This window comes from Streptomyces sp. NPDC006430, from assembly GCF_040612395.1.
Classification (GTDB): Bacteria; Actinomycetota; Actinomycetes; order Streptomycetales; family Streptomycetaceae; genus Streptomyces.
The window spans coordinates 1-56,612 of record NZ_JBEXQA010000007.1 but is presented as its reverse complement, the minus strand read 5'-3'; the positions used below and the strand labels follow the sequence as shown (position 1 = coordinate 56,612).

At 72.8% G+C, this 56,612-nt stretch carries 50 protein-coding genes and 1 pseudogene (1 of these 51 running past the window's edge); 31 read left to right on the top strand and 20 right to left on the bottom strand.

Annotation, left to right across the window (positions count from 1 at the left end):
- From ABZZ20_RS13095 to ABZZ20_RS13065, 7 genes are all read left to right on the top strand, one after another.
- On the top strand, positions 1–29 hold the 3' portion of the coding sequence (locus ABZZ20_RS13095; RefSeq protein WP_356869494.1) for a bifunctional 3,4-dihydroxy-2-butanone-4-phosphate synthase/GTP cyclohydrolase II. 1,270 nt of this gene lie to the left of the window's left edge; the window shows 29 of its 1,299 coding nt (coding positions 1,271–1,299); its start codon lies off the left edge, out of view; its stop codon occupies positions 27–29.
- A 56-nt stretch (positions 30–85) separates the two neighbouring features.
- Complete coding sequence (ribH, locus tag ABZZ20_RS13090; protein WP_030298869.1) at positions 86–571, top strand: 6,7-dimethyl-8-ribityllumazine synthase; 486 nt, start codon at positions 86–88, stop codon at positions 569–571.
- A 34-nt stretch (positions 572–605) separates the two neighbouring features.
- Positions 606–887: a phosphoribosyl-ATP diphosphatase gene (locus tag ABZZ20_RS13085; protein WP_356869493.1), complete on the top strand. Its 282-nt coding sequence runs from the start codon at positions 606–608 to the stop codon at positions 885–887.
- Positions 888–963: 76 nt separating this feature from the next.
- Positions 964–1,812: an ATP phosphoribosyltransferase gene (gene hisG / locus ABZZ20_RS13080; protein WP_356869492.1), complete on the top strand. Its 849-nt coding sequence runs from the start codon at positions 964–966 to the stop codon at positions 1,810–1,812.
- A 51-nt stretch (positions 1,813–1,863) separates the two neighbouring features.
- Complete coding sequence (locus ABZZ20_RS13075; protein WP_356869491.1) at positions 1,864–2,328, top strand: PH domain-containing protein; 465 nt, start codon at positions 1,864–1,866, stop codon at positions 2,326–2,328.
- A gap of 252 nt (positions 2,329–2,580) precedes the next feature.
- A complete protein-coding gene (locus ABZZ20_RS13070; protein WP_356869490.1) occupies positions 2,581–4,071 on the top strand; it encodes a hemolysin family protein in 1,491 nt (496 codons plus the stop codon).
- Entirely contained in the window at positions 4,068–5,144 is a 1,077-nt protein-coding gene (locus ABZZ20_RS13065) for a hemolysin family protein (protein ID WP_356869489.1), read from the top strand. The genes ABZZ20_RS13070 and ABZZ20_RS13065 overlap by 4 nt, the downstream gene beginning before the upstream one ends.
- 28 nt (positions 5,145–5,172) lie before the next feature.
- Here ABZZ20_RS13065 and ABZZ20_RS13060 read toward each other — a convergent pair whose 3' ends face one another.
- Together ABZZ20_RS13060 and ABZZ20_RS13055 are read right to left on the bottom strand one after the other, a co-directional pair.
- Positions 5,173–7,104, bottom strand: a complete 1,932-nt coding sequence (locus tag ABZZ20_RS13060) for an AAA family ATPase (RefSeq protein WP_356869488.1) — start codon at positions 7,102–7,104, stop codon at positions 5,173–5,175.
- 378 nt (positions 7,105–7,482) lie between these two features.
- Positions 7,483–8,079, bottom strand: coding sequence for a hypothetical protein (locus ABZZ20_RS13055; RefSeq protein WP_356869713.1), 597 nt, complete (start codon positions 8,077–8,079; stop codon positions 7,483–7,485).
- Between the two features lie 197 nt (positions 8,080–8,276).
- Here ABZZ20_RS13055 and ABZZ20_RS13050 point away from each other — a divergent pair, with 197 nt between their 5' ends.
- The 6 genes and pseudogenes from ABZZ20_RS13050 (at position 8,277) to ABZZ20_RS13025 (ending at position 13,086) form a co-directional block, all read left to right on the top strand.
- Complete coding sequence (locus tag ABZZ20_RS13050) at positions 8,277–9,632, top strand: peptidase C39 family protein (RefSeq protein ID WP_356869487.1); 1,356 nt, start codon at positions 8,277–8,279, stop codon at positions 9,630–9,632.
- 95 nt (positions 9,633–9,727) lie between these two features.
- The gene (locus ABZZ20_RS13045) at positions 9,728–10,156 is read left to right on the top strand and encodes an SPW repeat protein (RefSeq protein ID WP_356869486.1); all 429 of its coding nucleotides are present in this window, start codon (positions 9,728–9,730) and stop codon (positions 10,154–10,156) included.
- Positions 10,157–10,303: 147 nt separating this feature from the next.
- The gene (locus tag ABZZ20_RS13040) at positions 10,304–10,456 is read left to right on the top strand and encodes an SCO1431 family membrane protein (RefSeq protein WP_356869485.1); all 153 of its coding nucleotides are present in this window, start codon (positions 10,304–10,306) and stop codon (positions 10,454–10,456) included.
- Between the two features lie 118 nt (positions 10,457–10,574).
- Positions 10,575–11,084 (top strand): annotated as a pseudogene (locus ABZZ20_RS13035) (TetR/AcrR family transcriptional regulator); the annotation flags it as partial.
- 429 nt (positions 11,085–11,513) lie between these two features.
- Positions 11,514–12,686: an acyl-CoA dehydrogenase family protein gene (locus tag ABZZ20_RS13030; protein WP_356869484.1), complete on the top strand. Its 1,173-nt coding sequence runs from the start codon at positions 11,514–11,516 to the stop codon at positions 12,684–12,686.
- A gap of 16 nt (positions 12,687–12,702) precedes the next feature.
- A complete protein-coding gene (locus tag ABZZ20_RS13025; protein ID WP_356869483.1) occupies positions 12,703–13,086 on the top strand; it encodes a GNAT family N-acetyltransferase in 384 nt (127 codons plus the stop codon).
- A gap of 622 nt (positions 13,087–13,708) precedes the next feature.
- On the opposite strand, the gene ABZZ20_RS13020 is transcribed toward ABZZ20_RS13025, so the two are convergent.
- Complete coding sequence (locus ABZZ20_RS13020) at positions 13,709–14,149, bottom strand: hypothetical protein (RefSeq protein ID WP_356869482.1); 441 nt, start codon at positions 14,147–14,149, stop codon at positions 13,709–13,711.
- Positions 14,150–14,366: 217 nt separating this feature from the next.
- Between ABZZ20_RS13020 and ABZZ20_RS13015 the strand changes: the two genes are divergently transcribed.
- The 4 genes from ABZZ20_RS13015 to fxsA all read left to right on the top strand — a co-directional run bounded on the left by ABZZ20_RS13015 (position 14,367) and on the right by fxsA (position 18,312).
- Positions 14,367–14,807 carry an Lrp/AsnC family transcriptional regulator gene (locus ABZZ20_RS13015; protein WP_030240692.1) on the top strand — a complete coding sequence of 147 codons (441 nt, stop codon included), beginning with the start codon at positions 14,367–14,369 and terminating at the stop codon, positions 14,805–14,807.
- Between the two features lie 68 nt (positions 14,808–14,875).
- The gene (locus tag ABZZ20_RS13010; RefSeq protein ID WP_356869481.1) at positions 14,876–16,510 is read left to right on the top strand and encodes an amidohydrolase; all 1,635 of its coding nucleotides are present in this window, start codon (positions 14,876–14,878) and stop codon (positions 16,508–16,510) included.
- 315 nt (positions 16,511–16,825) lie between these two features.
- Entirely contained in the window at positions 16,826–17,659 is an 834-nt protein-coding gene (locus ABZZ20_RS13005) for a polyprenol monophosphomannose synthase (RefSeq protein WP_356869480.1), read from the top strand.
- A gap of 77 nt (positions 17,660–17,736) precedes the next feature.
- The gene (gene fxsA, locus ABZZ20_RS13000) at positions 17,737–18,312 is read left to right on the top strand and encodes an FxsA family membrane protein (RefSeq protein WP_356869479.1); all 576 of its coding nucleotides are present in this window, start codon (positions 17,737–17,739) and stop codon (positions 18,310–18,312) included.
- Between the two features lie 97 nt (positions 18,313–18,409).
- On the opposite strand, the gene ABZZ20_RS12995 is transcribed toward fxsA, so the two are convergent.
- From ABZZ20_RS12995 to ABZZ20_RS12985, 3 genes are all read right to left on the bottom strand, one after another.
- Positions 18,410–18,784, bottom strand: coding sequence for an RNA polymerase-binding protein RbpA (locus ABZZ20_RS12995; protein ID WP_007262928.1), 375 nt, complete (start codon positions 18,782–18,784; stop codon positions 18,410–18,412).
- Positions 18,785–19,096: 312 nt separating this feature from the next.
- Entirely contained in the window at positions 19,097–20,470 is a 1,374-nt protein-coding gene (locus ABZZ20_RS12990) for an MFS transporter (RefSeq protein WP_356869478.1), read from the bottom strand.
- Between the two features lie 67 nt (positions 20,471–20,537).
- Entirely contained in the window at positions 20,538–21,308 is a 771-nt protein-coding gene (locus tag ABZZ20_RS12985) for a glycerophosphodiester phosphodiesterase (RefSeq protein WP_356869477.1), read from the bottom strand.
- 291 nt (positions 21,309–21,599) lie between these two features.
- On the opposite strand from ABZZ20_RS12985, the gene ABZZ20_RS12980 reads away from it, so the two are divergent.
- Positions 21,600–23,102 carry a PLP-dependent aminotransferase family protein gene (locus tag ABZZ20_RS12980; protein WP_356869476.1) on the top strand — a complete coding sequence of 501 codons (1,503 nt, stop codon included), beginning with the start codon at positions 21,600–21,602 and terminating at the stop codon, positions 23,100–23,102.
- A 228-nt stretch (positions 23,103–23,330) separates the two neighbouring features.
- Here the strand turns inward: ABZZ20_RS12980 and ABZZ20_RS12975 are convergent, their stop codons facing one another.
- A complete protein-coding gene (locus tag ABZZ20_RS12975) occupies positions 23,331–24,998 on the bottom strand; it encodes a hypothetical protein (RefSeq protein ID WP_356869475.1) in 1,668 nt (555 codons plus the stop codon).
- Between the two features lie 209 nt (positions 24,999–25,207).
- The gene (locus tag ABZZ20_RS12970; RefSeq protein WP_030162614.1) at positions 25,208–25,402 is read right to left on the bottom strand and encodes a hypothetical protein; all 195 of its coding nucleotides are present in this window, start codon (positions 25,400–25,402) and stop codon (positions 25,208–25,210) included.
- 328 nt (positions 25,403–25,730) lie between these two features.
- On the opposite strand from ABZZ20_RS12970, the gene ABZZ20_RS12965 reads away from it, so the two are divergent.
- The 3 genes from ABZZ20_RS12965 (at position 25,731) to ABZZ20_RS12955 (ending at position 28,578) form a co-directional block, all read left to right on the top strand.
- On the top strand, positions 25,731–26,153 hold the full coding sequence (locus tag ABZZ20_RS12965; RefSeq protein WP_356869474.1) for an ankyrin repeat domain-containing protein: 423 nt from the start codon (positions 25,731–25,733) through the stop codon (positions 26,151–26,153).
- Between the two features lie 343 nt (positions 26,154–26,496).
- Complete coding sequence (locus ABZZ20_RS12960) at positions 26,497–27,894, top strand: HEAT repeat domain-containing protein (RefSeq protein ID WP_356869473.1); 1,398 nt, start codon at positions 26,497–26,499, stop codon at positions 27,892–27,894.
- A gap of 171 nt (positions 27,895–28,065) precedes the next feature.
- The gene (locus tag ABZZ20_RS12955) at positions 28,066–28,578 is read left to right on the top strand and encodes a DUF2867 domain-containing protein (RefSeq protein ID WP_356869472.1); all 513 of its coding nucleotides are present in this window, start codon (positions 28,066–28,068) and stop codon (positions 28,576–28,578) included.
- Between the two features lie 41 nt (positions 28,579–28,619).
- Here ABZZ20_RS12955 and ABZZ20_RS12950 read toward each other — a convergent pair whose 3' ends face one another.
- From ABZZ20_RS12950 to ABZZ20_RS12940, 3 genes are read right to left on the bottom strand one after another with little or no spacing between them, the layout of a single operon-like run.
- Positions 28,620–29,531 (bottom strand): biotin-dependent carboxyltransferase family protein, encoded by a 912-nt coding sequence (locus ABZZ20_RS12950; protein ID WP_356869471.1) that lies wholly within the window; start codon positions 29,529–29,531, stop codon positions 28,620–28,622.
- Positions 29,528–30,145, bottom strand: a complete 618-nt coding sequence (locus tag ABZZ20_RS12945) for an allophanate hydrolase subunit 1 (protein WP_356869470.1) — start codon at positions 30,143–30,145, stop codon at positions 29,528–29,530. The genes ABZZ20_RS12950 and ABZZ20_RS12945 overlap by 4 nt, the downstream gene beginning before the upstream one ends.
- Positions 30,142–30,900, bottom strand: coding sequence for a 5-oxoprolinase subunit PxpA (locus ABZZ20_RS12940; protein ID WP_356869712.1), 759 nt, complete (start codon positions 30,898–30,900; stop codon positions 30,142–30,144). Before ABZZ20_RS12940 ends, ABZZ20_RS12945 begins: the two co-directional genes overlap by 4 nt.
- A gap of 214 nt (positions 30,901–31,114) precedes the next feature.
- Here ABZZ20_RS12940 and ABZZ20_RS12935 point away from each other — a divergent pair, with 214 nt between their 5' ends.
- The 3 genes from ABZZ20_RS12935 to ABZZ20_RS12925 all read left to right on the top strand — a co-directional run bounded on the left by ABZZ20_RS12935 (position 31,115) and on the right by ABZZ20_RS12925 (position 38,477).
- The gene (locus ABZZ20_RS12935) at positions 31,115–32,620 is read left to right on the top strand and encodes a hypothetical protein (protein ID WP_356869469.1); all 1,506 of its coding nucleotides are present in this window, start codon (positions 31,115–31,117) and stop codon (positions 32,618–32,620) included.
- 223 nt (positions 32,621–32,843) lie between these two features.
- Entirely contained in the window at positions 32,844–33,746 is a 903-nt protein-coding gene (locus ABZZ20_RS12930) for a hypothetical protein (protein WP_356869468.1), read from the top strand.
- 48 nt (positions 33,747–33,794) lie between these two features.
- Entirely contained in the window at positions 33,795–38,477 is a 4,683-nt protein-coding gene (locus tag ABZZ20_RS12925) for a hypothetical protein (RefSeq protein ID WP_356869467.1), read from the top strand.
- 61 nt (positions 38,478–38,538) lie between these two features.
- Here ABZZ20_RS12925 and ABZZ20_RS12920 read toward each other — a convergent pair whose 3' ends face one another.
- Positions 38,539–39,027, bottom strand: coding sequence for a hypothetical protein (locus tag ABZZ20_RS12920; protein WP_356869466.1), 489 nt, complete (start codon positions 39,025–39,027; stop codon positions 38,539–38,541).
- A gap of 346 nt (positions 39,028–39,373) precedes the next feature.
- Between ABZZ20_RS12920 and ABZZ20_RS12915 the strand changes: the two genes are divergently transcribed.
- The 4 genes from ABZZ20_RS12915 to ABZZ20_RS12900 are packed head-to-tail and all read left to right on the top strand — an operon-like array spanning position 39,374 to position 43,658.
- On the top strand, positions 39,374–42,163 hold the full coding sequence (locus tag ABZZ20_RS12915) for a nitrate- and nitrite sensing domain-containing protein (RefSeq protein WP_356869465.1): 2,790 nt from the start codon (positions 39,374–39,376) through the stop codon (positions 42,161–42,163).
- Complete coding sequence (locus ABZZ20_RS12910; protein WP_356869464.1) at positions 42,160–42,597, top strand: roadblock/LC7 domain-containing protein; 438 nt, start codon at positions 42,160–42,162, stop codon at positions 42,595–42,597. The genes ABZZ20_RS12915 and ABZZ20_RS12910 overlap by 4 nt, the downstream gene beginning before the upstream one ends.
- Positions 42,598–42,607: 10 nt before the next feature.
- Positions 42,608–43,051, top strand: a complete 444-nt coding sequence (locus tag ABZZ20_RS12905; protein ID WP_356869463.1) for a DUF742 domain-containing protein — start codon at positions 42,608–42,610, stop codon at positions 43,049–43,051.
- Positions 43,052–43,064: 13 nt separating this feature from the next.
- Positions 43,065–43,658, top strand: a complete 594-nt coding sequence (locus tag ABZZ20_RS12900) for an ATP/GTP-binding protein (RefSeq protein ID WP_356869462.1) — start codon at positions 43,065–43,067, stop codon at positions 43,656–43,658.
- 243 nt (positions 43,659–43,901) lie between these two features.
- Here the strand turns inward: ABZZ20_RS12900 and ABZZ20_RS12895 are convergent, their stop codons facing one another.
- The 4 genes from ABZZ20_RS12895 to ABZZ20_RS12880 form a co-directional block, all read right to left on the bottom strand.
- On the bottom strand, positions 43,902–45,095 hold the full coding sequence (locus ABZZ20_RS12895; protein ID WP_356869461.1) for a lipid-transfer protein: 1,194 nt from the start codon (positions 45,093–45,095) through the stop codon (positions 43,902–43,904).
- On the bottom strand, positions 45,092–45,547 hold the full coding sequence (locus ABZZ20_RS12890; protein ID WP_356869460.1) for a zinc ribbon domain-containing protein: 456 nt from the start codon (positions 45,545–45,547) through the stop codon (positions 45,092–45,094). The genes ABZZ20_RS12895 and ABZZ20_RS12890 overlap by 4 nt, the downstream gene beginning before the upstream one ends.
- 123 nt (positions 45,548–45,670) lie before the next feature.
- Positions 45,671–46,009, bottom strand: coding sequence for a DUF962 domain-containing protein (locus tag ABZZ20_RS12885; protein ID WP_356869459.1), 339 nt, complete (start codon positions 46,007–46,009; stop codon positions 45,671–45,673).
- 13 nt (positions 46,010–46,022) lie between these two features.
- A complete protein-coding gene (locus tag ABZZ20_RS12880) occupies positions 46,023–46,754 on the bottom strand; it encodes a M15 family metallopeptidase (protein WP_356869458.1) in 732 nt (243 codons plus the stop codon).
- A gap of 23 nt (positions 46,755–46,777) precedes the next feature.
- On the opposite strand from ABZZ20_RS12880, the gene ABZZ20_RS12875 reads away from it, so the two are divergent.
- The gene (locus ABZZ20_RS12875; protein WP_356869457.1) at positions 46,778–47,287 is read left to right on the top strand and encodes an NUDIX domain-containing protein; all 510 of its coding nucleotides are present in this window, start codon (positions 46,778–46,780) and stop codon (positions 47,285–47,287) included.
- 108 nt (positions 47,288–47,395) lie between these two features.
- Here ABZZ20_RS12875 and ABZZ20_RS12870 read toward each other — a convergent pair whose 3' ends face one another.
- A complete protein-coding gene (locus ABZZ20_RS12870) occupies positions 47,396–47,974 on the bottom strand; it encodes a hypothetical protein (protein WP_356869456.1) in 579 nt (192 codons plus the stop codon).
- Positions 47,975–48,050: 76 nt separating this feature from the next.
- Positions 48,051–50,447 carry a glycoside hydrolase family 31 protein gene (locus ABZZ20_RS12865; protein WP_356869455.1) on the bottom strand — a complete coding sequence of 799 codons (2,397 nt, stop codon included), beginning with the start codon at positions 50,445–50,447 and terminating at the stop codon, positions 48,051–48,053.
- Between the two features lie 190 nt (positions 50,448–50,637).
- On the opposite strand from ABZZ20_RS12865, the gene ABZZ20_RS12860 reads away from it, so the two are divergent.
- Together ABZZ20_RS12860 and ABZZ20_RS12855 are read left to right on the top strand one after the other, a co-directional pair.
- The gene (locus tag ABZZ20_RS12860) at positions 50,638–52,620 is read left to right on the top strand and encodes an acetoacetate--CoA ligase (protein ID WP_356869454.1); all 1,983 of its coding nucleotides are present in this window, start codon (positions 50,638–50,640) and stop codon (positions 52,618–52,620) included.
- Positions 52,621–52,683: 63 nt separating this feature from the next.
- The gene (locus ABZZ20_RS12855; protein ID WP_356869453.1) at positions 52,684–53,613 is read left to right on the top strand and encodes a hypothetical protein; all 930 of its coding nucleotides are present in this window, start codon (positions 52,684–52,686) and stop codon (positions 53,611–53,613) included.
- A 110-nt stretch (positions 53,614–53,723) separates the two neighbouring features.
- Here ABZZ20_RS12855 and ptsP read toward each other — a convergent pair whose 3' ends face one another.
- Together ptsP and ABZZ20_RS12845 are read right to left on the bottom strand one after the other, a co-directional pair.
- Positions 53,724–55,394: a phosphoenolpyruvate--protein phosphotransferase gene (gene ptsP, locus ABZZ20_RS12850; protein ID WP_356869452.1), complete on the bottom strand. Its 1,671-nt coding sequence runs from the start codon at positions 55,392–55,394 to the stop codon at positions 53,724–53,726.
- Between the two features lie 74 nt (positions 55,395–55,468).
- Complete coding sequence (locus ABZZ20_RS12845; protein ID WP_356869451.1) at positions 55,469–55,918, bottom strand: PTS glucose transporter subunit IIA; 450 nt, start codon at positions 55,916–55,918, stop codon at positions 55,469–55,471.
- Positions 55,919–56,612 lie beyond the last annotated feature (694 nt).

Sequence of the window (56,612 nt, the reverse complement as noted above, 5' to 3'; positions counted from 1 at the left end):
CGACCACGTCCGCCTGCGGCAACCAGTAAGCACGTACACCCGGCACGAACCACACGAACCACACGAACGATCGAGGAGCACAGCTGTGAGCGGCAAGGGCGCACCCGAACTGAGCGTAAGGAACTGCGGAGACCTCCGGGTCGCGGTCATCGCGGCCCAGTGGCACGAGAAGGTCATGGACGGGCTCGTCGACGGCGCCCTGCGTGCCCTGCACGAGCTGGGCATCGACGAGCCCACCCTGCTCCGCGTTCCCGGCAGCTTCGAGCTCCCGGTCGTGGCGAAGGTACTGGCCGGTCGCGGTTACGATGCCATCGTCGCCCTCGGAGTCGTCATCCGCGGCGGCACCCCGCACTTCGACTACGTCTGCCAGGGCGTCACCCAGGGCCTGGTGCAGGTGTCGATCGACACCGGAGTCCCCGTCGGCTTCGGCGTACTGACCTGCGACAACGACGAGCAGGCGCTGGACCGCGCCGGGCTTGAGGGGTCGAACGAGGACAAGGGGCACGAAGCGGTCATCGCCGCCGTCTCCACTGCTGCGACCCTGCGGTCCGTCAGCGAACCCTGGCGCTGAGTGGCGGCGGGAGACCCGTATTCTGAGGACCATCATGGCGAACAAACCCACCAAGAGCTTCGAAGAGCTCTTCACCGAGCTCCAGCTCAAGGCCGCCACCGGCGACCCCAGTACCTCCCGTACCGCCGAGCTCGTCGGCAAGGGCGTCCATGCCATCGGCAAGAAGGTCGTCGAGGAGGCCGCCGAGGTCTGGATGGCCGCCGAGTACGAGGGCAAGGAAGCCGCCGCCGAGGAGATCTCCCAGCTGCTGTACCACGTTCAGGTGATGATGGTGGCGCGCGGGATCTCCCTCGATGACGTCTACGCGCACCTCTAGGCCGGAGCTGAACGCGGGTCCCCGTAGGTCCTCCCGCACCACCCAAACCCATCGCACACGCACTGAAGGAAGCCCCATGCTGCGCATCGCCGTCCCCAACAAGGGTTCACTCTCCGGACCGGCGTCGGCGATGCTCCATGAGGCCGGCTACCGCCAGCGCAAGGAGTCCAAGGAGCTCGTGGTCGTCGACCCCGAGAACGAGGTGGAGTTCTTCTACCTCCGCCCCAAGGACATCGCGATCTACGTCTCCTCGGGCAAGCTCGACATCGGCATCACCGGCCGCGACCTGCTGCTCGACTCCGGCGCCAGTGCGCAGGAGATCCTCCCGCTGAACTTCGGCCGGTCCACCTTCCGCTACGCCACCAAGCCCGGCACCGCGAAAGGCCCCGAAGACTTCAACGGCATGACGATCGCGACCTCGTACGAGGGAATCGTCGCCAAGCACCTCGCCGACCAGGGCATCGACGCCTCCGTCGTGCACCTGGACGGCGCGGTCGAGACCGCCATCCAGCTCGGCGTCGCCCAGATCATCGCGGACGTCGTCGAGACCGGCACCAGCCTGCGCAATGCCGGCCTGGAGGTCATCGGCGAGCCGATCCTCACTTCGGAGGCCGTGGTCATCCGGGGCAACGGCACCGACGCCGACAACCCGCAGGCCCAGCAGTTCCTGCGCCGCCTCCAGGGCGTCCTGGTCGCCCGCAGCTACGTGATGATGGACTACGACTGCCGCGCCGAGCACCTCGAACGCGCCGTCTCCCTCACCCCGGGCCTGGAGTCGCCGACCGTCTCACCCCTGCACAACGAGGGTTGGGTCGCCGTCCGTGCGATGGTCCCCGCCAAGGAGGCGCAGCGGATCATGGACGACCTGTACGAGCTCGGTGCGCGCGCGATCCTCACGACCTCGATCCACGCCTGCCGTCTCTGACCCGTACGTCACCCGATCCGTACGTCCCCTCCAGAAGGCATCACCAGCATCATGGCCGAGTCCGCCGCCCCATCCGCACCGCCCGCCCTGCCGGTCACCTTCCGGCCGACCCGCACCCGGGTCGTCCTGCTGAGCGTCGGGCTCGCCATGTTCGCCACCATCACGGCGATCGCCTTCCTCCTGGAGAACCTCAGCCCGGGGGAGCGGATCAGCTTCGTCTTCACCGCCGTCCTGCTGACCTCCGTCCTCGTTCTGCTCAGCCGCCCCAAGGTCGTCGCGGACGAGGCGGGCGTGACCGTGGTCAACCTGACCAACACCCGCCGCCTGGAGTGGGCGCAGATCCTGCGCGTCAACCTCCGACCCGGCGACCCGTGGGTGTTCCTGGACCTCAGCGACGGCACCAGCCTGCCCGTCCTGGGCATCCAGCCCGGGGTGGCCAGGCAGCAGGCCATCGGCGACGCCCGCGCCCTGCGCGCCCTCGCCGAGACCTTGGGAACCGGGCCGCGCGACCACTGAGCCGCCCCCGGGCTGACCTCGAACCGCCCTCCCGCCGGTCTCGGGCGGGGCACCGGAGCGACAACCGACCGCTGCGTCCCATTGCGGCGGCGATCTCAATGACTACCCTGGTGCGGGGCGCAGCTGTGCGCCCTCCCACCGGCCCTGGGACCCCGTGGCCCGTGGGCACCTACGACTCGAGGAGTGACTCCCTCCAGCAATGGACGGATCGTCCGGTAGTACCCGCGCCGCCCTCCCCACGGAGGCGGCGGCATGACCATCCCGCTACTCCTGCTCGTGGCGGCATTCGCCCTGATCCTCGCCAACGGTTTCTTCGTGGCGGCCGAGTTCGGCCTCGTCACGGTGGAGAGACCGGAGGCCGAGAGCGCCGCAGCGGACGGTGACCGCCGTGCGCGCACGGTGGTCGAGGCCCTGCGAGAGCTGTCCTTCCAGCTCTCCGGCACCCAGCTCGGCATCACCATCACCTCCCTCGTGGTCGGCATGCTCGCCGAACCGGCCCTCGCCGCACTGCTTGCCGGGCCGCTCGCGGCGACCGGCCTGCCCGCGGGAGCGGTCTCCGGCATCGCCGTGTTCGTCGGCATGCTGCTCGCCTCCGCCGTCCAGATGGTCGTCGGCGAGCTCGTCCCGAAGAACTGGGCCGTCTCCCGGCCGCTCCAGGTGGCCCGCTTCGTGGCCGGCCCGCAACAGGTCTTCTCCCGTGCCTTCCGGCCGGTCATCGCCGGCCTCAACGCCGTCGCCAACCGCCTCGTGCGGGCGCTCGGCGTGGAACCGGCCGAGGAGATGGCCTCCGCCCGCACCCCCGGCGAACTGGTCTCCCTGGTCCGCCATTCGGCCCAGGCCGGCGCCCTCGAACAGGACACCGCCGACCTCTTCGTACGGACCCTCTCGCTGGGCGAGCTCACCGCCCAGCACGTCATGACCCCCCGGGTGAAGGTCAGCGCCCTCCAGCACACGGCCACCGCGGCCGACGTGCTCAACCTGACGCGCGCCACCGGGTTGTCCCGGTTCCCGGTCTACCGCGAGCGCATCGACGAGGTCACCGGTGTCGTCCACCTCAAGGACGCCCTCGCCGTGCCCGAGTCCGAACGCGCCCGCACCACCGTGAGCCGGATCTGCGTCCCCCCGCTGCTGGTGCCCGGCTCCCTGCCGGTCCAACCGCTGCTGGAACGACTGCGGAGCGAACAGCCGATGGCCGTGGTCGTCGACGAGTACGGCGGCACCGCCGGGGTGGTCACCCTGGAGGACATCGTGGAAGAGCTCGTAGGCGAGGTCCGCGACGAACACGACCTCGCCGAGGACCACCACCCCGAGCTGGCAGCCGTACCCGCCGAGGACGGCCGTCCCTCCTGGGAGGCCGACGGCAGCTGCCGGGTGCAGACGCTGCGCCGGATAGGCCTGGAGGTGCCCGAAGGCCCGTACGAGACCGTCGCCGGTCTCGTCGCGGACCTGCTCGGCCGCATCCCCGCTCCCGGGGACCGCGCCGAACTGCCCGGCTGGAAGCTGTCCGTCCGTCAGGTCGGCCGCTACCGGGCCGAGCGGGTCCGGCTGGTCCGGCTGCTCCCCGCCCCCCACCCGGGGCAAGCGGAACCGTCCGGCCCCGAGCCGGTGTCCGACCGCGCGCCGGGCGCACGCCCGGCACCCCGCCCGGCAGCCCGTCCCGAATACGGCTCCCTCGCCGGGCAGCCCGCCGCCGGACAACCGGCCGCCGTGCTCAGGAACGACGTGGAAACGGCCGCCCGATGAACGCCTTGCAACTGCTCTTCGCCCTGCTCCTGGTCCTCGCCAACGGCTTCTTCGTGGGCGCCGAGTTCGCCCTCGTCTCCGTGCGGCGCAGCCAGATCGAGCCGCTGGCCGCCTCCTCCAAGCGGGCCCGCCAGGTGCTGCACGGTCTGGAGAACCTGCCGCGGATGATGGCGGCGGCCCAGTTCGGCATCACCATCTGTTCCCTGACCCTGGGTGCGGTCGCCGAGCCGACGATCTCCCGCCTGCTGGAGCCCGTCTTCCATGCGGTGCACGTCCCCCAGGGTGTGATCCACCCGCTCGGCTATGCGGTGGCCCTCGCTGCCGTGGTCTTCCTGCACCTGGTCATCGGCGAGATGGTGCCGAAGAACCTCGCCATGGCCGCACCCGAGCGGACCGCGCTCTGGTTCAGTCCGGGCCTGGTGGCGTTCGCCCGGGTGTGCGGCCCCGTCACCACCGCGTTGGGTGCCTGCGCCCATCTGGTGCTGCGCCTCTTCAAGGTGGAGCCCAAGGACGAGGTCGAGGCCGTCTACACGAGCGCGCAGCTCGGCCGGCTCGTCGAGGACTCCCGACTGGCCGGGCTCCTGGAGCCCGGCGAGCAGGAGCGCCTGGAGGACGCCCTGGAACTGGGCAGCCGCCCGGTCACCGACGTGCTGCTGCCCCGGGACCGGCTCGTCACGGTAGGCCCCTCGGCGACCCCGCGGCAGATCGAGCAGCTGACCGTCCGCACCGGCTACTCCCGCTTCCCCGTCCGCTCCGAGAACGGCGCCTTCATGGGCTACCTGCACGTCAAGGACGTGCTGGACCTCGAAGACCGGGAGCGGGCCGTGCCCCAGCGGGTCTGGCGCCGGATGACCACCCTGTCCGCCACCCTCCCGCTGGACGACGCGCTCAGCGTCATGCGCCGGGACGCCACCCATCTGGCCCAGGTCGCCGACCCGGCCGGGCGGGTCCTGGGTCTGGTCGCCCTGGAGGACGTCCTGGAGATGCTGGTCGGAGAGGTGCGCGACCCCGCGCACCGCACGGCTCTGCAGGCCCGCCGGGCACCCCGGAGCGAAGGGGCCATGGTGGGCTGAGGCCTGCCGGCCCGGGGCCGCTTCCGCGTCACAGCGGCGGCGGCTCCGGGCGGTCGCGGTCCTGTGGGCCCCTGCCCGACAGCACCTCCCCGTACGCCTGCATCAGGTCGGGCAGCCGCAGCGTCGCCAGGTCGTCCCGGGAGGGCTCGCCGGCGAAGCCCGCCAGCCGCAGGTCCCGGTAGGCGCAGCTCTTCTCGTACAGGGTGCGCAGGAAGCGGCCGTTGCCCAACTCGTCGATCCAGCCCTGCTCCACCACGTGCCCGCTGATGCTGCGCAGCTCCTCCAGGGCCTCCTCGTCCCAGCAGTCCCCGTTCGCGTCCGCCAGCACCCCACCGATCGCCGTCAGTTCCAGCGGTCGGTAGCTGGGGAAGTCCACGCGGGTGGTGAACCGCGAGGACAGCCCCGGGTTGGCGGCGAGCAGCCGGTCCATCCCGGCGGGATAGCCGGCCAGGATCACCACCAGGTGGTCCCGGTTGTCCTCGGCCCGCTTCAGCAGCACCTGGAGGGCCTCGTCCCCGTAGGCGTCGCCCTTGCTGTAGCCGGAGTTGGACAGGCTGTACGCCTCGTCCACGAACAACACCCCGCCGATCGCCGAATCGATCAGCTCATTGGCCTTCACCGCGGTCTGCCCGAGGAACTCGCCCACCAGGTCGGCCCGTTGGGCCTCCACCAGATGGTCCCCGCCGAGCAGGCCGAGCGCGTAGAACACGCGGCCCAAGATCCTGGCCACGGTCGTCTTGCCCGTCCCGGAGGGCCCGGAGAACACGAAGTGCCGTTTCGGCGGCTGCACCGGCAGGCCCTGGCCGGCCCGCAGCCGGGCCATGTGCAACTGCGCGGAGAGCGCCTTCACCTGCCGCTTCACCGGCTCCAGGCCCACCATCCGCTCCAGCTCGGCGAGCGCCTGGGCGAGCAGGGCCGGATCGGCGGGCGCCGCCGGCAACCCTCCGGGCGCGGCTTGCGGCGGAACGGCCACCTTACGGCGCGCGCCCTCCACCCGGTCCGTGGTCGGCGCCCCGAACCGCGGATCGGGCTCCGGCGCGAGCAACGGGTCGGACTCCAGCTGCCCGTCCGCCGCGACGTCCTGGACGGGGCCGCCGCCGAGGACCACGGCCGCGAAGTCCCCGCCGACCGGGGACAGACCGTGCCCGGCGTACCCCTCGTAGCCGGATCCGGCGTACCCGGCGTACCCGTCGTAGTCCTCGCTGTCCTCGATCGCCGTCAGCCGGGCCGCCGTGTCCATGAACGCCGGGTCCACCCGGTGCACCGCCCGGTACAGCGGCAACGCCGCCGCGCTGCGCCCGGTCCCCTCGTGCGCCCGCGCCAGCCAGTACCGCAGTTCCTTGCGCTGCGGCTGCTCACTGCGGCACCGCATCAGGGCCGCCGACAGCATCGGCTCGGCCTGTCCGTACATCTCCAGCCGGACCCGGGCCATACCGCCGAAGAGTCCCGCCTCGATCCCCAGGAGCGGATCGTCGACGAGCGGCTCGGTGTGCCGGACCAGCTGTTCCCAGTCCTTGACCAGGTAGGCGCGGCAGGCGTGCAGGAACCGCACCTGAAGGTCGGTGTCCACCGGTGGGAGGGCGGCCAACGCCTGGTCCAGCTCGGGTACGTGCCGGCCGTCCAGCCAGTGCGAGGCGTGGGCCAGCAGGAGGTCGCGCCGGCTCTCCAGCACCGGCTGTACCCACCAGCCCAGCCAGTACCAGGAGTTCAGTGTCCGCCGGTGCCGGGCCCGTTGCTCACCGAAGCGGTCGCGGTGGGCGTACATGCGCAATAAGGCGTTCGTGGTGTCCACCCGGAGCGCGTGCAGGCCCAGCCATGCGTCGGCCATCGAGGGATCCAGTCGTACGGCCGTCCGGAACTCCTCCTCGGCCTGCGGATACGCGCCCATGGTGCAGGCGTCGACCCCGCGCAGCCAGGCGAGTTCGGCCGGGGCGTGCGTGCCCGGCGTGCCGAAATCCATCACATCCCCCACAAGCCTGCCCCCGTGGTGCACAGCAACCCCCGCGTCGCGCCCACGAGTTGTCCACTGCGCCGATGAAATCAGGGGTGCATCGTACCTGCGGCTACGCACCATACGTAGGGTGCCGCAGGCACCGGTCGGCGACGCACCATCGGGACGCGAGGTGACTCAGGGTGAAGATTTCGGGGAGGCTCGCCCCGTGCGGGCCGGCGTAGGAGCCGGGCGGGGGCAGAACGAAGCCCCCGATCACGGGGGAACAATCGGGGGCTTCGCGTCCGCTGCGGCCTGGAAAGACCGCGCATTCAGAACGTAAGGCCGCTGCGGGGGCCAGGTCAAGCACGTCGGGGACGGCCCGCGGCAGTGGTGCTTCCGACCGCCTCAGGCCCGGGGGAGTCCGTCACCTTCCGTGACGGGAGCAGCCCTTCCGGCCGTCTCATCCGCCCCGGAAGACCACTCGTATCCCGTACCGCTCTGACGTACCAAAGTGTCGGCGAAGGGGCGCGAAGGATCATCCGAGAAGTGCGCGCGCTCCGCGCGCTCCCATCCGTCCCAGAAGTCGGAGAGTTCACGCCCGTCCCGATAACGACCGCGCCCCCAGGACTGCGCGCGCGGTGTCTCCATCCACAGCAGCCTCGCTAGGTACGGGCGCAGCGCCCGGCGGCCGGCCCCGACCCCCTCGACGAGGAGCACCGGCGAAGGCTCCAACACCCGCTCCGGGCCGAAGCGGCGCTCCACCCAGTCGTACGGGGTCCAGCGGGCCGCACGCCCGGCGGAGAGCGGTTCCAGCACCTGCGTGCGCAGTCGTTCCGGCCAGTCGAAAAGCTCCTCGTGGGTGGCCACGTCGTCCAGGTGCAGCACTGGCGCCCCGCCCAGCGCCTCGGCGAGCAGCCCGGCGAAGGTGCTCTTCCCGGACCCGGCGTGCCCGTCGATCGCGACCAGCCGCACGGGACCCAGGGACGGCGACAGACCGGCGATCTCCCGGGCGAGCGGTGCGAGCGACGGGCACGCCGGGTGCGAGAGGTACGAGGGGTACGAGGGGTGCGGCTCCACCCGGCCAGCCTACGGCTCGGTCCCGCATCACCCCCGACACGGCCCTGGCTTCGGCCTGCCGCCACCGGGAACTGGAAGGGTGGAGCGACCGAAGCACCGACCCGTCCAGGGGGAACCCCGCGATGACCGCACGCACGCCGCGCAGGGCCGTACTCGCCGCCGTACTCGCGGCGGCCACCACCGCCACGATGGCCGGTGGCTCGGCCACGGCCGCCACCCGTACCGGAGCGAACGTGCCGGCCACGGTGGACAACCTGTTCTGGTACGCGGACGGCCACTGGCGGGCCGGCACCCACCGGGGCACCGCCGCCCTCAACGGCTCCCGCCCCGGCCTGGTGATCACGACCCCGGCCGGCCGCACCGAGTACACGGACCCGCACACCGCAAAGAAGAACACCTGGGAGTACGCCGCCTGGACCTCCCCCGTACACCGGTCCTCCGTCCCCGGCACCGAGGCCATCGCCTCCTGGAACGCCCACACCCCGGCCGGCACGTGGATCCAGGTCGAACTGCGCGCCACCTACGGCACCGGCGCCACCACCCCCTGGTACGTGATGGGCCGCTGGGCCTCCGGGGACGTCGACATCCGGCGCACCTCCGTCGACGGTCAGACCGACGGCACCTCCACCGTGTGGACCGACACCCTCGCCGTCGACGCCCCGGCCCGGGCGAATGGGGTACGGATTACCGACTGGCAACTGCGCCTCACCCTGTACCGCAAGCCCGGCGCCGCCCAGGGCCCGACGGTCTGGCTGGCCGGGGCCATGGTCTCCGACGTCCCGGACCGGTTCACCGTGCCCGCCTCCGTCCCGTCCGGCAAGGCCCACGAGCTGAATGTCCCGCGCTACTCGCAGGAGATCCACGTCGGCCAGTACCCCCAGTACGACAACGGCGGCGAGGCCTGGTGCAGTCCCACTTCCTCCCAAATGATCATCGAGTACTGGGGAGGCAGGCCCACCCCCGAGGACCTGGCCTGGGTCGATTCCCGCTACGCCGACCCCCAGGTCTGCCACGCGGCCCGTTCCACCTACGACAGCGCGTACAAGGGGTGCGGCAACTGGCCGTTCAACGCCGCGTACGCCGCCACCTACAGCGGCCTCGCCGGGGTCGTCACCCGGCTCCGTTCCCTCGCCGACCTGGAGGCCGTGGTCAGGGCGGGCATCCCGGCGATCACCTCGCAGTCCTTCCGCGCCGAGGAACTCACCGGTGCGGGCTACGGCACCGCCGGCCACCTGATGACCGTGATCGGCTTCACGGCGGCCGGGGACGTGATCGCCAACGACCCGAACTCGCCTGACGACCCGGCCGTCCGGCGCGTCTACAAGCGGCGTGAATGGGAGAACGTCTGGCTGCGCACCAAGCGCTACAACGCCGCCGGCAAGGTCGCCACCGGCTCGGGAGGCATCTGCTACCTGTACGCCCCGGCCCACCCGAGCATCGCCCAGATCCTGGCGCTCAGGTCGGTGGGGGTGCTGTGAGACGAGCCTGGAATCTCCCGTTGACCGGAGGTAAAAATAAGTGGAACATAAGGTCATAAAGGGTGCATAAAGTCTTCTACAGGAGGCGGCCCACCATGACCACCCACAGCATCGAACACCACCCCGACCTCGCCGAGATGCGCTCGCGGTTCGAGCGGGTCACCAGCACCCCCGCCGCGCAGACCGTGGAGGCGCTGGCCCTCATCACGGGCCTGTACCTGGCGGCTTCGCCGTGGATCGCCGGCTTCAGCGTCTTCGGCTCGCTGGCCATCAACAACCTGATCGCAGGCCTGGCGTACTGCCTGTGCATGAGCGGACTCGGCTCGGCCTACGAACGCACCCACGCGATGGCCTGGACGGCGGTCGCGATCGGCGCCTGGACGGTTGTGGCCCCGTGGGCCATCGCCGGCGAGGTCGACACGACCCGCACCGTGGTCAGCAACGTCATCGCAGGTGGCGTCGCACTGCTCCTCGCCCTGGCCATGGTGGCCATGGCGGGACGCAAGCGTGCCTCTTCCGTCTGACACACCCGCACGCGCCGGGCCCCGACCGCACACCGGCCGGGGCCCGGCGGGCGTGCGGTCGGCGGCGTGCGGTCAGGGGCGTGATGCGTGCCACGCGTGATGCTCGTCTCTACCGCGAAAGCCGCGAACGCTGTCACATTGGACGGCATGACCGCACACAGCGCCGCACTCACCGCCCGCGCCCGCAACCTCGTCCGGACCGGTGGCCCCAAGGACGCCCCCTCCTGGCTCGAGCACGTGCTCGGCTGGACCCTGGTGGTCGTCGTCGCCATGTTCGTCACCCAGATCGGCTGGCTCTGACCTTCCCCGTCCTCGCCGCCCTCCGCTCCGGCCTGCCCGCCCCGCTGCGCAGCGAAATACGGGGAACGGGTCTGCCATACTGCGGACGTCTTATGGCAGTTCGAGGCTGGGGTCGAATTTGAACATTAGTCAACGACGCGGTACGACGGGGCGTTCGCAGGTCCGCAGGGCCGAACTAATAGCGACCGGGCGCAAGTTGTTCGCCGACACCTCGTACGACGCGCTCTCCGTGGACGACATCGCGAAGCACGCGGGCGTCGCCAAGGGACTGATCTACTACTACTTCAAGAGCAAGCGCGGCTACTACCTCGCCGTCGTCGAGGACTCGGTCGCCGAGCTCGTCGCGCGCGCCGCGGGGGAGCCTGAGCTGCCGGCCGCCGAGCGGGCGCGCCGTACGATCGACGGCTATCTCCACTACGCCGAGCACCACCGGGCCGCCTACCGCACCATCGCCACCGGGGGAGTCGGCTCCGATGCCGAGGTGCTGGCGATCCGTGACGCCGTCCGCTCCGAGCTGGTGGCCACCATCGCCGAGGGCGCTTACGGGTGCCGCACCATCCCGCCGATCGCCCGGCTCGCACTGCTGGGCTGGCTGTCGGGGGTCGAGGGGGCCACCCTGGAGTGGATCGGCGCCCTGAGCGCCACCGCCCCCGCCGACGCCCCCGATGCCGATGCCCCTGGCGCTGCCGACGGCGGCGATGTGGAACCCGGCCCGGGCGCCGGCCCGGAGTCCGGCACACAGGCCCTGCAGCAGCCGGACCGCGCCCAGCTCGGGGCCCTTTTCGTGCGCCAGCTGCGTGCGACGCTGACCGTGATCGGGGAGTTCGTCCCGGAGTTTCCGCCCCCACCCCTCCTCGAAGAAGGGTTCGAGGCGGTCGGTGATCTTGCCCCGGTGACGGGACGCTCCTGATCGGGCATACTCAAGCCGCCGCAGCCGCTGAACTGCCCCTTCCGTGATCCGGGAGGGCAGTATCGGCTGTAAGAGCACCGAGACCCGGCGGCGCGTCCCACACCTCACGCGTCGCCGCCGTGCCCGACGAGGGAGGAGAGCGCCGCCATGAACGACCGCGCCCCGCAGCCGGTGGACCGTCAGCTGCCCACCGAGGAGTCCCGGGATCTCCTCGCGCTCGTACGAGAGATCGCCCAGCGGGAAATCCGCCCCCGGGCCGCCGAAGAGGAAGACGCCGGGCGGTTTCCCCGGGCGATCTTCACCCTGCTGTCCGAAGCCGGCCTGCTCGGACTTCCGTACGCCGGCGAGCACGGCGGTGGTGAGCAGCCGTACGAGGTCTACCTGCAGGTCCTGGAGGAGCTCGCCGCGGCCCGCCTGACCGTCGGCCTCGGCGTCAGCGTGCACTCGCTGTCCTGCCACGGCCTCGCCGGATACGGCACCGAGGAGCAGCAGAAGGCCCACCTGCCGGCCATGCTCGGCGGCGGCCTGCTCGGCGCGTACTGCCTGTCCGAGCCCGCCTCGGGCTCCGATGCCGCCTCGCTGACCACCAAGGCCGTGCGCGACGGAGACGACTGGATCATCACCGGTACCAAGGCCTGGATCACCCACGGCGGGGTCGCCGACTTCTACACCGTCCTCGCACGCACCGGCGGCGAGGGCCCCAAGGGCATCACCGCCTTCCTCGTGCCGGGCGACGCGGAGGGCCTGACGGCCGCCGTGCCCGAGAAGAAGATGGGGATGAAGGGCTCGCCCACCGCCCAGCTGCACTTCGACGGGGTGCGCGTCGCGGACGCACGCCGGATCGGTGAGGAGGGTCAGGGCTTCACCATCGCGCTGGCCGCCCTGGACGCCGGACGCCTGGGCATCGCCGCCTGCGCCATAGGCGTCGCGCAGGCCGCTCTGGACGAGGCCGTTGCGTACGCCCTGGACCGCAAGCAGTTCGGGCACCCGATCGCGGACTTCCAGGGGCTGCGCTTCATGCTCGCCGACATGGGCACCAAGATCGAGGCCGGGCGGGCGCTCTACCTGGCGGCGGCGCGGCTGCGGGACGCGGGCAAGCCGTTCTCCCGCCAGGCGGCGATGGCGAAGCTGTTCTGCACGGACGCCGCCATGGCGGTCACGACGGACGCGGTCCAGGTCCTCGGCGGCTACGGCTACACCGCGGACTTCCCGGTGGAGCGGCTGATGCGCGAGGCGAAGGTGCTCCAGATCGTGGAGGGCACCAACCAGATCCAGCGCATGGTCATCGCCCGGCACCTGGCGGGCCCGGAATCACGCTGAGCCGGTTCTCCTGGGGGTGTGCCCGGCGCTGGCCGACGCCGAGCTGAACGGACTGTTCGCTGCGGCCTGGCCCGGGCGCCGGGCGGCCGCGCTCGGGCCGGTGCTGGAGCGCAGCACGGCCTGGATCGCCGCCCGCCGGGACGGCCGCCTGGTCGGCTACGCCAACGTCGCGGGTGACGGCGGCGCCGGCACACACCAGGCCTTCATCCTGGACACCACCGTCCACACCCGACGAGCGCCGGCTCGGACCCGGGGTGCGCCCGGTCCGCGCTGTCGCCGAGGCGGCGCGGAAATCCGGGGCGCAGCGGCTGCACGTGGACCGCGAGCCGCACCTCGATTCGAGGCCTTCTCCGCGCAGTGCGGCTTCCTGCCCACCGCGGCCGGGCTGCTCCCGCTCTGAGCGGGTCCCCGGCGGCCCCACGAGGTGCGGCGCCGGTCGGGTCGGGCTCGCGAGGTTCCCCGGCTACCGCCGGGAAGGCGGCGCCGCCCCCTGATCCCGCCGACTCGACCGGCCGGGCCGTTCTTGGGGCAGAAGTTTCGAGCATGGTCATACAGGGCCAACGCGTGACCCGACCCCGAGTAACCGCTCCCGCGCCCCGGGTATCCGTTCCAGGCGTCGTCGCCCGCGCGGTCCTGCGTGGCCCGCGCGGTGTCGTACATGGCGCCCTGCGCAGGGCCGCGGTGTGGCCAGACGTGCCGCACTGTCAGGGAATGGCAGGCGTACGGCCCTGGGGGGCGATATCTGACGTGCTGTCATATTCGTCCGAGTCGAGCCGAGTCGAGCCCAGAACGCGCCACCGCATCCCGTGCCACCGCGCCGCAACAGGAGGTCGGCCATGCCCGCGGGCCCCCGTACCCCTCGACGAATACCCCGCCCACCAGGCCCCGTTGTCGAGCTCCCGGCTGATCCGGACGGCCTGAACCTGCACCACTCCAGCCTCGCGACCGTGGTGCGGGGAACGTACTGCTAGGTCCGTCGAAACCGCGGACTCCGGTCGGTCCGCGCGGCGGTCGACGAACCGTCAGGCGGCCTGCGCGTGCTGCCGCATCCGCGGCAGCAGTGTCGGCGCCGGCACCCGCACGGGACGCGAGCCGGGACCGCCGACGTGCGAGAACGGCTGCGTCCGCCAGTCCAGCCCCTGCGGCAGGTCCAGCAGCACGACCTCGAACTCCGCGAGCTCTTCGAGGCCCGTGCCCACGGTCGGCAGCGCGTCGGAGGCCGGACGGCCCGTGCCCGCGCACACCGTGAGCCCGAACGGGTTCCAGGGGGTCAAGCAGAGCGCGTGCTCCGGCAGGTACTCCTCGTCCGCGACGAGGGCGATCGACTGACCGCAGTCCGGGCAGATCGCGTGGTGGATCTCGAAACCCTCGACGTCTTCGAGGTACTCCGCGTCGGCGTACTCGGTTTCGTCGGGTTCCAGGGGCTCCGGTTCGATGCGACCGGCGCGCTTGGTGTTCAGCATGGATGTACTCCCCCTTGGCGGGGCCGGGCGGGTAGGTTCTACGGCCTCGGCCACACCAAGCACTTCCCGTCGCGCGGCACGAGTAACCACAACATCGAGGCGTACGCCTGCATACCCTTGTGGCCTTGGTCACATGCCCGCCGAAGGTGCCACTTGTGAGCGGACAGCACTGTGCCTGGAGCGCCCTTGGGCCTTAGGTTGAGCGGCTATGAGCGCAATGGAGGAGCTGGACCGCCAGATCGTGGATCTGCTCGTGCGGGACGGGCGGATGAGCTACACGGACCTGGGCAAGGCCACGGGACTGTCCACGTCGGCAGTCCATCAGCGAGTACGCCGTCTTGAGCAGCGCGGGGTGATCCGCGGATACGCAGCCGTGGTCGATCCCGAGGCCGTGGGCCTGCCCCTGACGGCCTTCATCTCGGTGAAGCCCTTCGACCCGAGCGCCCCGGACGACATCGCCGAGCGGCTGGCCGGCGTACCGGAGATCGAGGCCTGCCACAGCGTCGCCGGCGACGAGAACTACATCCTGAAGGTCCGCGTCGCGACCCCGCTCGAACTGGAAGACCTCCTGGGCCGCCTGCGCGCCCTGGCTCACGTCTCGACCCGCACGACGGTGGTCCTGTCCACCCCGTACGAGGCCCGCCCGCCCCGGGTGTGACCCGGTGGCCGCGCCCGGTGGTGGGGGCGCGGTCGAGGACGGCCCGCGGACCCGCGAGACTGGTGCGCATGACTGACCGCACCGCCAGCTCCGTCGACGCCGCCGGGGCCCCCGCATCCGAACGGACCGTCCTCCTCCGCGGGGGCGAGGTCCACAGCCCCGCCGACCCGTTCGCCACCGCGATGGTGATCGAGCGGGGACACATCGCCTGGGTCGGCTCCGAAGGCGCAGCCGATGCCTTCGCGCAGGGCGTGGACGAGGTCGTCGACCTCGACGGGGCGCTGGTCACACCCGCCTTCACCGACGCGCACGTGCACACCACCTCGGCCGGGCTGGCCCTCACCGGCCTGGACCTCACCGCTGCCACCTCCCTCCCCGACGCCCTCCGCCTCGTCCGTGCGTACGCCGCCGACCGGCCCGGCGACCGGGTGCTCCTGGGGCACGGCTGGGACGCCGCCCGCTGGCCCGAGCGCCGCGCGCCCCGCCGCGAGGAGCTCGACGAGGCCACCGGGGGCCGCCCCCTCTACCTCAGCCGCATCGACGTGCACTCCGCCGTGGTCACCACCGCCCTGCTCGACCTCGTCCCGTCCGTCTCCGTCCGCGATGACGAACCGCTGACCCGGGACGACCACCACGCCGTCCGCAGGGCCGCCCTTGCGGCCGTCACCCCCGCCCAGCGCGCCGAGGCCCAGCGGGCCGCCCTCGACCGGGCCGCTTCCCTCGGCATCGGCTCCGTCCACGAGTGCGGCGGCCCCGACATCTCCTCGGCCGAGGACTTCGCGGACCTCCTCAACCTCGCCCGCGAGAGGCCCGGACCGCGCGTCTTCGGGTACTGGGCGGACCGCGACCTGGAGCAGGCCAAGGCGCTCGGCGCCATCGGCGCCGCCGGCGACCTCTTCGTGGACGGCGCCCTCGGCTCCCACACCGCCTGCCTGCACGCCCCGTACGCCGATGCGGGCCACACCGGCACCGGATACCTCGACGCAGCCCAGGTCGCCGAACACGTCGCCGCGTGTACCGAGGCGGGCCTCCAGGCCGGTTTCCACGCCATCGGCGACGCCGCCCTCACCGCCGTCGTCGACGGCGTCCGCGCCGCCGCCGACCGGGTCGGTCTCGCCCGCGTCCGCGCCGCCCGGCACCGGGTCGAGCACGCCGAGATGATGACCCCCGCCACCATCGCCGCCTTCGCGGACCTCGGCCTCACCGCCTCCGTGCAGCCCGCCTTCGACGCGGCCTGGGGCGGCGAGGACGGCATGTACGCCGACCGGCTCGGCGTCGAGCGCGCCCGGACCCTCAACCCGTTCGCGGCCCTGCTCAAGGCGGGCGTGCCGCTCGCCTTCGGCTCCGACGCCCCCGTCACCCCGTTCGATCCCTGGGGCACCGTCCGCGCGGCAGCCTTCCACCGCACCCCCGAGCACCGGATCTCCGTACGGGCGGCCTTCACGGCCCACACCCGGGGCGGCTGGCGGGCCCTCGGCCGCGACGGGGCGGGTGTGCTGGTGCCCGGCGCCCCGGCCGACTACGCGCTCTGGGAGACCGCCGAACTGGTCGTCCAGGCCCCCGACGACCGGGTCGCCCGCTGGTCCACGGACCCGCGTTCCGGGACCCCCGGACTGCCCGACCTGACTCCCGGTGGCGACCTGCCGGTGTGCCTCGCCACGGTGGTCGGCGGGCGGGAGGTATTCGTACGGCCACAGGGGTGATCCGGTCGGCCTCGGTTCGATGCGGGCGACCCGACCCCGATAGGTTCGGCCGGGTCCACCACCGGACCCCCGCACCCGGCGGATCCGTCCTCTCGGCGCGCCCGTGCCCGGGGGCGAGGGAAGGTTTTGCCGGTGGGGGCCCCCGCGGTACCCGGGGGAGGGTGGCCCGGGGTCGGGGCCCGCGGTCCAGTAGACAACGGTCACGGCGACCCGCAGCCAGCGGGAGCCGGACCGGCCCGAAGGATCGCGGGCCCCGGCCACTGTTCTAAAGTCATCCTCTGTGACAGGACGTACAAGAACACGAAGGCGGACCCAGTGAGCGACGGCGGACAGCGGGGCCACGGACCGCTCGGCACGACCTTGGTGATCATTCCGACCTTCAACGAGGCGGAGAACATCGGGCCGATCGTCGGTCGCGTCCGCACGGCGGTGCCCGAGGCGCACATCCTGGTCGCGGATGACAACAGCCCCGATGGCACCGGCAAGCTCGCCGACGAGCTGGCGGCCGGCGACGACCACGTGCACGTCCTCCACCGCAAGGGCAAGGAGGGCCTGGGCGCCGCCTACCTGGCGGGCTTCGCCTGGGGCCTGGAGCGCGACTACGGCGTGCTCGTCGAGATGGACGCCGACGGCTCCCACCAGCCGGAGGAGCTGCCCCGACTGCTCACCGCGCTGGCCGGGGCCGACCTCGTCCTGGGCTCGCGCTGGGTACCCGGTGGCCGGGTGGTCAACTGGCCCAAGAGCCGGGAGTTCCTCTCGCGCGGCGGTTCGACGTACTCCCGGTTGATGCTCGACGTCCCGATCCGCGACGTGACGGGCGGCTACCGAGCCTTCCGCCGCGAGACGCTGGAAGGACTGGGCCTCGACGAGGTGGCCTCCGCGGGCTACTGCTTCCAGGTCGACCTGGCCCGCCGGGCCGTGCGCGAGGGCTTCCGCGTCGTCGAGGTGCCCATCACGTTCGTCGAGCGCGAGTTCGGCGACAGCAAGATGAGCAAGGACATCGTGGTGGAGGCCCTCTGGCGGGTCACCCAATGGGGTTTCAAGGCGCACGCGGCCAAGCTGACCGGCCAGGAGCGGCCCAAGGGCGAGGACAAGGGCGAGGACAAGGGCGAGGACAAGGGGTCGGACACGGGCGGGACCAAGGCCTGACGCCCGGTGGCCCCTAGGGGATGTCCGGTACCTCCGGCTGAAGCCGCTTTTACGCCGCCCCAGGCACACTGGAGGGTATGACGACCGGCGTTCCCCTCTCGGCCCCCCGGCGGCGCTCGCGCGGCCGTACGTTCCTCCCCCTGGCGGTCGCCGCCTGGCTGATCCTGGAGATCTGGCTGCTCGGCCTGGTCGCCGGCGCGGCCGGTGGTCTGACCGTCGCCGCGTTGCTCGTCGGCGGGATCCTGCTCGGCGTGGTCGTCATCAAGCGGGCCGGGCGGCGCGCCTTCAAGAACCTGACGGACACCTTCCAGCAGGCCCAGCAGGGGCAGCAGCCCGCCCCGCAGCAGCCGGGCAGTGGGAACGCCCTCACGATGCTGGCCGGCCTGCTGCTGATCCTGCCGGGCCTGCTGTCCGACGTGGCGGGTCTGCTCTGCCTCCTCCCGCCCGTCCGGGCGTGGATCGGACGCCGGGTGGCTGCCTCCCTGGACCGCCGGATGGCTTCGGCGTCCGCCGGGAGTTTCGGCGGCGCCTTCCAGCAGGCCCGTATCCACTACCCCGACGGCAAGATCGTCCAGGGTGAGGTCATCCGCGAGGACGGGGCGCAGTCGCCGGGCCCCGACACCACCGGTTACCGGCCGCCGCTGGCGCCCTGAGAGCGACCGGAGAAGAACGACCAGAGAACAAGCCGAGGGCCCCCGCCACGAGATCTCGTGGCGGGGGCCCTCGGCTTGTTCTCTCTGCGTCCGGCTGTCAGGCGGACTTGCGGCTGTCCCGCGGATGCACGGCAATGTTCATGGCGCCGGAACGCAGGACCGCCAGCCTCTCGGCCAGCACTTCCTCCAGTTCCTCGCGGGTGCGCCGCTCCATGAGCATGTCCCAGTGCGTTCGCGCAGGCTTGCCCTTCTTCTCTTCGGGCCCGTCCCCGTCAACCAGGAGTGCCATGGCGCCGCACGCCTTGCACTCCCACTCCGGCGGAATCTCTGCCTCAACCGAGAACGGCATCTCAAATCGATGTCCGTTCTGGCATGCGTACTCCACCGCCTGGCGCGGGGCCAGATCGATGCCGCGGTCCGTCTCGTAGCTGGTAACCACGAGCCGCGTACCGCGGAGAGCTCGCTCACTCATGAATCGTGCCTCCCGGGCTTGTCGCCCACAGGACAGGTGTCGCTGTCGTCGTCATCCGGTCAACGTCCGGTCGGCGGTATAGATTCCCGCTCCGGGTCGTGCGTCGCCCGTCGTGCCGCCCCTTGTTGTACCCACCAATGCCCGTTTTGTCACATCTGGCAGCAGATGTCACCCAACGTCTTCACTTCTTTAGCGCGCAGTAACGGTCCGCCTGGCAGGCCAAAGGCGTACACTACCGGCCCTTCGCTTCAACGTCGAAATCCGTTCGGAATTCGTATGAAGATCCGGGCCGAATCCGCGGCCGAGCGCCCGTCAGATGCGCTCGGGAACAGGATTGCCGGCCGCCTCCACCGCACGCCGCACCGGCACCCGCGCCAACAGCACGAAACCCAGTGCGAAGAACCCCACCAACGAGATGATCGCGTCCCGGTAGCTGCCCGTGACCTGGTACGTCAGGCCGAAGACCAGCGGTCCGACCCAGCTCAGCCCCCGGTCGCTCATCTCGTACGCGGAGAAGTATTCGGCCTCCTTGCCCGCCGGCACCAGGTGCGAGAACAGCGAGCGGGACAGCGCCTGGCTGCCGCCCAGCACCAATCCGATCATCGACGCCAGTGCGAAGAACCACATCGGCGTCCGGGCCGGCAGGAAGTATCCGGCCCCCAGCGTCAGTCCCCATGCGGCCAGCGAGCCGAGGATCGTCCGCTTCGCGCCGTACGTCACGGCCAGCCGACCCATGGCCAGGGCTCCCGCCACGGCCAGGACCTGTACCAGCAGCACCGCCACGATCAGCGTGGACTGTTCGAGCTCCAGCTCCTCCTTGCCGTAGATCGAGGCCTGGGAGATCACGGTCTGCACGCCGTCGTTGTAGATCAGGTAGGCCAGCAGGAACGACAGGGTCAGCGGGTAGCGCCGCATGTCCTTCAAAGTCGCCACGAGCTGCTTCCAGCCGCTGACGGCCGGCGCCGCACCGGGCTCCCGGACCACCGCCCGGTCCCGCAGCCGACGCAGCGGGACGATCGCGAAGGCCCCCCACCACAGGCCCGCCGAGGCCAGGCAGATCCGGACCGCCGCACCCTCGGAGAGGCCGAAGGAGTCGTGGCCCTGGAAGAGCACCAGGTTCAGCACGAGGACGAACGCCCCCGAGGTGTACCCGAACGCCCAGCCCCGGGAAGAGACGGTGTCCCGCTCGTCCGGGGTGGAGATCTGCGGCAGATAGGCGTTGTACAGCACCATGGAGACCGAGAGCGAGGCGTTCGCGACGATCAGCAGCAGCCCGCCCAGCAGATAGCGGTCGCCGCCCAGGAAGAACATTCCGGTCGTCGCCGTCGCACCCGTGTACGCCGCCGCCGCGAGCAGCGGCTTCTTGCGACCCGTGCGGTCCGCGAGGGCGCCCACCAGCGGCATGACCAGGACGGCCACGATCACCGAGGCGGAGACGGCGTAGGCGAAGAAGGACCCGGCCCGGACCGGGATGCCCAGCGGGTGCACGTACCCCTCGGCGTCCCCGGCGGCCTTCGCCACCGCGGTCAGGTACGGCCCGAGGAACACGGTGAGCACGCTGCTCGAATACACCGAGCAGGCGAAGTCGTAGAAGTACCAGCCGTGCTGCTCGCGCTTGCGGGCCGCGGCGGTCGCTCTGCCGTCCTCCGCCCCCGGTTCCGCTTCCTCTGTGGTCTGCGCACTCATGCGTGCCCCCTCGCTGGTCCCCGTACCGCTGCGGCCGCTCCACCGGGCGCGGCGGCCGTACGGGCGGTCAGGCCCAGGCCCCGCGCCGGTCCAGCACCGTGCGCAAGATGTCGATCCGGTCGGTCATGATGCCATCGACCCCCAGGTCGAGGAGAGTCTCCATGCGTTCCGGTTCGTTCACGGTCCACACGTGCACCTGGAGTCCCCGCTCGTGCGCGGTGCGTACGAAGCGCCGGTCGACCACGCGGATGCCTGCCTGGGTCTCCGGAACCTGCGCCGCCACCGCCCCGACCCGCAGCGCCGCCGGGATCGCGTACGAGCGCAGCCGCAGGCCGAGCACCCCGCGCACCCCGTACGAGGTCGCCAGCCGCGGCCCGGCGATCTTCTGGGCCCGGGCCACCCGGCTCTCCGAGAACGACCCCACGCACACCCGGTCCCACAGGCCCGCCCGCGCGATCAGATTGACCAGTGGGTGCAGCGCCGACTCGGCCTTGATGTCGATGTTCCATCGGGCGTCCGGGAACTCGTCGAGGAGGTCCTCGAACAGCGGGAGCGGCTCGCTGCCCCCCACCCGGGCCTCGCGGACCCTGCTCCAGGGCAGCTCGGCGATCCGGCCCCGCCCGTCGGTGACCCGGTCGAGCGTGGAGTCGTGGAAGGCGACGAGCTTGCCGTCGGCGGTGGTGTGCACATCCGTCTCGAAGTACCGGTACCCCGCGTCGGCCGCGCGACGGAAGGCCGCGACGGTGTTCTCCAGCCCGTCCGCGGCACCTCCCCGATGCGCGAAGGGGATGGGGGCCGGGTGGTCCAGATACGGATGGCGAAGGCGTACGTGCGTCACCCGCCGCAGTATGCACGCTCTCCCCGCCGGCCCGGGAGCATCGGCCTGACACCACGGTGAACGGCCCCGCGGTCTCGGTCGGCCGGACTCCCCGCGCGGCGCCCGGGCGCCTGCACGCATGGGCGGTGGGGAGCCGCCGGCGTCGCCACCCGGCCACCCGGCCTCGGGGCCACCCGCCCCCGGCCTGGTCCGGATGGCCGCCCCGTGGCACCCTGAGGCTGCTGAATCAATCCAATAGAGGTCACGCTCAGGGTCGAGCGGGGCCAATTCGATGAAGGTGGACCGGACAGCATGGCAGAGTGGACTTCGGCGGTGGGTGCCGCACAGCTCGCCCGTCTCATCACCTCCCAGCAGGAGCGGCCCGGCGTGGCCGGTGGCCGCAAGCTGCCCGCGTACCGGACCCTCGCCGACGGGATCCGGCTCCTCGTCCTCGAAGGGCGCGTCCCCGTCGCCGCCCGGCTGCCCGCCGAGCGCGAGCTGGCCGTCGCCCTCTCCCTCTCCCGCACCACCGTTGCCGCCGCGTACGAAGCCCTGCGTGGGGAGGGTTTCCTGGAATCCCGCCGCGGCGCTGGAAGCTGGACCTCCGTCCCCGCCGGGAACCCGCTGCCGGCCCGCGGCCTGGAACCGCTGCCGCCCGAGTCCCTCGGCTCGATGATTGACCTCGGTTGCGCCGCCCTCCCGGCCCCCGAGCCCTGGCTCACCAAGGCCGTACAGGGCGCGCTGGAGGAGCTCCCGCCGTACGCGCACACCCACGGCGACTACCCGGCGGGACTGCCCGCCCTGCGGCGCATGCTTGCGGACCGCTACACCGAGCGCGGCATCCCCACCATGCCGGAGCAGATCATGGTCACCACCGGCGCGATGGGCGCCATGGACGCCATCTGCAGCCTCTTCGCCGGCCGCGGGGAGCGGATCGCCGTCGAATCCCCCTCCTACGCCAACATCCTCCAGCTCATGCGGGCCGCCGGCGTCCGGCTCGTCCCCGTCGCCATGGCCGACGGCCTGGCCGGCTGGGACATGACCGTCTGGCGGCAGGTGCTGCGCGACGCCGCCCCCCGCCTCGCGTACGTCGTCGCCGACTTCCACAACCCGACCGGCGCCCTGGCCTCCGCCGAGCAGCGCCGCGCGATGGTGGAGGCGGCCCGCTCGGCCGGCACCGTACTCGTCGTCGACGAGACCATGGCCGAGCTCCAGCTGGACCCGGCGCTGGAGATGCCCCGCCCGGTCTGCTCGTTCGACCCGGCCGGCTCCACCGTGATCACCGTCGGTTCCGCCAGCAAGGCGTTCTGGGCCGGCATGCGGATCGGCTGGGTCCGGGCTGCCCCCGACGTCATCCGGAGCCTGGTCGCGGCGCGCGCGTACGCCGACCTCGGCACGCCGGTCCTCGAACAACTGGCGGTGAACTGGCTGATGCGGACCGGAGGTTGGGCCCAGGCGGTGGAGATCCGCCGCGACCAGGCCCGGGAGAACCGGGACGCCCTGGTGGCCGCGATCCGCCGGGAGCTGCCGGACTGGGAGTTCGAGGTGCCACTGGGCGGCCTGACCCTGTGGGCCCGCGCGGGCGGGCTGTCCGGCTCCCGGCTGGCCGAGGTGGGGGAGCGGGTCGGCGTACGGGTCCCCTCGGGTCCGCGGTTCGGCGTGGACGGGGCCTTCGAGGGGTACGTGCGGCTGCCGTTCACCGTCGGAGGGCCGGTCGCCGAGGAGGCCGCGGCTCGCCTCGCTGCCGCTGCCCGGCTGGTCGCGACGGGCGCGGGCGGCAGCGGGGCGGAGCCCCCGCGCACCTTCGTCGCCTGAGGCGTCCCCTCGAACCCTGCCGGTCGAGCCCGCGAGCTCCGGTGCCGTTCACCGTACGGGCGGAGGGTGCCCGTTGACCGGGCACTCCAGGCCGCCTTCGACAGCGGCGGCGAGGTACGGCGGCGGGCCGCGCGGACGTGGTCCCCGAGCGACCGTCCGGCTCGGGACCCGGGGCGTACGGGCGGCCAGCGGGCCGCATGGGCCAGCAACGTGCGCGGGCCCGCCGGTTCAGGGGCCCACGGGCCAGGGGCCGCGGGCCTGCGGCGTCTCGGCCGGGGCCTCCGCAACCGCCTCGGCCTCGACCGCCGGTCCCTGGACCCGGGCCGACGGCTGCACCAGGTGCAACGGCTTCGACAACGTCACGTGGGCCTTGCCGCCGGGAGAGGGCACAGGCCGCCCGGGCAGCAGTTCCAGCACCGCCTGGCGGTGCGCCGGGTACGTGGCGTCGTCGTACGGGTCGGGCGTCGAGGGCACCTGCAACCGGTACACGGGGCCCGAACCGAGCCGGACGTACCCGCGCCCGGGCGGCACCAGCGCCGTCGGGGTGGTGTGCGGCGGCAGCCCCAGCACGTCGGTGATCTGCTGGACTCCGGCGGCACCGAGCACGACCCGGGCCCGGGCGTGCTGCCAGACGGCGTCGTTCAGCAGCGCCAGGTGGTCGAACTGCTCGGCCACCACGACCGTGATGTGCGCGGCCCGCCCGTGCCGCAGCGGCACCTGGAGCTGGGCGAGCGGGTCGGGGCTCGCGTCCGCCGTCGCGAGGTGCGCGAGCACGCTGGGCCGGTCCAGCAGGATCCACAGCGGACGCCGGGTGTCCTCGGGCGCGGGGCGGTCCGCCTCGCGCGCCCGGTGGGTGGCGGTCAGCCGCCGCTCCGTCTCGCTGGCCGCCCATTCCAGGGTGGCCAGCGCCCCGGCCGGCCCCGACTCCACGGCCAGCACGCCCGTACGGCCGGACAGGCAGGAGAACTCCCCGCTGCCGCCGCCCTCGACGATCAGTACGTCGCCCCCGTGGTGCAGGGCCTGGAGGGCGATCGAGCGCAGCAGGGTGGAGGCGCCGCTGCCGGGCTGGCCGACGGCCAGCAGGTGGGGCTCGGTCGAGCGGGGTCCGGTGCGCCAGATCACCGGAGGCACGTCGCGCGACTCGCCGTCCTGCAGGACGGGCAGGGTCCGCTGCACGCCGCCCGCATCGGTGAAGCCGAGCACGGTCTCACCGGGCGAGGTCACGAACGGCTGGGCGGCGATGTCCGTCGGCAGTGCCGCGAGCACCGTCAGGTCGAGCTGGTTGCCCTCCTCGTCCCAGTCGAAGAGGTACTCCCGGCCCCGCCCGGACTTGGCGTGCAGCAGGGCTTCGATCCGGGCCCGGGAGGCGGCCTCGCCGTCGGTGAAGTAGGCGGGGTAGCGGATCCGGAGTCGGGTGATGCGGCCCCCCGCGTCGAAGGCGTAGTCGCTGAACGCCTTGTCCCAGTCCCCGCCGTGGGCGTAGAGCGGGTTCGGGTCCTCCGGGATGGAGAAGTAGGGGACGAGTGCCTCGTAGAGCGAGCCGAGTCGTTCGGTCTCGGTGTCGCTGGGCCCGGTCTTCACCGGGGTCCGGTCGCGCCCCTGCCAGGCCGCCGCCGCCATGAGGGTGATCAGGGCGAGGAGCGGGCCGTACGGGGCGAGCGCGACCACGAGGACGCAGGCGACTCCCAGGAACAGCGCGGGACCACGCTTGTCCTTGGGGGTCGCGGCCCACTTGCGCCGCCCGGCCGAAGCCAGGACGCGTAGGCCGCGCCCGATGGTGAGCAGCGGATGGAGGACGTCCGTGGCGCTGTCGGCGGCCGTCCGAGCGAGGTCGCGGCCCCGGGTCAGCGCCGAGGTGCCGCTGCTGAGGATGCGGGGGAGTGGGCGCCGGGCCACGGGCGTCTCCTGGAGTTGTGGTGTGGCGGGACGGTGCGGTCGGGGGACTCGGCCGGTCCGGGTGAGTCCGGTGGGTTGGACGAGCGGGCCGAGGGCGGAGTCCGGGCGTGCCCCGTGAGAAGAGGGCAGCAGCGCCGCGTGTGACGAGCGGGGTGCGGCGGGACGACAGTCATCGGCCCGCGACGTCGCCCGGACCTATCCAGACCCGCCTAGAGCTTGATCCCGCCGAGCAGGCTCGCGAGGCTCGCCGTGCTCGCCGTGATGCTCGGGGCGATGGCCGATCCGGCGAGGAAGAAGCCGAACAGCGCGCACACGAAGGCGTGCGACAGCTTCATCCCGTCCTTCTTGAAGAAGAGGAAGGCGATGATGCCGAGCAGGACGACACCTGAAATGGACAGGATCATGAGAGTTCTCCTGGTGAGTGGGGACAGTCACCATCAGTTGTTCCAGGCTCACAGGAAGTATCAATGCGATAAAAGGTGCATACGGGTGAATCAGGCCCTTTTTCACTTGGGCGGCGCAGTCCGACTGGCGCGTCCGGTCCGGAGCGGGACAACGCCGCCAACCGCCGCCACCGGGGATGCTTGCCTCGGCTGAGCCCCGTATGTGCAGGTCGGGGCGCTACTCTGGCGATTCACCCGTACGGACGCAGGGGCCTGGCCGTACGGCCCCCTGCCGTCCGGCCCGGGGAGACCCTTCAGCGTCACCAGCGAGTGAAAGGCGGTACGACAGATGAGCGAGCACGAGCCCACCCGGGGCGGCTCTCCGGACGCTCCCGACGAGGACGTCATCGAGCTGGCCACCAAGATCTTCGACCTCGCCCGCCAGGGCGAGACCGAGACGCTCGCCGCGTACCTCGACGCCGGAGTCCCGGCCAACCTCACCAACGACCGCGGCGACACCCTCGTCATGCTGGCCGCCTACCACGGGCAGGCCGCCACCGTCACGGCCCTGCTGGCACGCGGCGCCGAGGCCGACCGAGCCAACGACCGCGGCCAGACCCCGCTCGCCGGCGCCGTCTTCAAGGGGGAGGAGGCCGTCATCCGCGCCCTGCTCGCCGGAGGGGCGAACCCGGAGGCCGGAACGCCCTCAGCCGTGGACACCGCCCGCATGTTCGGCAAGGCCGACCTGCTGGAACTCTTCGGAGCCGAGTAGTCCGCTTTTGCCCGTGACCTGGCACGGTCTGACCGGCCACCGACCTCACGGGTTGGTCACGGCAGCCGTAAATGTGGTCGCGGCGCACAAACCGGCTGGGTCATCATGGCGTCGGATTCGATTCGCGGACACGGCGGACGGGCAGGAGCGGGCAGGACACGACGGGTGTCCGGGCCCACCCCCTGTGCACACCGGCCGCCCTGGTCGCGAAGCACCGACGAGAGTGAGAAGGCAATGGTCTACATCGAGCGGAACATGACGGCGGACGTCCTCACATGCTGTTACGCGGCCCTGTGAATCCCGATTCCCGGTTGCGTCCCCAGCTTGATTTGAGGCCATTCCCATGTTCGAACCAGTCATAGCGCCAAGCGGCACCCTGCTCGGGCTCCTCCAGCGGGGTCGCGGCGACGGCACGCTGCACGCCCTCGCGGCGCCCCGGTCGGAGGCCCTCGCGGCCCTCGACCAGTGCGTGCTCCGCGACCCGCGCCAGGACTGGCAGGTCGAGAACCGCTCCCTGTACTACGCCCGCCTGTACCTGGACCTCGACGGCCCCCTCGGCGAGATCGAGAACCACCTCTTCAGCGCCGACGACCTCGTCGACGACTCGGACCACCGGACCGGCCTCGCCCTGTCCGTCCTGGGCCACCTGGCCTCGTACGGCCGTGACGACGCGCTCATGCTGCTGCGCCGCTACGCCGCCTCGGGCGCCAACTGGGCCTGGGCCCTCGACGAGCTCGCCCTGCGCGACGACGACGAGGGACTGCGCGGTCTCGCCACGCCGGTCCTCGCCCGGTTCCCGGCCACCGCCGAGGGCGAGGCGCGGCTGGCCGCCGCCGTCCGTGACGCCTACGAGCCCCGGCCCTGGTGTCTGTGGGAGGAGTCCCCGCGGTACGGGGAGCGCCTGCGCGCCGCCCGGCAGCAGGGCTCCTTCGACCGCTGGCAGCGCCAACTCACGCCGAACGGGCCCCGGCCCGGCTGGGGGGTCCAAGCCGTCTTCGACTGGGCCGCCGACGGGCTGCGCCGCGGAACGCCGCTGCACGTACCCGCAGCGCGCTGTCTCGCCGCCGTCGCCGCACCCGAGGACCGCTCCACGATCCTCGCGGCCGCCGCCGGCGCCGCCGGCGAGGCCGCCCGGGCCACCGCCCTGCACCACCTGGTCCTCGCCGAACCGGAGAACCCGGCCGTACTGGACCTCATCGAAGCAGCCGGAGACGAGCCCGCCGTGGCCGCCTACGAGCGCATGTGCGGCCCCACGGCCGTCGAACGGGCCCGCCAGTGGGTCCACCGCCCCGACGCACTGGGTGCGGCCGCAGGCGCCCTCCTTGCCGCCCGCGGCGGAGCCGAGGACACGGGACTCGTCCTGGGCGCCCTGCGCTCCACCGTCCGCGGCTGCGGACCGGACTCCCCGAAGCTGTTCGCCCTGGTGGACGGGGCCGGCCGGCTCTCCATCGGCTGCGCGGCGCCGGTACTGCGCCACATCTACCGCGAGACGGCCTCCTCCCACCTGCGCGGGCGCGCGGCGCGCGCCCTGGCCAGCACGGACCCGTCCTTCGCGGCCGGCTTCGCCGTGGAGTGCCTCTGGGACTGCGAGGAGACCACCCGCGAGGTGGCCGCCCACCACGCGGAGACGGCTGACGCCCGCGTGGCCCCCAGGCTGCGCAGGCTGGCGTCGGACCCGGCCGAGGAGGAGGACGTGCAGTCCGCGGTGCGCAGCAGGATCGCACCGGAGTCGGCGGTGTAGCGTCCAGAGACCGGGACCGGGGTCGGGTCCGGGGCCCGGCCCGCCGACTCGGGGCGGGCGTGCAGTGTCGGTGGTGGCGGGTACGGGGGCCCGCCGGCAGATCGCGCCCCGTCCACGGCCGCATACCCTCGTACGCGTCAACGAGCCGACGGCGAGCAGGGGGTCTCAACGATGAGCAGGGCAGTTCGCAGACGCGTGACACCCGTGGTGGCAGCCGCGCGGGCCAGTCTCGGTTCCTACGACCACGTGGACGCCGTGGCGGTCGACGTGCCGGCCGGTACCAGCGCGGTCGAGTTCGCCCGGTCGCTGATGACGGGCAGTCCGAGGTGGGTGGGACGACTCCTCTCGCTGCGCGACAAGGCGGTGGCTCCCTTCGGCCTGCACGTGCAGGAGCGCGGAAGGGCACGGGACACCCGGATCGAACCGGGCGTGAAGCAGGGGCCGTTTCGCATCCTGGAGGTCACGGAGGACGAGGTCCTCTGTGGTGACGACGACAAGCACCTCGACTTCCGTGCCTCGTTCGCGGTGCGCCCCAAGGCCGACGGGTCGGGCCGCGAGGGCGTCTGCACGACCGTCGTCCGCTTCAATCGCCCCTACGGTCGCCTGTACTTCAGGGCCATCGAGCCGTTCCACCACCTAATCGTCGCCAGCCTCCTGTCCAAGGCCCGCCGCCCCGCCGCATGACGACCCTCGGCCTACGGGCTCTCTGCCTACGGGCTCTCTGCCTACGAGCCCCTGGGCGACGAGCCCTTGGCCCACCGGCCTCCCCGCACACCCACGAACCTCACCGGCACGCCCGGTCCCGCCTGGGCCGCGGCGTCCAGTGCCGGGCCCAGCGGAACCACCCCGACGACCGGATACCCGCCCGTCACCGGATGATCGGCCAGGAACACCACCGGCAGACCGTCCGGCGGGACCTGCACCGCACCCAGCACCATGCCCTCGCTGGGGAGTTCCCCGCCGCGGCTGCGGGCCAGCCGCACCCCGGCCTCGGTGCGGAGCCCGATCCGGTTCGACGCCGGCGAGACCCGGAACTCCGCACGCCACAGCGCGGCGATCGAAGCCGGCTCGAACCAGTCCGCCCGTGGCCCCAGTCGCAACGGCAGCACCAGCTCGCTCGGTGCCCCCGGTACCCGCAGCGCGTCCGCCCCGAGGACCGGATCCGGGCCGGTCGGGCCCACCGGCAGGACCGCCCCGCCCGTCAGCACGCCCGGCCCCAATCCCGACAGCAGGTCCGTCGAGCGGCTGCCCAGCACCGGCGGCACGGCGAACCCTCCCCGCACCGCGACGTAGCTGCGCACCCCCGACTCCGCCCGCCCCACCTCCAGCTCCGCCCCGGCCCCGAGCCGGACCGGAGCCCCCCAGGCCGCCGGCCGACCCGACACGCGTACCGCACACGGCGCGCCCGTCACCACTACCGTCACCGGAGCCAGCGCGCGCAGGCCGACCCCGTCCACGGTGGTCTCCAGCGTTGCCGCGTCCCTCCCGTTGCCCAGCAGGCGGTTGGCCAGGTCGTGCGCCCCCGCGTCCAGTGCGCCCGACCGGGGCACCCCCAGGTGGGCGTGTCCGGGCCGTCCCAGGTCCTGGACAGTGGTCAACGCCCCCGGTCGTACCACCTCCAGTGCGGCCGAAGTCACCCCGCCACCTCCTCGAACCGCACCCGTGCCCCGGGCGTGAAGAGCGCCGCAGGTATTCGATGCGGGTCCCACAGCACGGCGTCCGTGGTCCCGATCAGTTGCCAGCCGCCGGGGGAGCAGCGCGGGTACACCCCCGCGTACTCGCCCGCCAGCGCCAGCGAACCCGCCGGGACGGCCGTACGGGGGGTGTCCCGCCGGGGCAGGTGGAAGCGTTCCGGCAACCCCGTCAGGTAGCCGAAGCCGGGCGCGAACCCGCAGAAGGCCACCCGGAACGCGGTGCCTCCGACGATCACCGGCACCTCCTGCTCCGCGACGCCCCACAGCCGAGCCACCACGGACAGGTCCGGTCCGTCGTACCGCACCGGGACGGTGACCAGCGGTCCCTCGGTCTCCGCGAGCGGCGCGACCACCCAGCGCACCACCCGTTCCGCCAGCGCGTGGGGCTCCCGCACGCCGTCCAGCAGCACGGTCCGCGAGGCCGGCACCACGTCCCGTACGCCGTCCAACTCGCCCGCCTCCCGTCGCCGGAGCAGCTCCGCGTGCAGCGCCGCCACCTCCGTCGCCGAGTCCAGCTCGATCAACAGCGCCTCACCCCCCACCACCCGCGGCCTCATGCAAAGGCCTCCACCCGGACTCCGGCCGCGCCCAGTGCCTCGCGGACCCGCAGGGCGAGCTGCGCGGCCCCGGGGGTGTCCCCGTGGAGGCACAGCGAGCGCGCCACCACCGCCACCCGAGACCCGTCGGCGGCTGCCACCGCGCCCTCGGCGGCCATGCCGACCGCCCGCGCGACCACCGCTTCCGGATCGTGCACCACGGCCTGCGCCTCACCGCGCGGCACCAGTGTGCCGGCGGCCGTGTACGCCCGGTCGGCGAAGGCCTCCGGTACGGCCGTGAGCCCCGCCGCCTCGGCGGCGACCAGCAGGAGGGAGCCCGGCAGACCCAGTACGGGCAGGTCCCCGGTGCCGGCGGCCGTCCGCACTCCCGCGACGACCGCGCCGGCCTGGTCGCCGTCGTACACGGTGCGGTTGTAGAGCGCGCCGTGCGGTTTCACGTACGAGACCCGAGAGCCGGCCGCCCGAGCAAAGACCTCCAGCGCCCCGATCTGGTACGCCACCTCGTCGGCCAACTCACCGGCCGGTACGTCCATGGAGCGCCGCCCGAAACCCGCCAGGTCGCGGTACGAGACCTGCGCTCCGATCCGTACGCCCCGCTGCGCGGCCAGCTCGCAGACCTGGCGCATGATGGACGGGTCGCCGGCGTGGAAACCGCACGCCACGTTGGCGCTCGTCACGACGGACAGCAGGGCCTCGTCGTCGGTCAGCGTCCAGCGCCCGAAACCCTCACCGAGGTCGGCATTGAGGTCGATCAAAGGTGCGATCATGGAAGCCATGCGGTGAGGGTAGAACAGCGCCCGCGCCCCGGTGCCGTCTTCCCCGGAGTCCAGGAGCCGCCCGGGAAGCGTCTGGACGACGACGGGCCGACGTCTGGACGACGTCCGGACGACGACGGGCCGACGTCCGGGACCGATCAGGCCGAACTATGCCGTTTGGGATGTTGTCCGTGTCAGCGCCTAGTCTTTGTCCGTGACTCTCCCTGCCCCGGCGAAGACCCCGCCGTCCCCGGCGCCGGGCCCGGCCGCCGACGAGGGCCTGGCCCGACGGCTCCGCGCGCTCGCCTGCACCGCCCCGCTGCACGACCTCGACGTACGCAAGGCCAATCTCGCGGGCGAGTACGGGATCTACGCAATGGCGGAGGTCGCGCTCGCCGCGATCGATCTGGTCACGCTCAACATGGACTTCGACACCGGCGCCGACCACGAACAGATAGTGGCCCGGCTGCTCCCGCGCGTCGCCGCCCAGGCACCGGCCCGCCCAACGGCCGAGCACGAGCGGGTGGCCCGGTGGGTGCTCGAGAACCTGATCAACGTCGGCAGCGTGGACCGCGGCTTCCGCGCGATCTACGGCACCTTCGGACCGGACGGGGTCTACGTCCGCCGCGACTACGACTTCAAACTGATCGAGGAGGTCCCGGGCTACGGCGGCGCGGTCTACCTCCGCACGACCGACGAGGCCGTCAACGTGCTGGTCGGCGCCCTCGACACGGACGTCACCAGCGCGCAGATCGCCGCCGAGGTGAAGCTGGAGGTCCTGATCAGCCGGGGCCGTCTCGCGGACGCGCAACTCGCCGCCGAGCAGGCCCGCTACCGCACGGTCCAGTACGCCGAGACCCTGCGCCGCACCCTCGACGCCACCCGGCGCAACGTCCGGGCCGTGGACTGGCTCCGGTCCGTACCCGACATGATCGAGGAGGCCCTCGACCACGTCGCCGACCGCTACCGCCACGAGAACGCGATCCTGACGAACATCCGCAAGGCCCGCGACGAGGCCGAGGAGCCGGAGAACAAGCGGCGTGCCGCCGAACTCGTCGACATCGTCAAGGACTGCATCCGCCGCCACACCCAGCTCCAGTCCCGGCTGCTCGACGCGGGCCCGCTGTTCCGCGCCGAGCAGGACCGGCAGGCCTTCGCGGCCCCGGCGCCGCGCTCCGGGATCGACCTGTACGGCCAGCTGGTGGCCCCGATCCTGCCGCTGCCGGTGGAACAGGCCAGCCGGATCACGGACGCCTTCTTCGCATCGGGCACCGGCCTGCGCACACCCGTCTCGGTACGCGTCGCCGACCTGGTCGAGATCCTGCTCACCCCGCCGGTGGAGCGCGAGCACCTCGGAGCGGAGATGCCGGAACCGGACCTCATCGCCACCCCGGACGACAGCCGCTTCAGCGAGGAGCAGCTCGCCGCCGCGACGGAGCTCCTCGACCTGCCGCACGACGCCCCGCGCCGCCTGTCGGGCCTCCTCGCGCAGGCTCGGCTCAGCGACCCGGACCTGCCCTACTTGGTGGCCCTGTTGGCCGTCCACGCGGCGAGCCCGGCGGTCGGCACGGCCTACCGCCAGGGCGAGGAGCGGCTGCTCTTCGCAGTGGACGACGGCACGGAACTCGACGACCCCGAATTCGGCGGTGCGGACCTGATCGTCGGCACGGCCCTCCTGGACGCGGCCGCGATGACGGCGGACCGCACGGAGGCCGCATGACCACCGGCCCCGCCGGGCGAGGAACGGGTCCGGCGGCCGGCCACGGCGCCGGACCGCAACGGCCGACCCGGTCGGCCCTGCGACCCGCCACCGCCGGGGCGCGGCCCCCGGCAGCCCGCCGCCCGGGAACGCCGGGGACCGCCCCCGCTACCGGTACGGCGTGTGTCCGAGATACCAACCCGCCCGCCGCCGAAACCACCGCACACCACGAGAGGCAGTACCCGTGAGCGACCACCACGCCGAGCACCCCGCGTGGAGCGAGGCCGACGCATCGTCGGCCCCCGTCGCGCCCGCGCACAGCGCCGGGGTCACCCCTGCCGATGCCGCGGACGCGGCCCGACTCGTCGCCTTCGGGCTGCAACCCAAGCTGCTCCCGGCCCGCGACGCCGAGTACGCCGAACTGCTCCGCCGCTACCGCGAGGACCCCGCCTTCGGCCGCCTCGCCGACGCCGTCGCCACCGGCCTCGGCCTGGTCGTCCTGGAGGTGTCGCCGCGCGCCGGCATGGCCGTCGCCGCCGGTGAGGACTCCGTCTTCGCCGTCCGCATGGGCGACTACGCACGCCGCACCACCGCCGACTCCGCCGACCGGTTCCTGCACGGCCTCGCCCACCTCGCCGTGGCGGCCCTCGCCTTCCCGCGCCCCGAAGACCTCGCCGACGACGGCTATATCGGCCGCGTCACCGTCAACGGCGTCGACGCCTTCGTCCGGCAGACCTGCCGCCGCCTGGAAGAGCGCGCCGAGGAACTCGGCGAGAACACCGACCCGGCCACCGACGCCCCCGGACTCGAAGCAGCCTGGCGCGTCTACGCCCGCCGCAGCGCGACCGGCGCGACCAAGGACGCCCGCCGCCTCGCCGGCTCCACCACCGGCATCGTCGGCAAGGCCGCCGCCTTCCTCACCGACTCCGGCTTCCTCCAGCGCACCGGCGACGACGCCGGAGGCACCTACCGCACCACCCCCCGCTACCAGCTCCAGGTCCGCGACATGGCGGGCAGCGCGGCCATGGCCGAACTCCTGGAACTCGGCGTGGTCCCCGTCAGCGACGGCACCGCCAGCCTCCTCCCGCCGCCCGAGGGCGACGACCTGGAGCTCGCCGCCGACGCCGGCCTGCCCTTCCACGCCTGAGTTCCCGATCCCCGTACGACCCACGAGACACCACGAGAGTCCGCCGCCATGTACGAGCTGTCCCGAATCCGCCTCTACTCCATCGGGCCCGCCGGTGCGCGCTACGCCGACACCGTGCTCGACCTGCGCGGAGTCGGCGCGCCGGTGCCCCACCCGGCGCCCGCCCAGGCGGAGTTCTTCGAGGACGAGCCCACCGGCCCGCCGCGCCGCCCCGCGCCCGCCGGCGTCCTCTTCCTGGAGAACGGCGGCGGCAAGTCCGTCCTGCTCAAGCTGATCTTCTCGGTCATGCTGCCCGGCCACCGCAACACCCTCGGCGGCGCCAGCTCCGGCGTGCTGCGCAAGTTCCTGCTCGCCGACGACTGCGGGCACGTGGCCCTGGAGTGGCAGCACACCCAGACCGGCGAGTGCGTGGTCGTCGGCAAGGTCAGCGAATGGCGCGGCCGCCAGGTCTCCAACGACCCGCGCAAGTTCGCCGAAGCCTGGTACTCCTTCCGCCCCGGCCCGGGCCTGAGCCTGGACAGCCTCCCCGTCGCCGAGGCCACCGCCGTACGCCCGCCCGTCGAAGGCGCCTCCGGTGCCCAGGGCCGGCGCCGCACGATGAAGGGCTTCCGCGACGCCCTCACCGAGGCCGGCAAGGCGTACCCGCACCTGGAGGTGTACTTCGAAGAGATCCACGACCGCTGGAACGAGCACCTCACCGAACTCGGCCTCGACCCCGAACTCTTCCGCTACCAGCGGGAGATGAACGCCGACGAGGGCGAGGCGGCCGGCCTCTTCGCGGTCAAGAAGGACTCCGACTTCACCGACCTGCTGCTGCGTGCCGTCACCGACACCCGCGACACCGACGGCCTCGCCGACCTGGTCCACGGCTTCGGCAACAAGCTCGGCCGACGCGCCGAGCTGATGGCCGAACGCGACTTCACCGCCGGCTCGGTGGACCTGCTCACCAAGATCGTCGAGGCCGCCGGGACCCGAGCCCGACTGCGCGACGTCCACGCGGGCGCGGAACGCCGCACCCGAACCCTCGCCCGGCGGCTGTCCGCCCGCGCCGGCGAGGAGCGCGCCCGCGCCGCCGACCTCGCCCAGCGCGTCACCGACGCCGCCCACCAGGTCACCTCCGCCGAGTCCGCCCGGGCCCGCAGCGCCGCCGTCTCCGCCGAACTCGCCTACCGGCACGCCTCGCTGGCCCTCACCGTCGCCGACAAGGCCGCTGCGGCCCAGCGCCGCGAACTCCTCGAAGCCCGCACCCTGGCCTCCGCCTGGCAGGCCGCCGAGATCGTGCTGCGCCACCGGGCCGCCGCCGACCGCTCCGCCCGGGTCGCCGCGGCGATCCTGGAGGCCGAACGGGACGCCGCCCCGGCTCTGGCCGCACGCGCCACGGCTGCCGCCGAGCTCGTACGGGCCCTGCACACCGCCGCCGAGGACGGCGAGCGGGTCGCCAATGAGGAAGAGGAACGCTCCGCCGCCCTCCAGGAGGCGGGCGAGGCCGCCCACCGTGACGCCACCGCCGCCGCCACGGCAGCCCAGCGCGCCCGCAGCGAGGCCGAACACCTGCGGGCCCGGCTCGCCGAGGTCCAGCAGGAGACGGCCGAGGCCGTCCGTGCCGGCTGGCTCGACGACTCGGCGCCCGACGCCGACCCCGCCCGCGCCGCGCTCGCCGCCAGCGACGCCGAGAAGACGGCCGTCGCCGCCTGGGACGAGGCCCGCGACGCCGCCCGCAGCGCCGCCGACGCCGCACGCGAGGCCGCCGCCGCGGAATCCCGCGCCGAACTCACCGCCGCCCGTGCCGCGGACGCCGCCGACGCGGCCGAAGCCGCCCACGCAGCGGAACAGCGCGCGGCTGCCTCCCTCGCCGCCTCCCCCCGCCTGGCGGCCCTCCTGGGCCTCCCGTCGGCCCCCCATGTCTCGGTCCCGGGCCCCCGCACGGGTGACGCCACCGCCGGGTCCGCAGCAGCCGGAGCGCACAGTGCGCACGGCTCCGGGCAAACCCCCGACGCGCCCGCCGGAGGGCTCAGCGCCGAGGACCTCGATCGGAACGCCGACGACCTTCGCGCCCTGCTCACCGACGGCGTCGCCTCGGCCGAACGCCAGCTGTTCGAGCTGCGCACCGCCGCCGCCGACGACGCCCGCATCCTCGGCGCCCTCGGCGACGGCGGACTGCTGCCGCCCGGCCCCGACGTCCTCGCCACCGTCGAGTACCTCGGCGAGCACGGCATTCCGGCGCTGCCCGGCTGGCGCTACCTCGCCCAGTCCGTGGACCCGGCCGACCACGCCGCCGTCCTCGCGGCCCGCCCCGAGCTCGTCGACGGCGTCGTCATCACCGACCCCGACACCCACTCCCGGGCCCGCGAGGTCCTCTCCGGCGCCGCACTGCTGCCCCGCTCGACCGTCGCCGTCGGCACCGCCGCCGCCCTGCTGGCACCCGTGCCCCCGGCCGGCGACGACTCCACCTCCGCCGTTTTCCTCGTACCGCCGAACCCGGCCATGCACGACGAGCACGCCGCCGACGAGGAGCGCCAGGCGCTGCGCACCCGCGCCACCGCCCGCGACACCGAGATCCGCGACCTGGCCGCCCGCCTCGCCGGAGACCGCGAGCTCGCCGCCCGCCTCTCCTCCTGGCGCACCGGCTGTCCGCCCGGCCGCCTCGCCGAGCTGGCCCGGCAGGCCGGGGCCGCCCGCGCCTTCGCCGAAGAGGCCGACGCCGAGCTCGCGGAGGCCCGTACCGTACGCGCCGAAGCAGACGAGGCAGCCGCCGACGCCGCCCGCGTCCGTGACGAGCGCCAGGACTCCGCCCAGCGGGCCCGCCGCGCCGCCGACGCCCTCGCCGGCCTCGCCTTCCGGCTGCGCGAGCGCACCGGCTGGCAGGCCAAGGCCCGCGAACTCGCCGACGAGGCCGCCGAATCCGAGGCCCGCGCCGAGGCCTGTCTCGACCGGGCCCGCGCCGCCGACGAGGACCGCCGCGCCGCGCAGCGAGCAGCCGACGACGCCCGCCGCACCGCCCGCGCCCTGCGCGCCGAGCGCGCCGAAATCGCCGGCGCCCCCGACCAGCTCCCCGAGCACGACGCACCGCGTGCGCCGCTGCCCGACCTCCGCGAGGCCTACCGGGCCGCATCCCGGCTCTACGAGAAGGTCGGGGTCGGCGCCGACCTGCGCGCCGAACAGGCCCGCGCCGAGAGCGAGGAGAGCGCCGCCCTCGCCGAACTCGACCGGCTCACCAACAAGGTCCGCACCCGCGCCGCCCAGCTCCTCGAAGGCACCGACGGGGCCGACGGCCCCTCCCGCCAGGCAGCCGCAGCCCGCGCCGAGTCCCTCGTACAGATGCTGGAGACCCGCGCGTCGACCGCCAGCGAGCAGCTCGGCCGACTGCGCGGCGAGGCCGAGCGGCACGCCCCCACCGAGGGCGAGGCCCACACCGACCTGCCCGAGGAACTGATCCCCCGGAACGTCGAACAGGCGCAGGTCCTGCTGCGCACCGCCACCGCCCAGCTCGCCGCGCACACCACGGCCGTGGAGACCGCCCGGGCGGCCCACGCCGACCTGCTGCGCGCCCACCGCGCCGCCGAGGACGGAGCCGGAGGCTTCGACGAAACCGCGGCCATGCTCCGGGACCAGCTGCGCGACCACACCCACCAGGACGACGAGCAGGAGCCGTCGGCCCACCCGGGCACCCTGGAGGAAGCCCGGCAGTCCGCCGCCGAGGCCCGCCGCTCCCTGCGCGGCTGTGCGGCCGACCTCTCGGCCGCCGAATCGGCGGTGCGCGAGGCGAGCGACGTCCTGGTCCGCCACGCCAACGCCAACCGCTACGAGCAGGTGCGCACCCCCGCGCGCCAGCAGATCCGCGAACTGCCCGCCTCCGCCCTGCCCGAGCACGCCGCGGCCTGGGCGGCGGCCTTCGCCCCCCGGCTGCGCGTCCTCACCGACGAGCTGGCCCAGCTGGAGCGCAACCGCGACAGCATCGTCGACCGGCTGCGCGGACTGGTGGAGTCCGCCCTGGCCACGCTGCGCTCCGCCCAGCGGCTCTCCCAGCTCCCCGAGGGCCTGGGGGAGTGGTCGGGCCAGGAGTTCCTGCGCATCCGCTTCGAGGAGCCCGACCAGGCCACCCTCACGGAGCGGCTGGGCGAGGTCATCGACGAGGCGACCCGCACGGCCGTGAAGAAGAACAGCAGCGCCTCCTTCGGCGAGGGCCGCCGCGACGGCATGTCCCTGCTGCTGCGCGGAGTCCAGGCGGCCCTGGAGCCCAAGGGCATCTCGGTCGAGATCCTCAAGCCGGACGCGGTGCTGCGCGCCGAACGCGTGCCGGTGGGCCAGATGGGCGACGTCTTCTCCGGCGGCCAGCTGTTGACCGCCGCGATCGCCCTGTACTGCACGATGGCCGCGCTGCGCAGCAACGACCGTGGCCGCGACAAGCACCGTCACGCGGGCACGCTGTTCCTCGACAACCCGATCGGGCGCGCGAACGCCACCTACCTGCTGGAACTCCAGCGGGCCGTGTCCGACGCGCTCGGCGTCCAACTGCTCTACACGACCGGTCTGTTCGACACCACGGCCCTCGCCGAGTTCCCGCTGGTCATCCGGCTGCGCAACGACGCGGACCTGCGGGCGGGCCTGAAGTACATCAGTGTCGAGGAGCACCTGCGTCCCGGTCTGCCCCAGCAGTCCGCGCAGGAGGAGACCATCCACGGCGAGATCACGGCGACCCGTATGTTCCGCCGCTCCGCCGTCGGCTCCTGACCACGGCTCCGCGCGGGCGCCCCGCCGGCCCCGCGCGGGTCCGGCAGGGCACCCGCACGGGTCAGCCCCGGCCCGTGCTCGCCCGGTACCGCCGGTCGGCGGTCGCGGCCGGCCAGGCGGCCGGCCGGCTGGCCCGGCCCTCGCCGCCGCGCGGTATTCGGCCCGTCCGCCCGCTCGGCTCCGGGCGGGTCTCCCGGCGGACCCGACGCCGCTCGCGCCGACGGTCCCGCGCCGTGCTGCTCGGTTCCGACACCACGCCGTACCGCTGGTTCCACATCTGCCGGGTGATCAGTACGTCCAGCACACCCCAGGTAGCCACGACGGTCCCGGCTATCGCACCGAGCGCCATCGGGAAGGCCAGCCAGGACCCGGTGAGCATGAGGAAGAACGTGATCGTCGCCTCGGTCAGCGTGAGGGCCACTATCAGTACCGCCCGCACCGCCGACTGACGCACCGGGTCCGGCATCCGGCGCTGCCGGGCCGGCTCTTCCTCCCACAACGACCGCCCCGGCGCACCCACCACCGGGCCGGTGTCCTCGTCCATCCCCATCGCACGCTCCCACCCCGACGAATCCCCTCGAACAGGTAGACGTTTCACGTCGCCGAGAGATTCCCGTATCCCGGACCCTTCCCAGCACCTGCCCATCCCGGAACGAAGAATTCCAGCCATCCATTCGGTTGCAGGTACGGATACCCCACCAAGTGTCATCTACCGCATAACGGGCCGCTCTTGACCGGAAGTATCGGACAACTGGTGATCTTCGCCCAGTGGTCCGGCCGAAAACGTCCGGACACGCCTTCGAAGCCGGCCCGCGGCAGTAGTAGGCTCACGCCGTTTAAATGACGGAACACCAACCCCCGACAACGGGGTTGAGCTGGGGGAGGCTGGGGAGGCCATGCGCTTTCGCGGGAAGTCCATCCGCCGGAAGATCGTGGCGTTGCTCCTGGTGCCGCTCGTCTCCCTCACCGCCCTCTGGGGCTTCGCGACCGTCATCACCGGCCGTCAGGCCGTGCAACTCCTCGACGTCGCCTACGTCATCGACAAGGTCGGCTACCCCATCGAGGACGTCGTCCGAGTCATCCAGAAGGAACGCCGCCAGACCCTCGTCGTCCTCGGCGACCCGCGCGCCTCCACCGCCACCGCCGAACTGGCCAAGCGCCGCGCCGCCACCGACGACCTCGTCAACCGGATCGGCAAGAACGCCAAGGACCCCGAGGTTGCGGAGGAGCTGGCCCCCTCGGCCGCCCAACGCCTCGACTCCATCCTCGAGGCCTTCCACGGCATCGGCTCGCTACGCCGGTCCGTCGACCAGAACACCCTGGACCCGAGCCAGGCCCTGGAGCTCTACAGCCGACTCGTCGACCCCTGCTACGAGTTCCTCCTGAACCTCCACGCCCTCGAAAACGTGGAGATGGACAAACAGGGACGCGCCCTCGTCGGCATCACCCGCGCCCGCGAAACCCTCTCCCGCGAGGACGCCGTCATCGCCGCGGCCCTCGCCGCCCGCAACGTCAGCCCCGCGGACGTCCGGCACGTCTCCGACTTCGTCGCCAACCGCACGCTGCTGTACGAGTTCAACCTCGCGATCCTCCCGGCAGCCGACCGGGAGCTGTTCGAGCAGTACTGGAGCAGCTCCGACACCAAGCCACTGCGCGACGCCGAGGAGCGGTTCCTCACGGGTGGCGCCGGCAAGAACCCGCGCCTCACCGCCGCCCAGTGGGACGAGGCCGCGAACAAGGTCCTCGACGACCTCGCCACCATGGGCACCGCCGCCGGCGACCGCTACCAAGAGCGCGTCGAACCCATCGCCATGAACGTCCTGGTCCAGGCCGCCATCGCCGGTGTCCTCGGCTTCATCGCCCTCGTCGTCTCCCTCGTCATGTCCGTACGCATCGGCCGCGACCTGATCCGCGACCTGTCCCGGCTCCGCAAGGAGGCCCACGAGGTCTCCGGCGTCCGACTGCCCGCCGTGATGCGCCGCCTGGCCGCCGGTGAACACGTGGACGTGGAGACCGAGGCCCCACGGCTGGAGTACGAGAAGGACGAGGTCGGCCAGGTCGGCCAGGCCCTCAACACGCTCCAGCGCGCCGCCGTCGAGGCCGCCGTCAAGCAGGCCGAGCTCCGCCGGGGCGTCTCCGAGGTGTTCGTGAACCTGGCCCGCCGCAACCAAGTGCTGCTGCACCGCCAGCTGACCCTGCTCGACACCATGGAACGGCGCACCGAGGACGCCGAGGAGCTCGCCGACCTCTTCCGCCTCGACCACATGACCACCCGCATGCGCCGGCACGCCGAGGGCCTCGTGATCCTCTCCGGCGCGGCCCCCTCCCGGCAGTGGCGCAAGCCCGTCCAGCTCATGGACGTCGTACGGGCCGCCGTCGCCGAGGTCGAGGACTACGAGCGCATCGAGGTGCGTCGCCTGCCGCGCCTCGGGATCGCGGGCCCCGCCGTGGCCGACGTGACCCACCTCGTCGCCGAACTCCTGGAGAACGCCACCGTGTTCTCCCCGCCGCACACCGCCGTCCAGGTGCTCGGCGAGCGCGTGGCCAACGGCTTCACCCTAGAGATCCACGACCGGGGGCTCGGCATGAACCCCGAGGCGCTGCTCGACGCGAACCTCCGGCTCGCCGAGACCCCCGAGTTCGAGCTCTCCGACACCGACCGCCTGGGTCTGTTCGTCGTCAGTCGCCTCGCGCAGCGCCACGGCGTCAAGGTCGTCCTGCAGCCCAGCCCGTACGGCGGTACCACCGCCGTAGTGTTCCTCCCGGCGGCCCTGCTGGCCGATGCCCCCGAGGCGAACGGCACCGGCCTGCGCCTCGGCGACGGCAAGAGGGCCAAGAACCCCGCACGAACCGCCCCGGCCGCGGTACGGCGCACTGCTGCCGGTCGCCCCCTGCCCGCCGCCGAACTGCGCGGCCCGGTCGAACTGGAGGCCCCGCTCGGTGTGCTCGGACTGGACGGCCTCGACGCCCCGGCCGCCCTGGACGAGGCCACCACCGGCATCGCCGGGCTCACCGGTATCGGCGGTCGCCCCGCCATGGCCACCCTGGACGACGAGACCCCGCCGAACGGCACCTCGCGCAGCGCCCTCTTGGGGCTGCGCCCGGTGGACCGGCCGCACACCGAGCGCAAGGGCGCCCGGGACCGCGAGCGTGAACCGCAGGCCCCGACCGGTCCGGTCCGGCTGGACAGCCACCGCCCCGAACCGATCCGCGGCGCCCGCCCGGACGCTGCCCGGTCCGCGGGCGCCGTACCCCTGCCGCGCCGTCGACCCACCCCGACGCTGGTCGCCGAGCACGGCCGCCGCGTGGAGCCGCGTCCGGTCTCCATGGTCCGGCAGCCCGCGTCCGAGCCCGAGCCCGGGCCGGCCGCCGCGTCCGGTGGCGCGGTGCCCGGTGGCGCCGCTCCCTGCGCGGCCGAGGCCGCGCAGGGGCCCGGTGGCCTGCCCAGGCGCGTCCGCCAGGCCAGCCTGGCGAACCAGTTGAAGAACGGTCCGGCGGCACCCGCCGAAGCCGCCGCAGCCCCGCTGACCGACCGCGACGCAGAGGACGTACGTACGCGCATGTCCGCGCTCCAGCGCGGCTGGACGGCCGGCCGCAAACAGCACGCACAGCAGCAGTCCGAGACCGGGGCAGGCACCTCCGCCGCCACAGGTGCCGGAAACGAGAACGAGGGGGACGGTCAATGACCGCACCGCAGACCGGCAACGACACCCGGGGCCGCGGCTCCGGTCCGCTCAACTGGCTCCTGGACGAGCTCGTCGACCGGGTCGGCAGCATCCGCAAGGCGGTGGTCCTCTCCGGCGACGGCCTGCCCACCGCCAGCTCCGAGGACCTGACCCGCGAAGACAGCGAACACCTGGCGGCCGTGGCCTCCGGTTTCCACAGCCTGGCCAAGGGGGTCGGCCGTCACTTCGAATCCGGCAGCGTCCGCCAGACCGTGGTCGAGCTGGACGAGGCCTTCCTCTTCGTCATGGCCGCCGGCGACGGCAGTTGCCTGGCCGTGCTGTCCGACGCCGACTCCGACGTCGGACAGGTCGCGTACGAGATGACCTTGATGGTCAAGCGGGTGGGTGACCACCTGGCGACCGCTCCGCGCTCCGGGCTACCAACCGGAGGGTGAGGCGGACGGCATGAGCGATCCAGGCCAGCACCGGCAGGACCACCCCTCGGGCGCCCCGGGCGCACCGCAGGAGCCCGCCCACCCGCACTGGTTCGACGACGAAGCCGGTCCTGTCGTCCGCCCGTACGCCATGACCCGCGGCCGGACCAGTCACCCCGGCCAGCACCGGCTCGACCTGATCGCGCTCGTCGTCGCCGAACCGGCGGCCGACGATCCGGTCTGGGAGACGACCCTGTCCCCGGAACACGCCCACATCCTCGGGCTGTGCCGGGAGCGGCCGCAGTCGGTCGCCGAGATCGCCGCCGAACTCGACCTCGCGGTCGGGGTCGTACGCGTCCTGATCGGGGACCTGGCCGAGGAGGAGCTGGTCCACGTGAACCGGCCGGTGCCACCGGCCGAACTGCCCGATGAATCCATTCTGCGTGAGGTGATCGATGGCCTTCGGGCGCTCTAGCCGCACCGGTGCCATGCATGCCGTGTCGCCGGTCGAGCCGCTGACCTTGAAGATCCTGGTCGCGGGCGGCTTCGGGGTGGGCAAGACCACCCTGGTCAGTGCAGTGAGCGAGATCAGACCGCTGCGGACGGAGGAACTCCTGTCCGAGCCGGGCGTCGGCATCGACGACACCGGGGGAGTGGAGGGCAAGAGCACCACCACCGTGGCCATGGACTTCGGGCGCATCACGCTGCGCGAGGACCTGGTGCTGTACCTGTTCGGCACGCCCGGACAGGACCGCTTCTGGTTCCTCTGGGACGAGCTGGCCCAGGGCGCGCTCGGCGCCGTGGTCCTCGCCGACACCCGCCGCCTCGCCGACTGCTTCGCGGCCGTCGACTACTTCGAGCGGCGCCGGATCCCCTTCGTGGTCGCCGTCAACTGCTTCGAGGGGGCCGAACGCCACCCGGTGGTGACCGTGCGGGAGGCACTCGACCTCGACCCCGGGGTGCCGGTGCTGCTGTGCGATGCCCGGGACCGCGAGTCCGTGAAGGACGTGCTGGTCGGGGTCGTGGAGCACGCCATGACACAGGCGCGGGCCCGCCGCCGGAGCCTGACCGCCGGCACCTGAGCATCTCGCGCACGGGAGGCGGCCCGTACCCCCGCCGACTGGGGTACGGGCCGCAGCTCTCATGGGGGGACCTGGGGTCCGGTCGCGGCGTCGTACGCGGCGCGAGACCGTGGAGCGAGTGTGAACCTGCCGCCGGGGGCCGTCAAGCGTTCCGGCACGTTCCGACAGGACCTCCTGTTCAGGGTCCGCGCCCGTCCGCCGTCGTCCGCGGCGGGCAGCCCGGCACCGGCCTGCGTACCGCTCTCACCGCACCGCGATGACGGCCGACCCGTGTCCGAACAGCCCCTGGTTCGCGGTGATCCCGGCGCGCGCTCCCGGCACCTGCCGGTCCCCGGCCGTACCGCGCAGCTGCCAGGTCAGCTCGCAGACCTGGGCGATGGCCTGGGCCGGCACCGCCTCCCCGAAGGAGGCCAGCCCCCCACTGGTGTTCACCGGCACCCGCCCGCCGAGCGCCGTCGCGCCCTTCCGTACGAGTGCGGCGCCCTCGCCCTCGCCGCACAGGCCGATGTCCTCGTACCATTCCAGCTCCAGGGCGGTGGACAGGTCGTACACCTCGGCGAGCGAGAGGTCCTCGGGGCCGATACCGGCCTCCTCGTACGCGGCACGGGCGATCGAGGCCCGGAACGACCCCGGAGCCGGCCGTACGGAGGTCACCGAGTCGGTGGCGATGTCCGGGAGGTCGAGGACCGTACGGGGATACGTCGGCGTCACCGTCGACACCGCCCGGATCCGCACCGGGTCGGTGATCCCGCGCGAGCGTGCGAAGTCCATGCTGCTCAGGACCAGCGCCGCGCCCCCGTCGGAGGTCGCGCAGATGTCGAGCAGTCGCAGCGGATCGGCGACGACCGCCGATGCCGCCACTTCCTCGACCGTCACCGTCCTGCGGTAGCGGGCGAGGGGGTTGAGGGCGCCGGCCGCCGCGTTCTTGACCTTCACGGCGGCGAAGTCGTCGAGGGTGTCCCCGTACACGGCCATCCGGCGGCGGGCGTACAGGGCGAAGTACGCCGGGTTCGTGGCCCCCAGCACGCGGAACCGCAACCAGTCGGGGTCATCCGGGCGGTCCCCGCCCGCCGGGGCGAAGAACCCCTTGGGTGCCGCATCCGCACCGACCACGAGCACGACGTCGGCCAGCCCGGCCAGGATCTGTGCCCGGGCAGCTCCGATCGCCTGGGCCCCGGAAGCGCACGCCGCGTACACGCTGGTCACCCGCGCGCCCTGCCAGCCGAGGGCGCGGGCGAAGGTCGCCCCGGCCACGTAGCCGGGATATCCGGAGCGCACGGTGTCGGCGCCGACCACGGACCCCACGTCGGACCAGTCCAGGCCGGCGTCGGCGAGCGCGGTCCGGGCCGCGGCGCGCCCGTACTCGACGAAGCTGCGGCCCCACTTGCCCCAGGGGTGCATGCCGGCGCCGAGGACGGCGACCTCGGCGGCGGTCACCGGGCCACCCCCAGTGGCCGGAACCGCCACGTGGTCCAGACGGTTCCGGCGTCCTCGTTCAGCACGCCGCCCACCACCTCGACTTCCATGCCGACCGCCAGGTCGGCCACGGTGACCCCGGGGGCCGCCTGTCCGAGCACGACCATCCTCTCGGCCTCCAGCTCCACCGCGACCAGGGTGTACGGCTCCCAGGGCGCGTCGGGGTCGGAAGCGTAGGGGGCGGGCGGCCGGTACCGCCCGTCGGTGTAGGACCACACCCGGCCGCGCGGGGACAAAGGGACCTCGGTGAGCGTGCCGTCGCCGGGACAGTGCGGGTTGCGGCAGTAGGCGTCCTCGCGGGGGAAGAACACCGCGGCGCACGCGGAGCAACGGGTTCCGAGCAGGCGGAACCCGCCCTCCGTGTCCGCGTCGGTGAACCATCCGCTCACGACGGGTGTGCGTGTGCGTTCCAAAGCCCCTCCCGAATCACTGGCGTCCGATGTCCGATGTCCGATGTCCGATGTGCGATGTCGGCGTTCCGGCGATCGGCCGATCTGACGACTCGTCAGAAGTCTGCCACGGGGAGGCGGTGCGGGTCACCGGTTCTCGGCGAGCCACTTCCGTGCGATCTCGGCCAGCTCCGCATCCCGCCCGGCCAGCATCATCCGGATCATCTGCACGTCCCCGCGCAGGGACCAGCCGGGGTGCCCGAAGGTCGCCGGGTTGTTCCGCTCGATCAGGAAGTGCGCCGGCCAGGCGGCGCCGTACCCGATGAGGGGCAGCGCGGCGAGGTAGCGTGCACGGCCGCGCGCGAGCCCGTAAGCGGTGACGGCGAGCCCGGTGAGGGTGCCGCCGAGGTGCACCCAGCGGGTGGCGGCGCGGGAGTGCATGGCGACGTAGTAGGGCCAGAACTCCTCGTACGTACGGAAAGTCATGCGGGCACGGTACTCACGGCCGGACCGAGGCGACAGCGACCGGGAAGTCGAAGGAGGAATCGGGGAAGGCCTCGGGTCGCAGGGTGAAGTGCCACCATTCCTCGGCGAGGTTGACGAATCCCTGCGCGTCGAGGGCCCGCTTGAGCAGCTGCCGGTTGGCGCGGGCCGCACCGGTGACCCTCGGCTCGTCGGTGTGCGAGAGGGGATCGAAGCGGTCGAAGGGGGTTCCCATGTCGACGGGCCCGCGGAACGGCAACAGCCGCACCAGTGTCACGTCGACGGTGCTGCCACGGCTGTGCCCGGACCTCTCGGCGATGTAACCGTCGGGAATCAGCCGCGCCTTGTCGACGTTCGGATAGAACTCCGCCTTCGCGGACTGGTCGTGGAGGTCCGCGGCCCACCGTACGAAGCGGTCCACCGCACACTGTGGCCGGTAGCAGTCGTAGACCGTGAGCGCGTACCCGTGCCGCAGCAGCTCGCGCTGCGCCCGGCGCAACGCCGCGGCGGCGGGGCGGGCGAGCAGACAGACGGGCTCCTGGTACCCGTCCACGGGCGCGCCGGTGAAATTGTCGGCGGTGGCGTACTTGATCTCCTGCCCGATGGTGGGGTCGACGTCGGCCAACGCCACGAATCCCGGCGCCACGAATCCCGGCGCCGCGGACCCCGGCGCCGCGGACCCCGGCGCCGCGGACCCTCCCGCGAGCACCGCCAGGCAGCCGGCCACCGCAACCGCAAGCATCCTCATACCCCTTGGCTTACCATCGCCGCATGCAGGAACAGCCGAGGGACTCGCACTGCTCCACCTGTGGATCGCCGTTCGACACGACCGCCTGGCCCCGTACGTGCCCCTCGTGCGGCGCCGTCACCTACCGCAACCCGCTCCCGGTGGCCGTCGCCCTCCTCCCGGTCGAGGACGAGGCAGGGACCGGCCTGATCGTCATCACCCGCACCATCGAACCGGCCCTCGGCGGCGTCGCCCTGCCGGGCGGGTTCATGGACTTCGGGGAGGACTGGCGCGACGCGGTCGTGCGCGAGCTGCGCGAGGAGACGGGCATCCGCGCCCCGGCGTCCGACGTCGCCCTGGCCGACGCCATGAGCTCCCCGGCGGGCCACCTGCTGCTCTTCGGCCTCCTGCCGCTGCGCCCGGCGCGGTCGCTCCCCCCGTCGACGGCGACGGACGAAACGACGGGCTGGCACGTCCTGCGCGGCCCGACGGAACTCGCGTTCCCGCTCCACACCAAGGCGGCGTCGGCATGGTTCGCCGGGCGGTACGGATGAGGGGCCGGCCGGCGGGACCTAGCCCCCGGCGGCCCGGCGGGACCTAGCCCCCCGCTGGGCCGGCGGGGTCCGGACCCCCGCCGGGCCGGCGGGATCGGACCCGCGCCCTCATACTCCCAGCGCCGCCGCGAGGCCCGCCGTCGTCACCACCGCCACGGCAGCCGCCGTCACCGCGAGCCCGCGCCCCCACAGTGCCTTCAGCGGGACCGGCCGGACCCGGAAGCACGCCCCCGCGATCACCGGGAGCACCGCGCTCGCCGCAGTGCATGCCCAGAGCGTTCCGAACCCGGGAGCGGACACGAGGTGGTCGCGCAGCCACCAGTGGGCGGGCAGAGCCGGTAGCGCCGAGGCGGGTGCGACCAGGACCAGGACCGCGATCGGCTCCGGCCACGCCGTCAGACGGGCCGTCACGTGACCGAGTACCGCCATCGGTTTGACGAGCAGCAGCCCCTGTAGGAAACCTACGGCCACGGCTGCGACCGACCCGGCCCCGATCAGCACGAGGTACCGCACCGGCGACGCCTGCTGCGTAGCGAGGAGCAGCGCCCACGCCACGGCCGACTGGCAGGCGCCCACGACCTCGGCCCCCGGTGCGCAGTCCCGTCCGCGCCGCCCGCGCGACATCCGCGACCGAAGCGGGTACGCCCGCTCGGGCCCCGTCGGGTCGGCCGGGCTCGCCCACACCATTGACCGACCCCCTGTTCGAACGGCTCCCACGGCACGGCCCGTCCGCCGCCCACGGGAAGGGTCCCCCCCCCGCGGCCTACAGCGCGGCTACACCCTCCCCGGAGGACACCCTGCGTCCGAGTCCCCGTACCTCCACGCCCTCGACGGGCTCGCCGGCCTCGTTCTCCACCACGACCGCGTCCCCCAGCCACCGCACCGTGTACCGCTCCACCCCGCCCGGCTCGAAGCCCGGTCCCGGGTCGCGGACCACCACCCCTCCGCCCGTGCTCCCCCGCGCCGGCGCCCATGCCTCCAACGTCACCTCGGTACTGCCGGGCCGACGGACCGGCAGTACGGCTCCCGCCCGGGCCAGGACCGGGATCCGCCCCTGCGGGGCCGCCAGGAGGATCTGCCCGGGGCCCTCGTACGCCGCCCCCGTCGCGGTGTCGTACCAGCGCCCCCGGGGCAGCCGGACCGCCCGCTGGTCCGACCCGCACTCCAGCACCGGCGCCACCAACAGTGCATCGCCCAGCAGGAACGCGTCCTCACAGTCCCGCAGCACCCGGTCCTCCGGCGCGCCCCACCACAGCGGCCGCACGTACGGGGCCCCGGTCCGCCGTGCCAGTTGGGACAGCGTCACGAAGTACGGCCGCAGCCGCTCCCGCTCCGCCAGTACGGCCCGGGCCTGCTCCTCCACCTCGGGCCCGAACTCCCACGGCTCCCGGCGCCCGGCCCAGATCGCCGAGTGGGTCCGGAACAGCGGCAGGTACGAACCCAGCTGGAGCCAGCGCAGGTACAGCTCCGGCGAGGGCGAGCCGCCGAACCCGCCGACGTCCGGGCCCGAGTACGGCACCCCGCACAGGCCGAGACCCAGCACCAGCGAGAGCGAGGCCCGCAGTCCCTCCCAGCTGGTCTCCACGTCGCCGGACCAACTGCCCCCGTACCTCTGCATCCCCGCCCACCCCGACCGGGAGAACAGGAACGGCCGCTCGGTGGGCCGCAGCCGGACCAGCCCCTCCCAGCCCGCCCGTGCCATCCCGAGCGCGTACACGTTGTGCGCGGCCCGGTGGTCCCCGCCGGCGCCGTCCATCGAGTGCCGTGCCGAACGGGGCAGGGTCATGTCACCGAAGGGCGCGAACGACACCGGTTCGTTCATGTCGTGCCACACCCCGGAGAAGCCCTGCGCCAGTCGCTCCGCATACCACTCGCCCCACCACGTGCGCACCGCCGGATCGGTGAAGTCCGGGTACGCGCACTCGCCGGGCCAGACCTCCCCCCGCACCTCCCGCCCCTGCGCGTCCCGTACGAACGCACCTCCCGACCCCACCCCGAGACCGGACGCGTGGACGGCGTCGCCCACCTTCACCGCCGGGTCGACGATCGAGACGAGCCGCACGCCCTGCTCCTGCAGCTCCCTCGCCAGCCCCGGCAGGTCCGGGAACCGCTCTTCGTCCACCGTGAAGACACGGTGCCCGTCGTAGTGGTCGATGTCGAGGTGCACGACCGACAGCGGGAGCCCGCGCGAGGTGTAGCCGGACACCACCCGCCGCACCTCCGCCGCGCTCCCGAACCCCCACCGCGCGTGCTGGTACCCGAGCGCCCACTCGGGCGGTACGGCGGCGGCGCCGGTCAGCCCCGACCAGCCCTGCAACACCCGTGCCGGCGTCCCCACCAGGACCCAGCACCTCAACGGCCCGCCCTCCACGCGCAGCTCGCTCGTCCCCGGCCGGTCGGCCCCCGAGCCGGCGCCCTCCTCGCCCTCGTGCAGGGTCACCCGCCCGTCCCAGGAGTTGTCGTGGAACACCAGGTGGGTCCCCGCGTCCGCGACCACCATCTGCACCGGCATCGTGATGTACAGCGGATCGTCGCCCGGCCCGAAGCCGCCCTTGGGGTCCGTGTTCCACAGCCGGTACGCACCGTCCCGCAGCCGCGGGCCGCCGGCCCGCCCGCCCAACCCGAAGAACCGGGCGTCCGCAGGCACCTCCGCCCGCGTCAACCACCGCGCCTCGACCGGCTGCCCGTCCACCGGCTCGGCCGGCTCCCACCATCGGGGCGGCAGCTCCCGGCGCAGCACCACCCCGCCCGGCGTCCGCACCTCCACCGCCCCGTGCCGGGACACCGCCACCGTCACCCGCTCCGACACCACCCGCCAGCCGCCCCCGGTGTCCGGTTCCAGCACGGCCCGCGGATCGGGCTCCGGTCCGCTGCCGACCAGCGCGTACGAGGGCGTCGGCCCGGCCCCGTCCCAGCCCCAGAACACCGCGCCGCCCGCCGTGACCCGTACGAGCAGCTCCGAGCGGGCGAACCGCAGCACGCCGCCCCCCGGCCGCGGCTCCGTACCCGTCAGCAGACCCGGCACGCGGGCCCGCTCCGCGCCCCGGCGCGGGAGCCCCACCGCGTCCGCGCGCCGGTGGCGCCAGGCCGAGCGCCACGCGCGCCGTCCCCGCTCCGTACCGATCTCTTTCACCGCACGCACCAGATCACGACCGTCCATGCTGCTCACCCTGCCACCGGCCGCCGGGCCAGCGGGCTGCGTTCAACTTCCGTTCACTCGTCCACGACGCCTCTGGTGCGGATGTAGATCGCATGGCATGGTCCCTGTGAGCCGCCGCGCGTACACCCACCGCGCGATGGCACCGTACGCACACCACGCGCGAGCCGCAGACTTGACCGGGAGCCGATCCATGACCTCAGCCACCCAGCCGGAACCCCTCTGGACCCCGGGCCCCGACCGGATCGCCGCGGCCCGGATCACCGCCTTCCAGGCCTGGGCCGCCGAGCGGTTCGGAGCCCCCGCGGACGGCGGCTACCCCGCCCTGCACAGTTGGTCCGTCGACGAGCTCGACACCTTCTGGCAGGCCGTCGCCGAATGGTTCGAGGTCCGGTTCACCACCCCCTACCAGTCCGTCCTCGCGGACCGCTCCATGCCGGGCGCACGCTGGTTCACGGGCGCCACCCTCAACTACGCCGAGCACGCCCTGCGCGCCGCCGAGGACCCGGCACGCGCGGACGACGCGGCCCTGCTGTACGTGGACGAAACCCACGAAGCCTCCCCCGTCACCTGGGCCGAGCTCCGCCGCCAGGTCGGCGCACTCGCCGCAGAACTGCGCGCCCTCGGCGTACGCCCCGGCGACCGGGTCAGCGGCTACCTGCCCAACATCCCGGAAGCCGTCACCGCGCTCCTCGCCACCGCCGCCGTCGGCGCGGTGTGGACCTCCTGCGCCCCCGACTTCGGCGCCCGCAGCGTCCTCGACCGGTTCCAGCAGGTCGAGCCCGTGGTGCTGTTCACCGTCGACGGCTACCGCTACGGAGGCAAGGAACACGACCGCCGCGACACCGTCGCCGAGCTGCGCACCGAGCTCCCCTCGCTGCGCGCAGTCGTACACATCCCGCTGCTCGGTACGCCGGCCCCCGAGGGCACCCTCGCCTGGTCGGACCTGACCTCCGCCGGCGTGGAACCGGTCTTCGAGCCGGTCCCCTTCGACCACCCGCTCTGGGTGCTCTACTCCTCCGGTACGACCGGCCTGCCCAAGGCGATCGTGCAGTCCCAGGGCGGCATCCTCCTCGAACACCTCAAGCAGCTCGGCCTGCACTGCGACCTCGGCCCCGAGGACCGGTTCTTCTGGTACACCTCCACCGGCTGGATGATGTGGAACTTCCTGGTCTCCGGTCTGCTCACCGGGACGACGGTCGTCCTGTACGACGGCAGCCCCGGCTACCCGGACACCGGCGCCCAGTGGCGGATCGCGGAGCGGACCGGTGCCACCCTGTACGGGACCTCGGCCGCGTACGTCATGGCCTGCCGCAAGGCGGAGGTCCACCCCTCCCGGGACTTCGACCTGTCCGCCGTGAAGTGCGTGGCGACCACGGGCTCGCCCCTGCCGCCCGACGGCTTCCGCTGGCTGCACGACGAGGTGGCCGAGGACCTGTGGATCGCGTCCGTCAGCGGCGGCACGGACGTCTGCAGCTGCTTCGCCGGCGCCGTCCCCACCCTCCCCGTCCACATCGGCGAGCTACAGGCCGCCTGCCTGGGTACGGACCTGCAGTCCTGGGACCCGTCCGGCAAGCCGCTCACCGGCGAGGTCGGCGAGCTGGTGGTCACCAACCCCATGCCCTCCATGCCGATCCGCTTCTGGAACGACCCGGACGGCAGCCGCTACCGCGACAGCTACTTCGAGATGTTCCCCGGCGTCTGGCGCCACGGGGACTGGATCACCCTCACCGACCACGGCTCGGTGATCATCCACGGACGCTCCGACTCCACCCTCAACCGGCAGGGCGTCCGGATGGGCTCCGCGGACATCTACGAGGCCGTCGAACGCCTCCCCGAGATCAAGGAGTCCCTCGTCATCGGCCTGGAGGAGCCGAACGGCGGCTACTGGATGCCACTGTTCGTCCACCTCGCACCCGGTGCCACCCTCGACGAGGACCTCCGCGGCCGCATCAAGGCGACGATCCGCGAGGAACTCTCCCCGCGCCACGTCCCCGACGAGATCATCGAGGTCCCGGGCATCCCGCACACCCTCACCGGCAAGCGCATCGAGGTCCCGGTCAAGCGCCTCCTGCAAGGCGCGCCCATGGCCAAGGCCGTCAACCCCGGCTCGGTCGACAACCTCGACCTGCTGCACTTCTACGAGGAGCTGGCCTGTACCCGCACCCGCCCCTGAGGTCACTGTCAGTGGTCATGGTTACTCTGAGTGAGCAATCGAACGTGCCACTCAGGGGGAGCCATGCCACGGACGCGTCGGACCACCGGCCACACCACCAGCCGTACCAGTCGCACCACCCGGCGCCGCATCCTGCGCCGCGAAGTCCCCAGCACCGTGGGCCTCCTGACCGACCCCGGGGACTTCGCGGCCATGCGCGGCTACCGCAGCTTCGCCTTCGACCACCACGACGACTACGCCGACTACCTCCGCCACGTCGAGGGCCTGCTCCGGTCCCTCACGGCCCAGGGCATCCACACCACCGTCGCCCTCTTCGACCCCGATGCCTACGCCGAGTTCTGTACGGAAGGCGGCATCGACCCGGACACCGCCGAGGCCCGCAGCCGCTTCACCGCCGAGCTGTCGGGCACCAGCGTCGTGCTGCCGTACACCGGCCAACCCATCGACGAACTCATCCCGCTCCTCGTCGACGAAGCGGTCCGCCAGGCCACCTGGGAGTACGCCACCGCACTCCTCACCGAGGTCGGCAGGTGCGCCGACTGCGGAGAGGACATCGGCCGCGCCTCCTTCGAGCGGGCCACCGAGGCGCTCACCCGCCTGGTCCACGGAGCCGGCCCCGGCCACCACCACCTTGTCTGCAGCGTCCCGACCCAGGACGAGCAGCTGATCGCCGTCCTGCACGCGGAGTCGGCCCGGGACCGGGAGGGCCCGCCACGCATCGAGGGCCGCGAACACCTCGACTTCGTGTCCGTCCTCGCCGCCGGACTCGCCCTCGGCGGCCCCGGCGGGCTGGTCCTGCGCAGCACCACCGAGGGCCTCCCCGACCGGGTCCACGGCTGGCGCCTGGACCGCGGTCGCCTGGTCCCGCTCTCCGCGGCGGCGGTGTTCAACGCCTACTGCACGGACGCCGACACCGGGGACCCGGTAGCCCCCGAGCCCGGCGTCGAATACTGCCCCGGCTACGAAGTGGACGGCCCCGCCCCGCACCACTAGCCCGAGTAGCCCGACCGAGCCGCACGGGAGCGGCGCACGGCGGGCACGGGGACGATCGAGGGGCCCCCGCCACCGGCGAAGGCCCCTCGATCGATCCGCATGCGGTCCGGTCACTCGCCGGACAGCACCGCCTGCGCGGCCAGACGCGCCTCCTCGGCACTGTCCGCCGCCCGCGCCGCCGCCGCGGAACGCTCGCACTGGGCCAGCGTGTGCTTGGCGAGCGCTGCCCGTACGTAGGGGATCGAAGCAGCACCCATCGACAGAGAGGTGACGCCCAGACCCGTCAGCACGCACGCCAGCAGCGGGTCGGAAGCGGCCTCGCCACAGACACCACAACTCTTGCCCTCGGCCTTGGCGGCCTCGGCCGACATGGCGATCAGGTCGAGCAGCGCAGGCTGCCAGGGGTCCTGCAGCCGCGAAACCGCACCGACCTGGCGGTCGGCGGCGAAGGCGTACTGCGCCAGGTCATTGGTGCCCAGCGACAGGAACTCGACTTCCTGGAGGATCGAGCGCGCCCGGAGCGCGGCAGAGGGGATCTCCACCATCGCGCCGAACTTGGCCTTCAGCCCGGCCTCGTGGCAGGCCTCCGCGAACGCCTTGGCATCGATCCGGTCGGCCACCATCGGGGCCATGACCTCGAGGTAGACCGGCAGCCCCTCGGCCGCCTTGGCCAGCGCGGTGAGCTGCGTACGCAGCACCTCAGGGTGCTCCAACAGCGACCGCAGACCACGCACGCCCAGCGCCGGGTTCGGCTCGTCGGCCGGAGTCAGGAAGTCCAGCGGCTTGTCGGCGCCCGCGTCCAGCACGCGGACGACGACGCGACCCTCGGGGAACGCCTCCAGCACCTTGCGGTACGACTCGATCTGCTTCTCCTCGGACGGCGCCTTCTTGCTGTCGTCCAGGAACAGGAACTCGGTCCGGAACAGGCCCACGCCCTCGGCCCCTGCCTCGACGGCCGCCGGAACGTCCGCCGGACCGCCCACGTTGGCCAGCAGCGGCACCTTGTGGCCGTCGGAGGTCGCACCCGGACCGGACGAGGCGGCGAGCGCGGCCTTGCGCGCAGCCGCAGCGGCCTCCAGCTCGGCGCGCTTCTCCGGGGTCGGGTCCACGAAGAGGTCGCCCGTGCTGCCGTCCACGGCGATCACGGTGCCCTCGGCGATCTCCCCGGCACCCGGGAGCGCGACGATCGCCGGCACGCCCAGCGCCCGTGCGAGGATCGCGCTGTGGCTGGTCGGACCGCCTTCCTCGGTGACGAAGCCGAGGACGAGCGTCGGGTCGAGCAGGGCCGTGTCGGCGGGGGCGAGGTCCCGCGCGATCAGCACGTACGGCTCGTCGCTGTCCGGCACGCCGGGCATGGGCACGCCGAGCAGGCGGGCCACGATCCGGTTCCGTACGTCGTCCAGGTCGGCCACCCGGCCGGCCATGTACTCCCCGGCCCCCGCGAGCAGGTCGCGGTAGGCGGCGAACGCGTCGTACACGCCGCGCTCGGCGGTGCTGCCGACGGCGATGCGCCGGTCAACGTCCGCCATCAGCTCGGGGTCCGTGGCGATCATCGCCTGGGCCTCGAGCACGTGCTGAGCCTCGCCACCGGCCAGCTGGCCGCGGGCGATCAAGTCGGCGGACACGGCCTCCACGGCTTTACGGGCGCGCCCCTGTTCGCGCTCCGCCTCGTCCGCAGTGATCTGCTTGGCCGGCGGTTCGAGAACTGCCGTGCCCATGTGCCGCACCTCGCCGATCGCCACACCGTGGCTCACGCCGACGCCTCGCAGCGTTGTCTCCATTTCACCCGTCTCCGATTGAGCGGCGGGCCCAGCCGCCGCGATGGATATCCGACTCGCAAACACAGGCGGGGGCGTCACTTCCAGCCGAAGAGGACGTCTCCGGCCTTGACGTCCCCGTCTTCGTTGACGTCGGAGAGGGACTCGGCGGATGCCTCCAGCGCCACGACGGGGCAGATCGGCGACTTGCCGGCTTCCTCGACGGCCTGGGGGTTCCAGCGGATGACGGCCTGGCCGCGCGTCACGGTGTCGCCCTTGTTGACGAGCAGCTCGAACCCCTCGCCGTTCAGTTGAACCGTGTCGATCCCGAGGTGGGTGAGCACGCCGTGCCCGTCGCCGTCGACGACGACGTACGCGTGCGGGTGCAGGGAGACGACCACACCGTCGACGGGGGACACCGCCTCCGAGGGCTCGCGCACGGGATCAATGGCCGTGCCTGGTCCCACCATCGCACCGGAGAACACCGGATCCGGCACTGCCGCGAGTCCGATGGCACGTCCGGCAAGTGGGGACGTCACGCTGGTCATGAGGGCCTCCCAGGGGTGGAGCTTCGTAGTGTCGCCGTCACTACGTGTCGCGAACGGCGTACTCTTGAGAAGGATAAGTCAGAAGATGTGCGGGTTCGTCCGTGTTGAAACCCGACCAGGGCTGCCCGCAAGCACGGACACTAGTGGACTAGACCGGTGGACTAGACCATACGCCCGAATCGATTTGCTTGGGTACCGGCATCCCTGTACTGTCGTGACTCCTGCCGAGGCGTGCCGTGTGAACTTCTCACGAGCGGTCGACGGACGGGAATCCTCCTCTTCAGTGCCGATCTTGCTTCGTGCTGCTTTTCGTATGCCTTTTGGTAGACGGTGAGTGGTCAAGGAGCCGGAAAAGCCCTGATAGAGTCGGAATCGCCGGAAAGAGAAAGCGCGAAAGCGAAGGACCTGGAAAGCAAGCGGGACCGGCTCTGATAGAGTCGGAAACGAAGAACGAAGCCCGGAGGAAAGCCCCAGTAATGAGGGTGAGTACAAAGGAAGCGTCCGTTCCTTGAGAACTCAACAGCGTGCCAAAAATCAACGCCAGAAGTTGATACCCCGTCCACTTCGGTGGATGAGGTTCCTTTGAAAAAGACCTGTGGGGTCGCCTTCGGGTGATGCTTGCAGGCAACAACACAGCGAGGACGCAGTGGTCAGTCGGTCTTATTCCGACATGACTGGCCCGCTCTAAGTGCGT

Bases quoted from the DNA above. Each gene is read 5' to 3' on its own strand.
- ABZZ20_RS13020 (WP_356869482.1), bottom strand. From the start codon at position 14,149: ATGCTGAACACCAAGCGCGCCGGTCGCATCGAACCGGAGCCCCTGGAA.
- ABZZ20_RS13065 (WP_356869489.1), top strand. From the start codon at position 4,068: ATGAACGCCTTGCAACTGCTCTTCGCCCTGCTCCTGGTCCTCGCCAAC.
- ABZZ20_RS12960 (WP_356869473.1), top strand. From the start codon at position 26,497: ATGTTCGAACCAGTCATAGCGCCAAGCGGCACCCTGCTCGGGCTCCTC.
- ABZZ20_RS13070 (WP_356869490.1), top strand. From the start codon at position 2,581: ATGACCATCCCGCTACTCCTGCTCGTGGCGGCATTCGCCCTGATCCTC.
- ABZZ20_RS12980 (WP_356869476.1), top strand. From the start codon at position 21,600: ATGGCAGAGTGGACTTCGGCGGTGGGTGCCGCACAGCTCGCCCGTCTC.
- ABZZ20_RS12900 (WP_356869462.1), top strand. From the start codon at position 43,065: ATGCATGCCGTGTCGCCGGTCGAGCCGCTGACCTTGAAGATCCTGGTC.
- ABZZ20_RS12970 (WP_030162614.1), bottom strand. From the start codon at position 25,402: ATGATCCTGTCCATTTCAGGTGTCGTCCTGCTCGGCATCATCGCCTTC.
- ABZZ20_RS12965 (WP_356869474.1), top strand. From the start codon at position 25,731: ATGAGCGAGCACGAGCCCACCCGGGGCGGCTCTCCGGACGCTCCCGAC.
- ABZZ20_RS13010 (WP_356869481.1), top strand. From the start codon at position 14,876: ATGACTGACCGCACCGCCAGCTCCGTCGACGCCGCCGGGGCCCCCGCA.
- ABZZ20_RS12865 (WP_356869455.1), bottom strand. From the start codon at position 50,447: ATGGACGGTCGTGATCTGGTGCGTGCGGTGAAAGAGATCGGTACGGAG.
- ABZZ20_RS13060 (WP_356869488.1), bottom strand. From the start codon at position 7,104: ATGGATTTCGGCACGCCGGGCACGCACGCCCCGGCCGAACTCGCCTGG.
- ABZZ20_RS12870 (WP_356869456.1), bottom strand. From the start codon at position 47,974: ATGGTGTGGGCGAGCCCGGCCGACCCGACGGGGCCCGAGCGGGCGTAC.
- ptsP (WP_356869452.1), bottom strand. From the start codon at position 55,394: ATGGAGACAACGCTGCGAGGCGTCGGCGTGAGCCACGGTGTGGCGATC.
- ABZZ20_RS12925 (WP_356869467.1), top strand. From the start codon at position 33,795: ATGTACGAGCTGTCCCGAATCCGCCTCTACTCCATCGGGCCCGCCGGT.
- hisG (WP_356869492.1), top strand. From the start codon at position 964: ATGCTGCGCATCGCCGTCCCCAACAAGGGTTCACTCTCCGGACCGGCG.
- ABZZ20_RS13050 (WP_356869487.1), top strand. From the start codon at position 8,277: ATGACCGCACGCACGCCGCGCAGGGCCGTACTCGCCGCCGTACTCGCG.
- ABZZ20_RS13045 (WP_356869486.1), top strand. From the start codon at position 9,728: ATGACCACCCACAGCATCGAACACCACCCCGACCTCGCCGAGATGCGC.
- ABZZ20_RS12955 (WP_356869472.1), top strand. From the start codon at position 28,066: ATGAGCAGGGCAGTTCGCAGACGCGTGACACCCGTGGTGGCAGCCGCG.
- ABZZ20_RS12885 (WP_356869459.1), bottom strand. From the start codon at position 46,009: ATGACTTTCCGTACGTACGAGGAGTTCTGGCCCTACTACGTCGCCATG.
- ABZZ20_RS12995 (WP_007262928.1), bottom strand. From the start codon at position 18,784: ATGAGTGAGCGAGCTCTCCGCGGTACGCGGCTCGTGGTTACCAGCTAC.
- fxsA (WP_356869479.1), top strand. From the start codon at position 17,737: ATGACGACCGGCGTTCCCCTCTCGGCCCCCCGGCGGCGCTCGCGCGGC.
- ABZZ20_RS12945 (WP_356869470.1), bottom strand. From the start codon at position 30,145: ATGAGGCCGCGGGTGGTGGGGGGTGAGGCGCTGTTGATCGAGCTGGAC.
- ABZZ20_RS13075 (WP_356869491.1), top strand. From the start codon at position 1,864: ATGGCCGAGTCCGCCGCCCCATCCGCACCGCCCGCCCTGCCGGTCACC.
- ABZZ20_RS12990 (WP_356869478.1), bottom strand. From the start codon at position 20,470: ATGAGTGCGCAGACCACAGAGGAAGCGGAACCGGGGGCGGAGGACGGC.
- ABZZ20_RS12855 (WP_356869453.1), top strand. From the start codon at position 52,684: ATGCCACGGACGCGTCGGACCACCGGCCACACCACCAGCCGTACCAGT.
- ABZZ20_RS13040 (WP_356869485.1), top strand. From the start codon at position 10,304: ATGACCGCACACAGCGCCGCACTCACCGCCCGCGCCCGCAACCTCGTC.
- ABZZ20_RS13015 (WP_030240692.1), top strand. From the start codon at position 14,367: ATGGAGGAGCTGGACCGCCAGATCGTGGATCTGCTCGTGCGGGACGGG.
- ABZZ20_RS12910 (WP_356869464.1), top strand. From the start codon at position 42,160: ATGACCGCACCGCAGACCGGCAACGACACCCGGGGCCGCGGCTCCGGT.
- ABZZ20_RS12880 (WP_356869458.1), bottom strand. From the start codon at position 46,754: ATGAGGATGCTTGCGGTTGCGGTGGCCGGCTGCCTGGCGGTGCTCGCG.
- ABZZ20_RS12875 (WP_356869457.1), top strand. From the start codon at position 46,778: ATGCAGGAACAGCCGAGGGACTCGCACTGCTCCACCTGTGGATCGCCG.
- ABZZ20_RS12920 (WP_356869466.1), bottom strand. From the start codon at position 39,027: ATGGGGATGGACGAGGACACCGGCCCGGTGGTGGGTGCGCCGGGGCGG.
- ABZZ20_RS12860 (WP_356869454.1), top strand. From the start codon at position 50,638: ATGACCTCAGCCACCCAGCCGGAACCCCTCTGGACCCCGGGCCCCGAC.
- ABZZ20_RS12845 (WP_356869451.1), bottom strand. From the start codon at position 55,918: ATGACCAGCGTGACGTCCCCACTTGCCGGACGTGCCATCGGACTCGCG.
- ABZZ20_RS12905 (WP_356869463.1), top strand. From the start codon at position 42,608: ATGAGCGATCCAGGCCAGCACCGGCAGGACCACCCCTCGGGCGCCCCG.
- ABZZ20_RS12915 (WP_356869465.1), top strand. From the start codon at position 39,374: ATGCGCTTTCGCGGGAAGTCCATCCGCCGGAAGATCGTGGCGTTGCTC.
- ABZZ20_RS13085 (WP_356869493.1), top strand. From the start codon at position 606: ATGGCGAACAAACCCACCAAGAGCTTCGAAGAGCTCTTCACCGAGCTC.
- ABZZ20_RS13030 (WP_356869484.1), top strand. From the start codon at position 11,514: ATGAACGACCGCGCCCCGCAGCCGGTGGACCGTCAGCTGCCCACCGAG.